The organism is Flaviaestuariibacter terrae (genome assembly GCF_054777635.1).
Genome location: NZ_BAAHAL010000008.1, coordinates 227,767 through 283,208, shown reverse-complemented (window position 1 = coordinate 283,208; position 55,442 = coordinate 227,767). Strand labels below are relative to the sequence as shown.

At 59.5% G+C, this 55,442-nt stretch carries 52 protein-coding genes (1 of these 52 running past the window's edge); 24 read left to right on the top strand and 28 right to left on the bottom strand.

The window, feature by feature from the left end:
- From ACYU7Z_RS09250 to ACYU7Z_RS09230, 5 genes are all read right to left on the bottom strand, one after another.
- Positions 1 to 623: the 5' portion of an MBL fold metallo-hydrolase gene (locus ACYU7Z_RS09250; protein ID WP_460569673.1), read on the bottom strand. The gene continues 238 nt to the left of window position 1, outside the view; 623 of the gene's 861 nt are visible here — the first part of the coding sequence; it begins with the start codon at positions 621 to 623; its stop codon lies off the left edge, out of view.
- A 172-nt stretch (positions 624 to 795) separates the two neighbouring features.
- The gene (locus tag ACYU7Z_RS09245) at positions 796 to 2,157 is read right to left on the bottom strand and encodes an MFS transporter (RefSeq protein WP_460569671.1); all 1,362 of its coding nucleotides are present in this window, start codon (positions 2,155 to 2,157) and stop codon (positions 796 to 798) included.
- 103 nt (positions 2,158 to 2,260) lie between these two features.
- Entirely contained in the window at positions 2,261 to 3,133 is an 873-nt protein-coding gene (locus tag ACYU7Z_RS09240; RefSeq protein ID WP_460569669.1) for an undecaprenyl-diphosphate phosphatase, read from the bottom strand.
- Complete coding sequence (locus ACYU7Z_RS09235) at positions 3,130 to 3,417, bottom strand: DUF3098 domain-containing protein (protein ID WP_460569667.1); 288 nt, start codon at positions 3,415 to 3,417, stop codon at positions 3,130 to 3,132. Before ACYU7Z_RS09235 ends, ACYU7Z_RS09240 begins: the two co-directional genes overlap by 4 nt.
- 96 nt (positions 3,418 to 3,513) lie before the next feature.
- On the bottom strand, positions 3,514 to 4,386 hold the full coding sequence (locus ACYU7Z_RS09230; RefSeq protein ID WP_460569665.1) for a cell division protein FtsX: 873 nt from the start codon (positions 4,384 to 4,386) through the stop codon (positions 3,514 to 3,516).
- Between the two features lie 231 nt (positions 4,387 to 4,617).
- Between ACYU7Z_RS09230 and ACYU7Z_RS09225 the strand changes: the two genes are divergently transcribed.
- The 5 genes from ACYU7Z_RS09225 (at position 4,618) to ACYU7Z_RS09205 (ending at position 10,932) form a co-directional block, all read left to right on the top strand.
- Positions 4,618 to 7,605, top strand: a complete 2,988-nt coding sequence (locus ACYU7Z_RS09225) for a leucine--tRNA ligase (RefSeq protein WP_460569663.1) — start codon at positions 4,618 to 4,620, stop codon at positions 7,603 to 7,605.
- Between the two features lie 553 nt (positions 7,606 to 8,158).
- On the top strand, positions 8,159 to 8,551 hold the full coding sequence (locus ACYU7Z_RS09220; RefSeq protein WP_460569661.1) for a GxxExxY protein: 393 nt from the start codon (positions 8,159 to 8,161) through the stop codon (positions 8,549 to 8,551).
- A 75-nt stretch (positions 8,552 to 8,626) separates the two neighbouring features.
- Complete coding sequence (locus ACYU7Z_RS09215; protein ID WP_460569659.1) at positions 8,627 to 9,097, top strand: hypothetical protein; 471 nt, start codon at positions 8,627 to 8,629, stop codon at positions 9,095 to 9,097.
- Between the two features lie 158 nt (positions 9,098 to 9,255).
- Positions 9,256 to 9,762, top strand: coding sequence for a hypothetical protein (locus ACYU7Z_RS09210; protein WP_460569657.1), 507 nt, complete (start codon positions 9,256 to 9,258; stop codon positions 9,760 to 9,762).
- 477 nt (positions 9,763 to 10,239) lie between these two features.
- Complete coding sequence (locus ACYU7Z_RS09205; RefSeq protein WP_460569655.1) at positions 10,240 to 10,932, top strand: peptidoglycan DD-metalloendopeptidase family protein; 693 nt, start codon at positions 10,240 to 10,242, stop codon at positions 10,930 to 10,932.
- Between the two features lie 69 nt (positions 10,933 to 11,001).
- Here ACYU7Z_RS09205 and ACYU7Z_RS09200 read toward each other — a convergent pair whose 3' ends face one another.
- Complete coding sequence (locus ACYU7Z_RS09200) at positions 11,002 to 11,661, bottom strand: NADPH-dependent F420 reductase (protein WP_460569653.1); 660 nt, start codon at positions 11,659 to 11,661, stop codon at positions 11,002 to 11,004.
- A gap of 81 nt (positions 11,662 to 11,742) precedes the next feature.
- On the opposite strand from ACYU7Z_RS09200, the gene mgtA reads away from it, so the two are divergent.
- Positions 11,743 to 14,343 (top strand): cation-translocating P-type ATPase, encoded by a 2,601-nt coding sequence (mgtA, locus tag ACYU7Z_RS09195; RefSeq protein WP_460569651.1) that lies wholly within the window; start codon positions 11,743 to 11,745, stop codon positions 14,341 to 14,343.
- Here the strand turns inward: mgtA and ACYU7Z_RS09190 are convergent.
- Together ACYU7Z_RS09190 and ACYU7Z_RS09185 are read right to left on the bottom strand one after the other, a co-directional pair.
- A complete protein-coding gene (locus ACYU7Z_RS09190) occupies positions 14,340 to 15,236 on the bottom strand; it encodes a Rossmann-fold NAD(P)-binding domain-containing protein (protein WP_460569649.1) in 897 nt (298 codons plus the stop codon). The two genes, mgtA and ACYU7Z_RS09190, sit on opposite strands and share 4 nt — an antisense overlap.
- A 73-nt stretch (positions 15,237 to 15,309) precedes the next feature.
- Positions 15,310 to 15,738, bottom strand: a complete 429-nt coding sequence (locus ACYU7Z_RS09185) for a MarR family winged helix-turn-helix transcriptional regulator (RefSeq protein WP_460569647.1) — start codon at positions 15,736 to 15,738, stop codon at positions 15,310 to 15,312.
- A 111-nt stretch (positions 15,739 to 15,849) separates the two neighbouring features.
- Here ACYU7Z_RS09185 and ruvB point away from each other — a divergent pair, with 111 nt between their 5' ends.
- Positions 15,850 to 16,899 (top strand): Holliday junction branch migration DNA helicase RuvB, encoded by a 1,050-nt coding sequence (gene ruvB / locus ACYU7Z_RS09180; protein ID WP_460569645.1) that lies wholly within the window; start codon positions 15,850 to 15,852, stop codon positions 16,897 to 16,899.
- 97 nt (positions 16,900 to 16,996) lie between these two features.
- Here the strand turns inward: ruvB and ACYU7Z_RS09175 are convergent, their stop codons facing one another.
- The 4 genes from ACYU7Z_RS09175 to ACYU7Z_RS09160 all read right to left on the bottom strand — a co-directional run bounded on the left by ACYU7Z_RS09175 (position 16,997) and on the right by ACYU7Z_RS09160 (position 22,671).
- Positions 16,997 to 17,695: a response regulator transcription factor gene (locus tag ACYU7Z_RS09175; RefSeq protein WP_460569643.1), complete on the bottom strand. Its 699-nt coding sequence runs from the start codon at positions 17,693 to 17,695 to the stop codon at positions 16,997 to 16,999.
- A 206-nt stretch (positions 17,696 to 17,901) separates the two neighbouring features.
- Positions 17,902 to 18,492 (bottom strand): SRPBCC family protein, encoded by a 591-nt coding sequence (locus tag ACYU7Z_RS09170; RefSeq protein WP_460569641.1) that lies wholly within the window; start codon positions 18,490 to 18,492, stop codon positions 17,902 to 17,904.
- A gap of 42 nt (positions 18,493 to 18,534) precedes the next feature.
- Positions 18,535 to 20,439: a RecQ family ATP-dependent DNA helicase gene (locus tag ACYU7Z_RS09165; RefSeq protein WP_460569639.1), complete on the bottom strand. Its 1,905-nt coding sequence runs from the start codon at positions 20,437 to 20,439 to the stop codon at positions 18,535 to 18,537.
- A gap of 99 nt (positions 20,440 to 20,538) precedes the next feature.
- Positions 20,539 to 22,671, bottom strand: a complete 2,133-nt coding sequence (locus ACYU7Z_RS09160) for a heavy metal translocating P-type ATPase (protein WP_460569637.1) — start codon at positions 22,669 to 22,671, stop codon at positions 20,539 to 20,541.
- A gap of 107 nt (positions 22,672 to 22,778) precedes the next feature.
- Between ACYU7Z_RS09160 and tsaE the strand changes: the two genes are divergently transcribed.
- The 7 genes from tsaE to ACYU7Z_RS09125 all read left to right on the top strand — a co-directional run bounded on the left by tsaE (position 22,779) and on the right by ACYU7Z_RS09125 (position 30,400).
- Positions 22,779 to 23,216, top strand: coding sequence for a tRNA (adenosine(37)-N6)-threonylcarbamoyltransferase complex ATPase subunit type 1 TsaE (gene tsaE, locus ACYU7Z_RS09155; RefSeq protein WP_460569635.1), 438 nt, complete (start codon positions 22,779 to 22,781; stop codon positions 23,214 to 23,216).
- A 76-nt stretch (positions 23,217 to 23,292) separates the two neighbouring features.
- Positions 23,293 to 24,507 (top strand): alanine dehydrogenase, encoded by a 1,215-nt coding sequence (locus tag ACYU7Z_RS09150; RefSeq protein WP_460569633.1) that lies wholly within the window; start codon positions 23,293 to 23,295, stop codon positions 24,505 to 24,507.
- A 112-nt stretch (positions 24,508 to 24,619) separates the two neighbouring features.
- Positions 24,620 to 25,390, top strand: coding sequence for a Bax inhibitor-1/YccA family protein (locus ACYU7Z_RS09145; protein ID WP_460569631.1), 771 nt, complete (start codon positions 24,620 to 24,622; stop codon positions 25,388 to 25,390).
- A gap of 152 nt (positions 25,391 to 25,542) precedes the next feature.
- On the top strand, positions 25,543 to 26,166 hold the full coding sequence (locus ACYU7Z_RS09140) for a TetR/AcrR family transcriptional regulator (RefSeq protein ID WP_460569629.1): 624 nt from the start codon (positions 25,543 to 25,545) through the stop codon (positions 26,164 to 26,166).
- Positions 26,166 to 27,503 (top strand): TolC family protein, encoded by a 1,338-nt coding sequence (locus tag ACYU7Z_RS09135; protein ID WP_460569627.1) that lies wholly within the window; start codon positions 26,166 to 26,168, stop codon positions 27,501 to 27,503. The genes ACYU7Z_RS09140 and ACYU7Z_RS09135 overlap by 1 nt, the downstream gene beginning before the upstream one ends.
- A gap of 22 nt (positions 27,504 to 27,525) precedes the next feature.
- Positions 27,526 to 28,638: an HlyD family secretion protein gene (locus ACYU7Z_RS09130; RefSeq protein WP_460569625.1), complete on the top strand. Its 1,113-nt coding sequence runs from the start codon at positions 27,526 to 27,528 to the stop codon at positions 28,636 to 28,638.
- 172 nt (positions 28,639 to 28,810) lie between these two features.
- Positions 28,811 to 30,400 carry a DHA2 family efflux MFS transporter permease subunit gene (locus ACYU7Z_RS09125; RefSeq protein WP_460569623.1) on the top strand — a complete coding sequence of 530 codons (1,590 nt, stop codon included), beginning with the start codon at positions 28,811 to 28,813 and terminating at the stop codon, positions 30,398 to 30,400.
- A 91-nt stretch (positions 30,401 to 30,491) separates the two neighbouring features.
- Here the strand turns inward: ACYU7Z_RS09125 and ACYU7Z_RS09120 are convergent, their stop codons facing one another.
- Positions 30,492 to 31,109: a hypothetical protein gene (locus ACYU7Z_RS09120; protein WP_460569621.1), complete on the bottom strand. Its 618-nt coding sequence runs from the start codon at positions 31,107 to 31,109 to the stop codon at positions 30,492 to 30,494.
- A gap of 131 nt (positions 31,110 to 31,240) precedes the next feature.
- A complete protein-coding gene (locus ACYU7Z_RS09115; protein ID WP_460569619.1) occupies positions 31,241 to 32,248 on the bottom strand; it encodes a helix-turn-helix domain-containing protein in 1,008 nt (335 codons plus the stop codon).
- A gap of 11 nt (positions 32,249 to 32,259) precedes the next feature.
- On the opposite strand from ACYU7Z_RS09115, the gene ACYU7Z_RS09110 reads away from it, so the two are divergent.
- Genes ACYU7Z_RS09110 through ACYU7Z_RS09100 form a run of 3 tightly spaced genes read left to right on the top strand, consistent with a single transcriptional unit; the run spans position 32,260 to position 35,087 of the window.
- Positions 32,260 to 33,678 carry a bifunctional UDP-3-O-[3-hydroxymyristoyl] N-acetylglucosamine deacetylase/3-hydroxyacyl-ACP dehydratase gene (locus tag ACYU7Z_RS09110; RefSeq protein ID WP_460569617.1) on the top strand — a complete coding sequence of 473 codons (1,419 nt, stop codon included), beginning with the start codon at positions 32,260 to 32,262 and terminating at the stop codon, positions 33,676 to 33,678.
- Positions 33,671 to 34,465, top strand: coding sequence for an acyl-ACP--UDP-N-acetylglucosamine O-acyltransferase (gene lpxA / locus ACYU7Z_RS09105; RefSeq protein ID WP_460569615.1), 795 nt, complete (start codon positions 33,671 to 33,673; stop codon positions 34,463 to 34,465). The genes ACYU7Z_RS09110 and lpxA overlap by 8 nt, the downstream gene beginning before the upstream one ends.
- Complete coding sequence (locus ACYU7Z_RS09100) at positions 34,440 to 35,087, top strand: ABC transporter ATP-binding protein (protein WP_460569613.1); 648 nt, start codon at positions 34,440 to 34,442, stop codon at positions 35,085 to 35,087. Before lpxA ends, ACYU7Z_RS09100 begins: the two co-directional genes overlap by 26 nt.
- 132 nt (positions 35,088 to 35,219) lie before the next feature.
- Here the strand turns inward: ACYU7Z_RS09100 and hemL are convergent, their stop codons facing one another.
- The 7 genes from hemL to hemA all read right to left on the bottom strand — a co-directional run bounded on the left by hemL (position 35,220) and on the right by hemA (position 42,819).
- Entirely contained in the window at positions 35,220 to 36,509 is a 1,290-nt protein-coding gene (hemL, locus tag ACYU7Z_RS09095) for a glutamate-1-semialdehyde 2,1-aminomutase (protein WP_460569611.1), read from the bottom strand.
- Positions 36,510 to 36,710: 201 nt separating this feature from the next.
- Complete coding sequence (gene hemB / locus ACYU7Z_RS09090; protein WP_460569609.1) at positions 36,711 to 37,685, bottom strand: porphobilinogen synthase; 975 nt, start codon at positions 37,683 to 37,685, stop codon at positions 36,711 to 36,713.
- A 125-nt stretch (positions 37,686 to 37,810) separates the two neighbouring features.
- Positions 37,811 to 38,749, bottom strand: a complete 939-nt coding sequence (gene hemF, locus ACYU7Z_RS09085; RefSeq protein ID WP_460569607.1) for a coproporphyrinogen III oxidase — start codon at positions 38,747 to 38,749, stop codon at positions 37,811 to 37,813.
- 141 nt (positions 38,750 to 38,890) lie between these two features.
- The gene (hemE, locus tag ACYU7Z_RS09080) at positions 38,891 to 39,922 is read right to left on the bottom strand and encodes a uroporphyrinogen decarboxylase (protein WP_460569605.1); all 1,032 of its coding nucleotides are present in this window, start codon (positions 39,920 to 39,922) and stop codon (positions 38,891 to 38,893) included.
- Positions 39,919 to 40,635: a uroporphyrinogen-III synthase gene (locus tag ACYU7Z_RS09075; protein ID WP_460569603.1), complete on the bottom strand. Its 717-nt coding sequence runs from the start codon at positions 40,633 to 40,635 to the stop codon at positions 39,919 to 39,921. The genes hemE and ACYU7Z_RS09075 overlap by 4 nt, the downstream gene beginning before the upstream one ends.
- Entirely contained in the window at positions 40,622 to 41,593 is a 972-nt protein-coding gene (gene hemC / locus ACYU7Z_RS09070; RefSeq protein WP_460569601.1) for a hydroxymethylbilane synthase, read from the bottom strand. Before hemC ends, ACYU7Z_RS09075 begins: the two co-directional genes overlap by 14 nt.
- On the bottom strand, positions 41,593 to 42,819 hold the full coding sequence (hemA, locus tag ACYU7Z_RS09065) for a glutamyl-tRNA reductase (protein WP_460569599.1): 1,227 nt from the start codon (positions 42,817 to 42,819) through the stop codon (positions 41,593 to 41,595). Before hemA ends, hemC begins: the two co-directional genes overlap by 1 nt.
- Positions 42,820 to 43,126: 307 nt before the next feature.
- Here hemA and hemH point away from each other — a divergent pair, with 307 nt between their 5' ends.
- The 3 genes from hemH (at position 43,127) to ACYU7Z_RS09050 (ending at position 45,214) form a co-directional block, all read left to right on the top strand.
- On the top strand, positions 43,127 to 44,218 hold the full coding sequence (gene hemH, locus ACYU7Z_RS09060; protein WP_460569597.1) for a ferrochelatase: 1,092 nt from the start codon (positions 43,127 to 43,129) through the stop codon (positions 44,216 to 44,218).
- A 65-nt stretch (positions 44,219 to 44,283) separates the two neighbouring features.
- Entirely contained in the window at positions 44,284 to 44,643 is a 360-nt protein-coding gene (locus ACYU7Z_RS09055) for a four helix bundle protein (protein ID WP_460569595.1), read from the top strand.
- Positions 44,644 to 44,668: 25 nt separating this feature from the next.
- Positions 44,669 to 45,214, top strand: a complete 546-nt coding sequence (locus tag ACYU7Z_RS09050; protein ID WP_460569593.1) for a CopD family protein — start codon at positions 44,669 to 44,671, stop codon at positions 45,212 to 45,214.
- A 212-nt stretch (positions 45,215 to 45,426) separates the two neighbouring features.
- Here the strand turns inward: ACYU7Z_RS09050 and ACYU7Z_RS09045 are convergent, their stop codons facing one another.
- The gene (locus tag ACYU7Z_RS09045; protein WP_460569591.1) at positions 45,427 to 47,877 is read right to left on the bottom strand and encodes a TonB-dependent siderophore receptor; all 2,451 of its coding nucleotides are present in this window, start codon (positions 47,875 to 47,877) and stop codon (positions 45,427 to 45,429) included.
- Positions 47,878 to 48,032: 155 nt separating this feature from the next.
- Here ACYU7Z_RS09045 and ACYU7Z_RS09040 point away from each other — a divergent pair, with 155 nt between their 5' ends.
- The 3 genes from ACYU7Z_RS09040 to ACYU7Z_RS09030 all read left to right on the top strand — a co-directional run bounded on the left by ACYU7Z_RS09040 (position 48,033) and on the right by ACYU7Z_RS09030 (position 50,012).
- Positions 48,033 to 48,965, top strand: a complete 933-nt coding sequence (locus tag ACYU7Z_RS09040; RefSeq protein ID WP_460569589.1) for a hypothetical protein — start codon at positions 48,033 to 48,035, stop codon at positions 48,963 to 48,965.
- 59 nt (positions 48,966 to 49,024) lie between these two features.
- Positions 49,025 to 49,681, top strand: a complete 657-nt coding sequence (locus tag ACYU7Z_RS09035) for a YdeI/OmpD-associated family protein (RefSeq protein WP_460569587.1) — start codon at positions 49,025 to 49,027, stop codon at positions 49,679 to 49,681.
- Between the two features lie 103 nt (positions 49,682 to 49,784).
- Positions 49,785 to 50,012: a hypothetical protein gene (locus ACYU7Z_RS09030; RefSeq protein WP_460569585.1), complete on the top strand. Its 228-nt coding sequence runs from the start codon at positions 49,785 to 49,787 to the stop codon at positions 50,010 to 50,012.
- A 98-nt stretch (positions 50,013 to 50,110) separates the two neighbouring features.
- Here ACYU7Z_RS09030 and trxA read toward each other — a convergent pair whose 3' ends face one another.
- The 6 genes from trxA to ACYU7Z_RS09000 all read right to left on the bottom strand — a co-directional run bounded on the left by trxA (position 50,111) and on the right by ACYU7Z_RS09000 (position 52,583).
- Positions 50,111 to 50,800, bottom strand: a complete 690-nt coding sequence (gene trxA, locus ACYU7Z_RS09025) for a thioredoxin (protein ID WP_460569583.1) — start codon at positions 50,798 to 50,800, stop codon at positions 50,111 to 50,113.
- Positions 50,801 to 50,889: 89 nt separating this feature from the next.
- On the bottom strand, positions 50,890 to 51,159 hold the full coding sequence (locus tag ACYU7Z_RS09020) for an OsmC family protein (RefSeq protein ID WP_460569581.1): 270 nt from the start codon (positions 51,157 to 51,159) through the stop codon (positions 50,890 to 50,892).
- On the bottom strand, positions 51,159 to 51,341 hold the full coding sequence (locus ACYU7Z_RS09015) for a hypothetical protein (protein WP_460569579.1): 183 nt from the start codon (positions 51,339 to 51,341) through the stop codon (positions 51,159 to 51,161). Before ACYU7Z_RS09015 ends, ACYU7Z_RS09020 begins: the two co-directional genes overlap by 1 nt.
- 26 nt (positions 51,342 to 51,367) lie before the next feature.
- Positions 51,368 to 51,685: a rhodanese-like domain-containing protein gene (locus ACYU7Z_RS09010; protein ID WP_460569577.1), complete on the bottom strand. Its 318-nt coding sequence runs from the start codon at positions 51,683 to 51,685 to the stop codon at positions 51,368 to 51,370.
- A 20-nt stretch (positions 51,686 to 51,705) separates the two neighbouring features.
- Positions 51,706 to 51,912, bottom strand: coding sequence for a YgaP family membrane protein (locus tag ACYU7Z_RS09005; protein ID WP_460569575.1), 207 nt, complete (start codon positions 51,910 to 51,912; stop codon positions 51,706 to 51,708).
- A gap of 59 nt (positions 51,913 to 51,971) precedes the next feature.
- The gene (locus tag ACYU7Z_RS09000) at positions 51,972 to 52,583 is read right to left on the bottom strand and encodes a Crp/Fnr family transcriptional regulator (RefSeq protein WP_460569573.1); all 612 of its coding nucleotides are present in this window, start codon (positions 52,581 to 52,583) and stop codon (positions 51,972 to 51,974) included.
- 232 nt (positions 52,584 to 52,815) lie between these two features.
- Here ACYU7Z_RS09000 and ACYU7Z_RS08995 point away from each other — a divergent pair, with 232 nt between their 5' ends.
- Complete coding sequence (locus ACYU7Z_RS08995; RefSeq protein ID WP_460569570.1) at positions 52,816 to 55,287, top strand: heavy metal translocating P-type ATPase; 2,472 nt, start codon at positions 52,816 to 52,818, stop codon at positions 55,285 to 55,287.
- Positions 55,288 to 55,442 lie beyond the last annotated feature (155 nt).

Here is a 55,442-nt window from a genome sequence, read left to right as displayed (position 1 = left end):
GTGCGGTCCTTGTAGCGGATCTGCGGGAGCATCATCTTTTCCGTGTGGCCGCTCACAAAACGAATGTCGATGCCGTCGGCGAACGGGGTCGTAGCGAGGCGTCCATCGGTGCTTTCCGGGGCGCCGATGAATTTCAGTTGGCCGCTTTCCTGGATGGGCAGGATGTTTTCCCTGAGAAAGGAAGCCTTCTCGCGGTCGTTGGGCTGAACGGCCCACTGCCAGTGCTGCTCGTTGCTCCAGTACGTGGCGTTGGCAAAGGCCGGTACGAGCTTGTCGCCCTGCCGCTCGATGGAGCCGCCGCAGTGGTCGAAGTGCAGGTGGGTGAGAAATACGTCGGTGATGTCGCTGCGCTGGAACCCGCGTGCCGCGAGGCTTTTGTCGAGCGTGTCGTCGCCGTGGAGATGGTAGTAGCCGAAGAACTTGGCGTCCTGCTTGTTGCCGATGCCGTTGTCGACGAGGATGAGGCGCCCGCCGTCCTCGATGAGCAGGCAGCGCATCGACCAGGTGCACATGTTGTTCTCGTCGGCCGGGTTGATCTTCTGCCAGATGGTTTTCGGCACCACGCCAAACATGGCGCCGCCGTCGAGTTTGAAATTGCCCGTATTAATACTGTAAAGGTTCATCGAATGTGGTGATGTGATGATTTGGTATTGTGGTGATGTGCTGGTGTCGCTTCGGCTGCGCTCAGCGTGACAGTTAGCCTTTGCTACACTGGGGCTTGTCGAAGCAAGATACACGTGCGCCAGCCAACTCCAAACTCCCGCCTTCGCTGAAGCTTCGGCGGGCGGAGCCAAACTACAAACCGGCCTTTGCCAGCTGTCGTTGTTTCGAAAGGGTTGACAGGAGGCCGATGGCACCGAGAACGAAGAAGACGATCAGCGCCAGCACCGAATTGCGCATGTTGCCGGTGAGCTCCTGCACCAGTCCGAAGGAGAGCATGCCGATCACGATCGCTACTTTCTCGGTTACGTCGTAGAAGGAGAAGAAGGAGGCCGTATCGTGTGTCGCGGGCATGATCTTGGCGTAGGTGCTCCGGCTCAGGCTTTGAATGCCGCCCATCACCAGCCCCACGACCGTTGCCACGATATAGAACTGCATTTCCGTCGTTGTAAAATAGGCTGCGATGCAGATGCCGATCCAGAGCGTTACCACGAACAGGAGTACGGGGAAGTTGCCGAAGCGCTCCGACAGCTTCGCCATCAGGTAAGCGCCTGCGATCGCAACGAGTTGGATGATAAGGATACAGGCAATAAGCTTCGACGTGGGCAGCTGCAGCACCTGGCTTCCGAAGAGGGTGGCGGCGAGCATCACGGTTTGTACGCCCATGCTGTAAAAGAAGAAGGAGGCGAGGTAGCGTTTCAGCACCGGCATGTCACCGGCCTGCCGTGCCACCTTTTTGAGCTCGGCGAAGCCGCTGGTCAGCACGTTGCGGCGGGCGCGGCCACCGATGCCCTGTCCTTTCGGCAGCACGCGGAAGGCGACTTGGGCAAAACCCATCCACCAAAGGCCCACGAGCAGGAACGACAGGCGGGAGGCCGATGCTTCATCGGCAAGGCCGAAGAGCCCGGGCTTCAGTACAAATACAAAGCAGATCACCTGTAGCAGCACAGAGCCGATATAGCCGAACGAAAACCCGCGGGCCGATACCCGGTCCTGGTCGGGCTCGGCGGCGATCTCCGGCAGGTAGGAATTGTAAAACACCAGTGAGCCGCAATAGCCGATGGCGGCGAGGATACAGCACACGATGCCCAGGCCAAGCGTATTGCCGGTGAAGGCATACAGCGTGCAGCAGGCAAGTCCGCCGAGGTAGCAGAAGAATTGCATGAACGCCTTCTTGTTGCCGCGGTAGTCGGCAATCGACGAGAGGATCGGCGACAGCAGCGCGATGACGAGGTAAGCGAAGGCAATGGCGTAGTTGTACAGCGAGGCGCTCTCGAACGTGCGGCCGAGGAAGCGCACATCGTGACTGAGCACCTTGCCGCCGGCATCTTTTACCGTGGTGATCGCATCGTAGTAGGCCGGGAAAATGGTGGAGGTGATGACGAGGTTGTACGCGCTGTTGGCCCAGTCGTACATGGCCCAGCCGTTGATCACCTTCTTGGGGGCGGTTTCCCGGGTTGTTTGCGCAACGGCAACAGGATCGGCAATCATTTCCATCAGCGGATTTTGTAGGCCTAAAAGTAGGTAATGCCGGTCATTGCGAGCATCCCATAACAAAGGCCCCGCGCAGCGGGGCCTTTGTTAATTATTTTTTGCTTGCTCAGAGCTTACCCATGGCAATCAGCGCCAGCAGCACCGCGCCCAGGATGATGCGGTAGATGCCGAAGAGGCGGAAGCCATAGCGCTTCAGTACGGCGATGAAGAACTTGATCGCGGCGAGTGCCACCACGAAGGCCACGACATTTCCAACGAGGAAGGCCTTTGTATTCTCCGGGCTCGCCATAATAAGCTGGTAGCCTTTCTGGCGCAGGCCGGGGGCTACGTCCCACTTCTTGAGCAGCACCGAGTACAGCGTGGCGGCTGCCATGGTAGGCACGGCCAGGAAAAAGGAGAATTCGGCCGCGAAGTTTCGCGTGAGTCGCTGCTGCATGCCGCCAATGATGGAGGCTGCGGAGCGGCTTACGCCGGGAACCATGGCCAGCACCTGCCAGAAGCCGATGATGAGCGATTTTTTATACGTCAGGTGATGGTCGGCCTCCACGAGCTCGCCCTGCGTGGTTTCGGCCGCCAGCAGGTCGGACTTGGGCGCCGAGACGCGCTGCGGAAAGAGGCGGTCGATGAAGAGCAGCACGAAGCCGCCGAGCAGGAGGCTGACGGCTACGATGGCCTGGCTCGAAAGCATAGCGTCGATGGCGTCGTTGAAGAGGAAACCGAAAACGAGTGCCGGGAGCACGCCAGCCACAAGCTTCGCGTAAAACTGCCAGTGGGTGAACTGGAAGAATTTACGCCAGTAAACCAGCACAACGGCCAGGATGGCACCGAACTGGATAGCTACCTCGAACAGCTTGGTAAAGGCGCTCTCCTCGATACCGAGAAAGGAAGACGTAATGATCATGTGGCCCGTGGAGGATACGGGCAGGAATTCCGTGATGCCTTCCACAACGGCGATCACGATCGATTCAAATAGGGTCATGCGGCGGTATCGCTTTTGCGCGGGCGACGGAAAATGGCGTAGATCTCGATGACCAGGCCGGCCAGGATAACAATCGGCGCTACGGTGATGCGGGTTTTGCTGTACACCTCGCTTGCATTGAACGCGTTGGGGTCCTTCGAGCCACCGCCGGCCATAAGCAGGAAGCCGATGACAATCACGACGGCGCCGATGCCCATCCACATCAGGTTGTCACGGCCAAAAAGCGGCTTATCGCTGAGGCGCAGCTCTTCGCGCGCAGTTTTGGATCGGGTAGTAGTAGCCATAAGAGGGCAAAATAAATGAATATTGAATAATGTTTATTGAATATTGAATAAGTAAGGGCCTTTGCTATTCAATAGACATTATTCAATCAATATTATTCAATACAACTCGTCCAGCTTCATCTTCAGGTACTTCAGCACGCTGCGGTAGGTGCTCAGCACCGTAATGCTGACGCCGATAAGCAGCAGGGCGAGAAACAGGAGGAGGAACAGCTGGCCGTCGAAGAGGGCATTGAAGCCGGGGATAAAGCTCTCGGCAAGCAGGATCATCCCGTAGAGGGCGGCGGTGGCGATAGCGGCAGCCACGGCGCCGTTGACCACGGCACGCACCGCCAGCGGGCGGGCAATAAAGCCGCGGGTCGCCCCCACCATCTGCATCGTCTTAATGAGAAAGCGGTTGGAGAACATCGCGAGGCGGATCGTATTGTCGATCAGGATGATCACCAGGATGCTCACCACCACCACGATGGCCAGCAGCACCAGCGACACGGTGCGGAAGCTGCGTTGCATCGAGCCTACGACGACGCGCGAGTACTGCACCTCGTCGACGTTGATGTTCTGCTGCAGGCGGTTCTTGATGGAGCTCAGGTTGGCCGAGTCGACGGCCTGCTCGGCCAGGTTGAAGTTGATGCTGCTGGGGAGCAGCGAGTTTTCGAGGAACTCCGAAAAGTCTTCGTTGCCACTCTTGATCCACTGGCGCTTCGCCTCCTCCTTGTCCACGTAGCGGACGCTTTTCACCGCGGGAATCGCCTTGATCGAGTCGAGCAGCGCCATACGCGCCGGCTCCGATACGGTGGGCTTCAGGTACACCTGCACCTCCACGCTTTCCTTGATCTTCTGCATCACCTTTTTGGCATTGATACCCAGCCAGCCCAGGATGCCCAAAAGAAACAGCACCAGGGTGACGCCGAGCACGGACATAAAGTAGGAAGGTTTGCCGCGCTTGAGAGAAGCTTTGCCGGTTTGTGCCATGCGAGGGTTTTAGAAGGTGACAAAAATAGTCGTTTGCAACCATAGCCGCTTGGCGGCCCCTTAAAGCTTTGTCAAAACCAAAGGGGTGAAAGGGCTAAATTTGCACCTCTAACGGAGGGCGGCACGGGCTTATTGCCCCGTTTGGCCGCGCTTACGATCTTAAATCACCAAGACAGAAAGGCCCCGAGACGCACGGAGTCGGTTCCGGCGGGCGGGCCATCCCGGATAAAGATGGAATACAATTTCAGAGCGATCGAGCAGAACTGGCAGAAGAAATGGGCCGACAGCGGCGCCTACAAGGTGAGCAACGAATCGGCTAAGCCCAAATACTACGTGCTCGACATGTTTCCCTACCCGAGCGGCGCGGGCCTGCACGTAGGCCATCCCCTGGGCTATATTGCCTCCGACATCTTCGCACGCTACAAGCGCAACAAGGGCTTCAACGTACTGCACCCCATGGGCTACGACGCCTTCGGCCTCCCCGCCGAGCAATATGCCCTCGACCACGGCGTGCACCCTGCGGTATCAACGGCGAAGAACATCGCCACCTTCCGCGGGCAGCTCGATAAGATCGGCTTCTCCTTCGACTGGAGCCGGCAGGTGAATACCTCCGAGCCGCGCTACTACAAGTGGACGCAGTGGATCTTCCTGCAATTGTTCAACAGCTGGTATAACCGGCAGGCCAACAGGACCGAGAAGATCGATACGCTCGTTGCCGCTTTTGAAAAAGAGGGCAATGCTTCGCACCCGGTGCCGAACACCCAGTTTGAGCTTCCCGATGTCAGCGCCCAGCGCGCACCGCTCACCTTCACGGCTGACGATTGGAAGGCGTTTGATGAAAAGACAAAGCAGACCATCCTGATGGAATACCGCACTGCCTATTGCGGCTACGGCGAGGTGAACTGGTGCGAAGCACTGGGCACGGTGCTCGCCAACGATGAAGTGGTCAACGGCGTCAGCGAGCGCGGCGGCTTCCCCGTCATCAAGAAGCGCCTCCGCCAGTGGTACCTCCGCATCACCGAATATGGCGACCGACTCCTTCAGGGCCTGCAGACCGTCGATTTCTCGGATGCCATGAAGGAGATGCAATCCAACTGGATCGGGAAGTCCTCAGGTGCCGAAATAACTTTCGAGGTCGTTTCCCCTCTCCGCACAGGAGAGGGGGCAGGGGGTGAGGTCCTCACTGTGTACACCACCCGCCCCGACACCATCTTCGGCGTCGACTTCATGGTGCTGGCACCGGAGCACGAGATCGTTTCGCAGATAACGTCTGACGACCAGCGTGCCGCGGTAGACGAATACGTGGCCCACGTAAAGAGCCGCTCGGAGCGGGAGCGCATGGCCGAGAAGAAGATCACGGGCGTATTCACCGGCGCCTACGCGCAGCACCCTTTTTCCGACAAGAAAATTCCCATCTGGATCTCCGAGTACGTGCTCGCCGGCTACGGCACCGGCGCCATCATGGCCGTGCCTTCGGGCGACGAGCGCGATCATAAGTTTGCGACCCATTTCAACATCCCGATCACGAATATTTTCGGTGATGCCTATACCGGCGAGGACGCCGTTACCGACAAGAGCCTCGTGCTCCACAACAGCGACTTCGTGAACGGCAAGACGGCGAAGGAAGCCATCGAGATCGTTATCGACAAGCTGGTGGAACGCGGCATCGGCACGCGCAAAACGAACTTCCGGATCCGCGACGCGGCCTTCAGCCGGCAGCGCTACTGGGGCGAGCCCTTTCCCATCAAGTGGATCGATGGCATTGCCTACCCGCTCGATGAAAGCGAATTGCCGCTGGAGCTTCCGCACGTAGACACCTACAAGCCCGGCCCGGAAGGCGAGGGCCCGCTGGCCAATATCCCCGAGTGGACAGAGCGCCACCTGGAAACGAACACGATGCCCGGTTATGCCGGCTCTTCGTGGTACTTCCTCCGCTACATGGACCCGCACAACGACAGCACGTTCTGCGCGCGCAGCGCCTCCGACTACTGGCGCCAGGTGGACCTCTACGTGGGGGGCACCGAGCACGCCGTTGGCCACCTGCTCTACTCCCGTATGTGGACGAAGGCTTTGTATGACCTCGGCCTCATCTCCTTCGACGAGCCCTTCAAGCGACTGCTGAACCAGGGAATGATCCAGGGAAGCTCGCGCTTTGTGTACCGCCTGGACGACTTCACCTACGGCAATGCTTCCGACGGCTTTGTGAACTATGCCAAGAAGGGCGCCTTCTTTGTATCCAACGGGATTTTCGATGCCGTTGAGTCGGGCGGAAAGAAGGACGACGAATCGGAAACCGCCATCGAAACCGTTGCTAAGGCACTGGGCATCGAATCATTCGACTTCGGTCAGCTCGACTCGTTTCGCTTCAGCCCCTTGCATGTAGACGTGAATATCGTCGATGGGGTTGAGCTTGATAAGGAAGCTTTCCGCAAGTGGAAGCCCGACTTCAAAGACGCGATACTCGTTCTCGAGGACGGTTCTGTCTCACTCCCTTCGGAGGCGCGTGCTGCTGCCTACATCTGCGGTGTTGAGGTGGAGAAGATGTCGAAGTCGAAGGTCAACACCGTCAACCCTGACCATATCGTGGAGAAATACGGCGCCGACACGTTCCGCATGTACGAGATGTTCCTCGGTCCGGTGGAAATGTCGAAGCCCTGGGATACAAAGGGCATTGAAGGCGTGCATCGCTTCCTGAAGAAACTCTGGCGCCTGTTCTATAACGAAGGCGGCCTGCAGGTTACCGATGAAGCGCCTACGAAAGAGGAGCTGAAGGTGCTGCACAAGACCATCAAGAAGATCGAGGAAGACACGGAGCGCTTCTCGTTCAACACGGCCGTCTCCACGTTCATGATCGCCGTCAACGAACTTACCGACCTGAAGGGCAGCAAGCGCGCGATCCTGCAGCCGCTTCTCGTGCTGCTGGCGCCCTACGCACCACACGTGAGCGAGGAGCTCTGGCAGGCCACCGGCGGCGAAGGTTCCATCCTGGACGCACCCTTTCCGGCCTTCGATGCGCAATACCTCGTTGAATCCTCGAAAGAATACCCGGTGTCCATCAACGGCAAGAACCGCGCGCAGATCGAGATATCGCTCGATGCCACGGAGGAGCAGGTGCAGGCCATCGTGCTCGCCAATGACATCGTGCAGAAGTGGATGGAAGGAAAACCGCTGAAAAAGCTGGTGTTTGTGAAGGGACGGATGATCAACGTGGTGGTGTAGCAAATCAAAAGTAAAAAATCAAAAGTCAAAAGGCGTACTCTGGAGAGGCGCCTTTTTGCTTTGCTGAGGTCACTGAGGGGAGTTTGGGAAACGCCAAGAAAAGAAGAAAACAATTTGACGCAAAGGGAGGGGAGATGCAAAGGGCATACTGCAGGACGGCAATGCTTTCTATAAATAAACCTGTTGCTTGCGGTCGATCGTAATCAAGCGTCCCGCTGCGCGGGACATGCATGGAGGCTCTCCGATTCGATGAAGAGTCTTCGATAGCTGACGTGTCGCTGTGTTATTGGCTGCAACGCGCGAACGTATAGTGAAGACCTGCAGGACACGCTTCGGTATGTCCTGCGCAGCAGGACGCTTTGCCTACGAATGGCAGTGAGGTCGAATCCATTCAACGGGCTTCCCTATACAGCCACGAACGTCGCGCCCTTTGCTACCTCCGCGCCCCCATGAATTCTTCGCGCCTTGGTGTTCCAAAACCGCTGGGGAAAATCCCACGAAATGTTGTTTTTCCTCCCATGGCCACCCGGCACCATGGACGCAGCTTTGCCGCATGACAGCACAGGAATTAAACCGCATCGGCGCCGAGATCGTGGATGCCGCGATCAAAGTGCACCGCACGCTTGGCCCGGGCCTGCTCGAATCGGCGTATAAGTATTGTATGAAAGTCGAACTGGAATCACGCGGCTTGACCGTGCAGCTCGATGTGCCGCTGCACCTGACTTATTTCGGCCACGATGCCGGGAAGTCGTACGAGCTTGATATGCTCGTCGAAGGACACGTGATCATCGAGTTCAAGGCCGTGGAGCAGATGAGGCCGCTGTACCAGGCGCAGACGCTCACCTACCTCCGGCTGTATCCCGCGCAACTCGGCTTCCTCATCAACTTCAACGTGGAGCGCGTCAAAGACGGTATCAAGCGGCTCGTCTGGAATTTTCCGAAATGAGTCGCTGCCGGCCGCGGATTAAGCAGGATGACGACGCGGCCCGGTCGTATCTTAACCGGAGTAAGACCCGCCTTTATGCGAATATCCCTCCTGCTTTCCCTCCTCCTCGTAGCCGCCGTCGCCGGGGCCCAGGACAGCACTTCCATCAACGCCCACCTGATGCTTCGACTGATGCAGGGCCGCTGGACAGGCGTACTGCAGTACCGCGACTACAGCTCGGACCGTACCGTGCAGATTCCCGCGGAGGTGCAGGTGCGGTACCTCGGCAACCCCGGCTACCGGATCGCACTCGCTTACGACTTCCCGAAAGAGCCCGGCCACGGCTATGCCGACACGATCCGAAGCCTCCCGCGGCAGCAAAAAAGCCGCCCCGACCGATTCGTGGTTACCCGCAGCAGTTCGGGCGATGACAACGGCAAGCCAGCCCGCCTTACCTACACCTACACGTTCACGGCGGATTCCCTCTTCATACGAAAACAAGTTCGGCTCCGCGGCGCCAAAGCTTCCTTTGTCCGCAACGAGTACCGATTCGCCCGCGCGCAATAGTTTCCGGGACGGGTTTCTGTTTTGGAAAACGCTCCCCGGAATTTTTCCGGATGCTGTTGCCCTGGTATAATTGACCGGCAGCACTGCCAGCATTTTCACAATTCCCGCAGCAACAAATGCACGGCCTTTGCTGTTAGAAGAGGTATAATCCGAATGACATGGCTTATCCCAACCTGACCCTCATCGGTGCGCTGCGGCAGGCGGCGGCGCAGCTTCGCGGCGGCGCGCCCTATGCCTGGGGCGACCATGGCTCCTGCAACTGCGGCCACCTGCTGCAGGTACTCACCCACCTGAGCCGTGAAGAGATCCTCCGCCACGCCCGTACCGGCATCGGCGAATGGACCGAGATCGCCGAAGACTACTGCGGTGTAACCGACGCGCCCGTGACCCTGCTGATGAGCAAGCTCGAAGCCATCGGCCTCACCCCCACCGATATTCATTGCCTGGAGTACCTGCAGGATCGCGCCGTGCTCGACCGCCTTCCCGGCGGCTTCCGCTGGCTCGAGCGGAATGTTCGCGAAGACGCCATCCTCTACTTCGAAACCTTTGCTGATCTCCTCGAAGAGCAGCTGTTGCCGCGCGTGGAAATCAGTTCGGTCCTTCAGCCGTCAACGACGGCCGCGCGCCAGGAGCACGAAGTGCAGCGCGTTGTAGTGAAAGGGTAGGATGGTAGTCAGATGCCGGGCCGCCGAGGTTGCCCCTTGGATCGTGTTGGTTTTGGAACGCCAAGACACGAAGAAAACAAGATGACGCAAAGGGAGGGGAGATGCAAAGGGCTGGCGGCAAGCCGGCAAAGCTTTGCATATCTAATCCTGCTGCTTGTTGGCCATCGTAAACAAGCGTCCCGCTGCGCGGGACATACATGGAGGCTCTCCGATTCGATGAAGCATCTTTCATGACTGACGTGTCGCTGTCTTATCGGCTGCAACGCGCGAGCGTAAAGTGGGGACCTATAGGACACGCTTCGGTATGTCCTGCGCAGCAGGACGCTTTGCCTACGAAAAGCGGGAAGTCCAACTCCTGTAAACCTGTGTCCATTGACGGACCCGAACGTCGCGTCCTTGGCCTCCTTCGCGTCCACATTTATTTCTTTGCGCCTTGGCGTTCGAAAAACTCGCCCTGCAAATTCCCATCTTTGCAGCATGCAGCAAACTGAATTTGAGCAGTTGATCGCGGGCGTCGTCCGCTCCCCCGTAGTGCCGCTGGCTGAAAATGACAAGCTGCTGCGGATGAACCTGACGGCCTCCAACCCGGAACTGGACGCCGAAACATTTACCGATACCGCCCGCTTCTCGCTGTGGGTAGACGAGCAGCTGCGCCGCGCCGGCGCGCGCTATGGCGTGGGCGGCTACAACGAGCACCGCACGATCTACGCGCGCAGCGAGAAGTTCGATACGGAAGAAGAGCCGCGCCGCCTGCACCTGGGTATCGACATCTGGGGACCAGCCGGCACCGCCGTATTCGCGCCCCTCGACGGCGTCGTGCACAGCAGCGCCTTCAACGACTTCTTCGGTGATTATGGCGCCACCGTAATTCTAAAACACAACATAAGCGGGTTTGTCTTTCATACGCTCTACGGCCACCTGGGCCTGTCGTCGCTCGACGATAAGGCCGAAGGGCGCCCCGTAAAGGCCGGGGAGCGCATCGCGGCCTTCGGCATCCCTGAAGAAAATGGGCACTGGCCGCCGCACCTGCACTTCCAGGTGATCATCGACGTGCAGGGCAAGCGCGGCGATTACCCCGGCGTTTGCCGCTATTCGCAGCGGGAGCAATGGCTCGACAATTGTCCCGATCCGGACATCCTGCTGGGCGTCATGGAGCGTGCCGTTTCCTGAGAACGATCAGAGTTTCTTTCACGGCGTCGGTTCTTGCAGGAAGACATAGTAAGCCCGATGCGGCTTTAATCAGCGAACGATCTTGTAGTTGAACATGCCCGTACCCAGGTGTCCGTACAACAGCACCCATAACGGAACGATCGCTTCTGTAGTGCGGGCCGCGGCTATGCCGCCGAGGTCGCGGATGTGCGCGGCTTCCCAGTAGAAATTATCCTGGAGAAACTTGCTCACCGTTGCCTTTGCATCGGCGCTGTCGCCGCAGAGAAACAGCTCGTGGTCGCCGCTGGCTACCTGGCGTGCGTCCACCATCAGCTGGCAGTTCATCGTGTTCAGCGCCTTGACAACGAAGGCGTCGGGAAGGTCGCGCTGCAGCTGCTCGCCGAGCGATGTATCCTGGTATTCTTTCAGAATCCGCGGCGGCATCCCCTGCGAAAAGTCGAGCGGGTTGCTGACGTCGATGACGGTCTTGCCCTGGAAGTTGCCCGTCCCCGCCATTTGCACGGCATGAAGCGTGGCGGCGCCGTTGGTGGCCACGATCAGCAGGTCGCCGTAGAGAGCGGCATCTGCAAAGCTTCCTTCGGATGCATCGTTGCCTGCTTTAGCCACCCAGGCGACGGCCTTTTCATTGCCCGCGCTGCGGGAGCCCATTTTTACGGAATGTCCCTGCCGGACCAATGCGCTGGCTAGGGTTTCGCCCACCATACCTGTTCCAAGAATGCCTATGTTCATACCATTTCGTTTGTGTTAAGGTAGTAAGTTCCCGGATGGCACGGAGTCCTCGTTAAATTTGCAGTAAGCGAAGCGTAGCGTATGAAACAATACGACACCGCAAGCAGGAGCGACGACGCAGCCCCGCTGTACACACTGGCGGCCGGCGAAGCATTGGATCGCCTGCAAAGCAGCGTGGAAGGGCTTTCCGAGGCGGAGGCCACAAGCCGCCAGCGACGCTTCGGTGCGAACACGCTCCGCGACCGGCCGGCTTCTTCAGCGTTACAGCTCCTGCTGGCCCAGTTCAAAAGCCCCATCACTTTGTTGCTCATCGCGGCAGCGCTCCTGTCCTGGGGACTGCACGAATCCACCGAAGCCATCATCATCCTGGTGATCGTGCTGCTCAGCAGCCTGCTGGGATTCTGGCAGGAGCACAGCGCAGCCAACGCCGTCCGCGGGCTCCTGCAGCTGGTGCAGGTGACCTGCCGGCTCCGGCGCCGCGAAGGCGAGGCCGACCGGCCGGTGCACGACCTGGTGCCGGGTGATGTGCTGCTGCTCAGCGCCGGGGCGGTCATCCCGGCCGATTGCCTGCTCATCGACTCGAACGAATTATACGTGGATGAGGCCGCGTTTACCGGGGAGTCGTTCCCGGTAGAAAAGCAAGCCGGCGCGCTTCCGGCCGCGACCCCGCTGGCGAAGCGGAGCAATATGGTTTACATGGGCGCGCATGTCATCAGCGGCAGGGCAACGGTGCTGGTGGTCGCTACCGGTGCGGCCACGGAGTTCGGAGCGCTTTCGGCGAAGCTGCGCCTGCGGCCTCCGGAAACCGAATTCGAAAAAGGAATCCGGCAATTCGGCTACCTGCTGATGCAGCTCACGCTGCTGCTGGTGATCATCATCTTCGTGGCCAACGTATGGCTGCACAAACCCGTGATCGATTCATTCCTCTTTTCGCTGGCGCTCGCCGTAGGCCTTACGCCGCAACTGCTCCCGGCCATCATTGCCGTCAACCTGGCCACCGGCGCGCGGCGCATGGCGCAGAAGCAGGTGATCGTAAAGCGGCTTTCCTCCATCGAGAACCTCGGGAGCATGAACATCCTTTGCTCCGACAAAACAGGAACGATCACATCGGGCGAGGTTCGGTTGAAGGACGCGCTGAATATCGACGGCGGTCCATCCCAACGCGTGCTGCAGCTGGCCTGGCTCAATGCAAGCCTGCAGTTGGGTTTTCACAACCCGATCGATGAAGCGATCACGAAGGCCGGCACGGCACCCGATGAGCCGTATGCGGCGCTTCGCGAGGTGCCCTACGACTTCCTCCGCAAGCGACTCAGCATACAGGTTCACCTGGGCAACCGAACGATTGCGATCAGCAAGGGAGCGCTGGCGCAGGTGCTCGACGTATGCACGCAGGCGGAAATGCCCGATGGGTCGCTGCAGCCGCTGGCGGAGCTCCGTGCCGGCATCGAAGCCCGCTTCCGGGAGCAAAGCGAAAACGGGCTGCGCACGCTGGGGATCGCGTGGAAGCTTTGTGCCGAAGGGGAGGACTTCGACCGGTCCTCGGAGCGCGACATGATCTTCCTGGGGTTCCTGACGCTGTACGACCCGTTGAAGCCCGGCGTGGCCGAAACGATCGCCAGCCTGCGGCAACTGGGCGTGCAGCTGAAGCTCATTACCGGCGACAACGCGCTGGTGGCGCGGAGCCTCGGCCGGCAGATCGGCCTGCAGACCAGCAGTATTCTTACGGGCAGCGCGCTTCACCAAATGAGCAATGCCGCGCTCCTGCAACAGGTGCAGCGGGCCGACATCTTTGCCGAGGTAGAGCCGAACCAGAAGGAAACGATTATCCTGGCATTGAAGAAAGCCGGCAACGTTGTTGGGTTTCTCGGTGACGGCATCAACGATGCCGCGGCGCTGCATGCCGCTGAAGTCGGGATCTCCGTAAATACAGCCGTGGATGTGGCACGCGAGGCTGCCGATATGGTGCTCCTCGATCGCGATCTCGAAGTGCTCGCCGATGGCATTACCGAAGGGCGGCGCACGTTTGCCAACACCATGAAGTACGTGTTCATGGCCACCAGCGCCAACTTCGGGAATATGTTCAGCATGGCCGGGGCCTCGCTCTTTCTTCCCTTCCTGCCCCTGTTGCCCAAGCAGGTGCTGATCACCAACCTGCTCACCGACCTGCCGGAGACGACCATCGCCACCGACCGCGTGGATGCCGCTGCAACCGCAAATCCGCAGCCCTGGGATCTTGGTTTTATCCGGCGGTTTATGGTGCTGTTCGGCCTGCTCAGCTCCCTCTTCGATTACCTGACTTTCGGCGCGTTGCTCTGGGTGCTCCATGTGCGCGAAGCGGATTTCCGGACGGGCTGGTTCATCGAGTCGGTGATCTCGGCCTCGCTCATCGTGCTGGTGGTACGTACCCGCGATTCATTCTACCGCAGCCGGCCATCGCGGTACATGCTGCTCGCTACGCTGGCTGTGATCGTTATCGTGTTGTTGCTGCCGGTTACGCCGCTGGCGCCGCTCCTGGGGTTTACGAAGCTTCCACCGAAGTATTATACCCTGATGGCGGGGATCGTGGCGGCCTATGTGTTTTCTGCGGAAGCGCTCAAGCGCTGGTTCTACCGGCGCGAGTGGAGCAGGCATAAAAAAAGCCGGCTGGCGATGAAGGCCAGCCGGCGGAAAAAATATGCCTAGCTCGCCGAGAATGCGCCTGCGAATTCGGGGGCAAAGTCTTCGAGCTTGCGGCGGCCGGTGGCCTTGTGACCATTGCTGAAGAAGTCGCCCTGCATTTTTCCTTCGCGGATGGCGGCACCCATCTCCACGTAATTTTTGGCGATCTCGCCGGGTACGCCAGCGCCCTGCATGCCGCCGAGGGTCTGCTCATCGCTGAAGCCAACCCAGGGAAGCTCGGGCTTGCCGATAGCATTTCCAAGTACTTTGGCGATATCGCTGCCGGGGCGCACGTCGCTCACGACGTAGCGAACGCTGTGGCCGCTGAAGTCGCGCTGCTGCAAGGCGTTTGCTGCGGCTTCGGCGATGTCGGTCGGGTGCACCATCACCAGGGGCGAAGCGGCATCGCCCGTATTGCCACCGATGATCCCGGCGCTCTTGACCATGCCGATATTGCTCAGCAGGTTCGTGTAGAAGTAGCCGGCACGCAGGTGCAGCACGTTCACGCCCTCAAGGCTGTTGAAGGCTTCTTCCACCTTGTGGAGCCCGGTAACGGGGCCGCAGCCTTCGGGCTGGTCGGCACCGACGGAGCTCAGGTTGACAACGTAGCGCACACCGCTGTTGCGGATGGCCTCGGCATAAACCCGGCCCACGGAGGCGATCCATTCTTTCCAGTCGCCCTGTACGCCGAAGTTGGGCGGCACCATTGTATACACGGCATCGGCGCCACTGAAGGCTTCCGTGAGGAACGCGCCGTCTTCAACCGACCCGATGGCCGCCTTGGCGCCTTTGTCGGTGAGGGGCTTCAGGTTCTCGGCCTTACGGCCAACTACGGTTACATTGTGGCCGGCAGCGAGCAGTGTTTCGGCGAGGGGAGCGGTGACGTGACCGGCAGCGCCGAGGAGGACAAATTTCATACGTTTGATTTTTTGTTTTGCGAGATGTTTCTTGTCAATAATTGTATATACAAATGATAGGTCAAAAAAATGATCAGTCCTGCAGGCGATCGGCGATACGCCCCATCGACTGCAGCAGCTGTGCGCCTTCGGTGCCGGGCGCGAGGGCCTGGCTCGCCTTGTAAAAGTGTTCGAGGCAGGCGCCCATTTTGGGCTGCAGGTCTTTTGCCCGGGGCGTCGGGTACACGTTGGTGAGCTTGCCTTCCGTGGTGCGCACAACGAGCTTTTTTTCCTCCAGTTTCTGCACCAGGCGCGTGATTGTGCTCGGTTGCAGCTGCAGCTGTCCTGCCAGTGCGCCGGGCTGAATCCCGGGCTCTTCGAGCACGGCGAGCAGCAGGTAGGCATGCGAGGGCGAGAGCCCCAGCGGCTTCCAGCTCTCCTGCGCCAGCTTCTCCACCTTGCGGGCGAGGGCGCCGCTCATGAAGTACAGGCATCGGGCAAATTGGCTACCGGTTGTTTTCATATCCGGGACAAAGGTAAGGCGCTGTCATTTGCATATACAAATTAATTTTTCCAACACTTCCTTAACGACGTTTCGGGGCTTCATCCGGCGATATTTCGGTAACTTTAGCGCATGTCCAATCCCAATCTAGTGTCGGGTTCCGAAGGCCTGACGGCGGCGGAGAAGGAGTTTGAAAACAACATCCGCCCGAAGGAAATCGAAGACTTTTCGGGGCAGCCGCAGATCATCGAGAACATAAAGATCTTCATTAAGGCGGCGAAGATCCGTGGCGAGGCGCTCGACCACGTGCTCTTTCATGGCCCACCGGGACTGGGTAAGACCACCCTGTCGCGGATTGTGGCCAATGAGCTCGGCGTGAACATTAAGGAAACCTCCGGCCCGGTGATCGAAAAGCCCGGCGACCTGGCGGGCCTCCTCACCAACCTGCAGCCCAACGACGTGCTCTTTATCGACGAGATCCACCGCCTTTCCACGATCGTGGAAGAGTACCTGTACTCGGCGATGGAGGACTATAAGATCGACATCATGATCGACAGCGGCCCGAACGCCCGCTCCATCCAGATCAACCTCAACCCCTTTACGCTCATCGGCGCCACAACGCGCTCGGGCCTGCTGACGGCGCCGCTGCTTTCGCGCTTTGCGATCAAGAGCCGCCTTGAGTACTACGATTCGAAGACGCTTACGGCGATCATTCTCCGCGCCGCCTCCATCCTGAAGGCCGAGATCACGGCCGATGCCGCCGGTGAGATCGCCCGCCGCAGCCGTGGTACGCCGCGTATCGCCAACGGGCTGCTGCGCCGCGTACGCGACTTCGCCCAGGTGCTCAACGACTCGCAGATCGACCTTGGTATCACCCAGCACGCGCTCCGCGCGCTCAATGTGGACGAGCACGGCCTCGACGAGATGGACAACCGCATTCTCGCCGCGATCATCGAGAAGTTCAAAGGCGGCCCGGTGGGCATTACCACCATCGCAACGGCGGTGGGCGAGGAGCCGGGTACGCTGGAGGAAGTATACGAGCCGTTCCTCATCCAGGAAGGCTTCCTGCAGCGCACGCCGCGCGGCCGCGAGGCTACGGAGAAGGCCTACCATCACCTCGGAAAGAACCGCCCGCGCTTCGGTGGACCCGGCGACCTGTTCTCCAGCGAGCTGACGCGGTAGGTGCACGCAGATAGCGCAGATCATATTCGGCCAATAAAAAACCCATCGCTTGCGATGGGTTTTATTTTCTTAGCTGCATTACCGCGCGATCCGCGTACTATTTATGCACCACGAGGCGGAACCCGTTGCCGTGAATGTTCACGATCTCGATTTGCGGGTCGTCGCGGAGGTACTTGCGGAGCTTGGCGATGTACACGTCCATCGAGCGGCCGTTGAAGTAGGTGTCGGAGCCCCAGATGCGCTTCAGGGCCTGCTCGCGGGGAAGGAGGTCGTTGAGGTGCTCGCAGAGCATCTTCAGCAGCTCGTTCTCCTTGGGCGAAAGCGTTTGGGTGCGGCTTTCCTTGCTGAGCTCGCGGAGCTTCGGGTTGAAATGGTAGGAGGCCAGGTCGTACTCGCGGTTTTCCTGCTCGCGGTTGATCTCCTCGTTGCGCTTCAGGATCGCTTTGATCTTGTGAAGGAGGACCTCCGAATCGAAGGGCTTGGTGATATAGTCGTCGGCGCCGAGCTTGTAGCCCTGGATGATATCTTCCTTCATCGTCTTGGCCGAGAGGAAGAACAGGGGTACGTCGGGGTTGATGTCGCGGATCTCTTCGGCCAGCGTAAAGCCGTCCATATTGGGCATCATCACGTCGAGCAGGCAGAGGTCGAAGGCTTCACGCTGGAAGGCGGCCAGCCCGAGGCGACCGTCGCGCTCGAGGGTAACATCGTAATCGTTCAGCTCCAGGTAATTCTTCAGTACACTTCCCAGGTTCGGATCGTCCTCGCAAAGGAGGATTTTCGCTTTCTTTCCTTCCATGATGTCTTTTTTAATTCGCTTTAAAGGTAACGGATTCCCGTTTACAGGAAGCCGTTAGCCAGTCCCCTGCAAAAACAACACCAGCGGAAGAACCGTTTCCAGTTTACAGTTTGGGGTTCACCGTTTGGAGTTATGGTTGCCGGCAAGAATAGTGTACTAGTACTGCAAACTCCAAACACCAAACTCCAAATCCAGAATAGCTGCTTCTAATTACTCCGCAGCAACGCCGCCAGCTTCCTGAAGCTTTCAAACGGGCCCTTGTCGGCGAAAGCATTGGCTACCCAGGCGGGAATGGAGCCGCCGGGCTCGGCCTGGAAGAGGTATACGATGTGGAGCTGGCCGGCAGGGGCCTGGGTTACGTGCCAGCTGATGGCCGAGCGGGTAACGCGGACCTTGCCGGGATTGAGCGGCACGAGGCCGGCCTCGCTCTGCTCCGTGAGGCGGATCCACTGGCCCTTCGGGTCGCGCTCGATATGGGCGTGTACGCCGGCATCGCGGTTTTGCAGGGGCCATGGGAGTGCCGTTTCCGAATAATAATAGTAATCGTCGCCGCCGCCTTTCAGCAGCCGCGCTTGCTTGTTGCCATACACCCAGTTGGGAAAGGCCCCCACGTTGCGCAGGGTGCGCTCGAATGCCCCGAAGGTGCCGGGCAGCGTGCACTCGACGCGGATGTTCCTGAAGCCGCTGCCTTCCGATTGGTAGACGCGGATGCCGTCCTTATCGCGGGTGAGCTTCCAGGTCTGCGCCGAAGCGCCGACGAGCAGGAACGAAAACAGGAGGGTCAGAAAACTTTTCATAGGACCGGCGAAGTTACATAAAAAATATAGATAATGTGTGCGTCAGCGATAGCTCAGCTCGCCGCTGGTTCCGACGCAGATCTTTTGCTCGGCCTGCAGGAAGTCGAGCACCTGCCAGAGCTGCGGAGCCGCCACGTCGCGAAGCTCGGCCAGCAGTACTTCTACGGTCAGCGGGCGCTCGCGGAGGGCGCCTTCAACCCGGCCGCGGATCTGCTCGAATGCGGCGCTGTCGAGCGGGGCTTTTTTGCGGGCCAGGCAGCGGTCGCAGATCCCACAGGCCGGGCCGTCGCTTTCGCCGAAGTAGCGGTTGATAAAGCGGGAGCGGCAGTCGGTCGTAGCGGTATAGGCGATCATCTGGCCCACCCGCTCCCGGAACGCGGCGCGTCGCTTCTCATAGGGCGCCGTATTCATCCGGAAGTCCTCCACCTGCACGCGGTGCCGGCGGAACACGAGCTTCGGATCTTCATTCTGTGCCGTGTAGTCGATGACGCCAAAGGCGGCCGCGCGCTTCAGCGCCGCTACCACCTCCGCCAGGTCGAGACCCATGAGTTGCGCCACCTGCAGCTCAGAAATGAAGACCGGTACATCGAACACACCCGCATAGGTTCGGAGCAGCGTCGTCAGCAGGGGCTCGAGCTCGGGATGGGCCTCCTGGAATTCGTTGAGGCCGCGCTTGTTGGTGTCGAAGCACACGGTGGCGGGCGCATAGCTTTTCTCGTTGTAATCAAACCAGCCATCGCCTTCGAGGGCCTTGAGCGCATAGAGGGCGCGGAACGGGTCGAGACCGAAGTTGCGCACGAAAGCGTCGTAATGAAAGGAATAGGACCTGTCCTCGCCGGTGTAGCTCGGGATCTGGAGGTAGTTGACCAGCGCCGCGTACACCGCCTTGATCTCGTCAAACGACGGGTAGCGTTGCTCGTGGAGGGCATCGAGGTCGCGGAGGTCCTGCGCGGTATGCAGCAGCACGGCGTACGACTTGTTTCCGTCGCGGCCGGCGCGGCCTGCCTCCTGGTAATATCCTTCAAGGCTGTCGGGAACGTCGGCATGAACCACGAGCCGCACATCGGGCTTGTCGATACCCATTCCGAAGGCGTTGGTGCACACCATCACCCGCGTTTTGTTGTCGATCCAGTCCTGCTGCCGCCTCGTGCGTTCTTCCGATGAAAGCCCCGCGTGGTAGTGCTCGGCACTGTGGCCGTGCATCCGCAGCAGGTCGGCGATCTCCACCGTGCGCTTGCGGCTCCGCGCGTACACGATGGCGGTGCCGGGCACTTTGCTTACGATGTCGGCGATCTTCGCATGCCGGGAATCGACGGGGAGCACCGAATACGACAGGTTCGGCCGCAGGAAGGATTGGCGGAAGGTGGGTGCGTCGCGGAGCTGCAGCTGCGTGATGATGTCCTGTTGTACTTCTACGGTAGCCGAAGCGGTCAGCGCCAGCAGCGGCACATCGGGCAACTCTTCGCGCAGCGTCGCGATGCGGCGGTAGGAGGGGCGGAAGTCGAAGCCCCACTGCGAGATACAGTGCGCCTCGTCGACGGCGATCAGGTTGACGTCCATCGCGGGCAGGTATTCGCGGAACAGGCCGGTCTCGAGGCGCTCCGGCGACACGTACAGGAATTTGTAGGGCCCGTGCGCCACGTTCTTGAGCGTTTGCACGATCGCGCGGCGGCTCATACCGGTATGGATGGCGGCGGCCAGAATCCCGCGCTTCTTCAGGTTCTCCACCTGGTCTTTCATCAGCGCAATGAGCGGAGAAACGACGATGCAGATGCCTTCCTCCAGCATCGCCGGCACCTGGAAGCAAAGCGATTTGCCGCCACCCGTGGGCAGCAGCGCAAGGGCATCCTTATCCTGCAAGACATGATTGATGATGTCTTCCTGCAAGGGACGGAAGTTGTCGTAACCCCAGTATTCTTTCAGTATGTCGTGCGGGGAAGAAGGCAAAAGGGTGTTTCGGGTTTTAGGTTATACGTTCTACGTTTTACGTTGTACGTTCTGCGATCCGGGATGCAACTTAAAACCTTAAACGTAAAACTAAAAACGTCAGTCCACTTTCTTAAACCGCAACCGGATCGAATTGCCCGCCAGCACGACGTCGCTGAAGCCCATGAGCAGCGCGCCAAGAGAGGGCGTGAGAAAGCCAAGCGCTGCAACCGGGATGGCCACGATATTGTAGAAGAAGGCCCAGAAAAGATTCTCGCGGATGGCCCGCTCGGTGTGCTTGCCGAGGCCGAGTGCCAGCGGCAATTTGTGAAGGCCGCCGTTCATCAGCACCACCTGCGCGCTTTGCACCGCCAGCTGGGAGGCCTCGCTCATGGATACGCCGATGGTCGCTTTGGCAAGTGCCGGCGCATCGTTGATGCCGTCGCCGACCATGACAGTGGGCCGGGCGGCGCTGAGTCGGGCAATGAGCTCGAGCTTCTGCGAAGGCGATTGCTCGGCGATCACTTCGTCGATACCGAGCTCGCGCGCCACGCTTTCGGCCTTGCCCTGCCGGTCGCCGCTGAGGAGCACGGTGTGGATGCCCCGCGCATTGAAGTAGCGCACAACATCGGCGGCTTCGGGGCGTACTTCGTCTTCGAGATCGATATGCCCGATCAGCGCCCCGTTGCGGCTGATGTAGATATTATGGCGGTCGTCGGAAGTCAGTCCTTCCACGCTGGCGAAGGAGCCCGCGGTATACGTGTTGCCGTCGGCATCGGTGGCTTCCATCCCCTGGCCCTTGCGCTCTTCGATCTTTTTCCAGCGCAGCTCGCCGCCCGTCTTCCATTCGGCAGCAATGCTTTTCGCCAGCGGGTGGGCCGAATGCTTCTCCAGCGAATACACCAGGCGCTTGAATTCGTCTTCGGGTAAGCTGCTCCCGAAGCCGGCTACGCGGAACCGGCCTGTGGTCAGTGTACCCGTTTTGTCGAATACGACCTGGCGGATATCCTTGAACAGCTCGAGGCTTTTGGCGTTGCGGAACAGCACGCCGCTGCGCGCGCCGCGGCCGAGGCCTACGGCAATGGCGGCCGGCGTGGCGAGCCCCATGGCGCAGGGACAGGAAATAACGAGCACGGCGATGGCCCGCATGAGCGCCGGGGTGAATTCTTTAAGGTAGATCCAGTTGCCCGCAAAAGCCAGCAGCGCTATCAGTAATACGGCAGGTACGAATACCGCAGAAATACGGTCGGCGAGCAATTGCAGCGGCGGCTTTTCGCCCTGCGCCTGCTTCACCATGCGGAGGATGCGGGCCAGCACGGTGTCTTCACCAACCGCCGTGACAATGGCCTTTGCCGTACCCGATTCGAGCACGGATCCGCCGATGAGCGGGTCTTTTTTGCCGCGCGCGACCGGCAGGCTCTCGCCGGTGAGGATGGCCTCGTTTACCTGCACATCACCCCAGAGTATTTTGCAATCGGCGGGCACCTGCTCACCGCTGTTGATCAGGACAAGATCGCCCACTTTGAGCTGCGTGTTTTCGATCGGGAAAATGTGCTCGTGGTGCTGGTCGTCGAAGGCGATCATATTCGCCATCACCTTTTGCGATTTCACCAGGGCCTGCAGCGCGCGTTGCGTGCTTTGCACGGTGAAGTGCTCGAGGTGCTCGCCCAGAAATACGAGTGTGAGGATCGTGGCGGCCGTTTCGAAGAAGATCGCCTCGGGGCGGTGCAGCAGCAGGCCGGCGAGGCTGTATACGAATGCCGACAGGGCCCCGATGCTGATCAGCACATTCATATTGGGCATCCGGTTGCGCAGGCTTTTGAAGGCGGAGCGGCCGAAGTACCGCATGCCCACATAGAAAGGGGGCAGCGTCAGCGCGAGCTGCACCCACGGGTTCATCAGCACCGAGAATGCGGCATTGTGGTGCAGCGCGGGCCAGATCATCGCCAGCATGTGCAGGTTGAGCAGCACCGAAAAGGGCAGGCAGAACAGGAAGCGCCGGTAGTGTGAATAGAGCCAGGGGCGGCGTTGCGTGCCCTCGGGGAGGCTGTTGCCGCTTACCTGGTAGCCGAGCGTTTGCACGCCCTTGGCCAGCGATTGCGGGTTGGCGGCGCCGTTGATATCGAAGCTGACATCACCGTTGATGACGCTGACCGCGATGTTCTGCGCGCCCTCCTTTTCGAGGTACTTGTGCACCGCGAGGGCGCAGTTGGCGCAGGTCATCCCTTCCACTTTCCATTGAACTTTTTCCATCCGGTCGGCATTCTTTGCGCAAAGGTACCCCGCGGCCGAGGGGTGCCGGGAAGGGCCTCCCGTTTATCTTTTCAACGCCGTTGCAAACGGATGTTAAATTTGCGGCCATGACGCTGGAGTACACACTCGACGAGCTGCCGCGGCTGGCGGAGCGCTTCTGGGAGGCAGCGGGCGGGGCCCGTGTATTTGCTTTTTACGGGCCCATGGGTGCCGGCAAAACGACAACGATCGCGGCGCTGTGCGCCGCCAAAGGCGTCAGCGAAGCGGTGTCGAGTCCCACCTTTTCGATCATCAACGAATACGCATGCCCCGCGGCCGGCGGGCCCGGCATCCTCTACCACATGGACCTGTACCGCCTTCGCGATACCGGGGAAGCCATCGGGGCCGGTGTCGAGGACGCGCTGGCCAGCGGTGCGCTATGTCTTGTGGAGTGGCCGGAGAAAGCACCAGAATTGCTCGACGAGGCGGTTCGCGTCGATATCGAAGTGCTGGATGGGGACCGCCGGCGTATGACCATTTCGGCGCCTTCGCTGCCGGCGCAATGAGTCCTGAACGGGCCGTTTGCCGTAAGAATCGTAATTTGTAGCCTCAATTACGAGTTCACGGAACGATCTGCCGCGTATGATGCAAAGTAAGCCTATTGTCAGCCCCTCTTTCAGCTACGAGACCCTCGAGGAAACCCTCGACATCAAGCCGAAAGGCGCCCAGCTCCACATCGGGATACCCAAAGAGATCGCCTTCCAGGAAAACCGCATCGCGCTGACGCCCGACGCGGTGGGGGTGCTGGTCAGCAACGGCCACAGCGTCACCATCGAGCACAACGCCGGTGAGGGCGCCCACTTCGCCGACCGCGACTACAGCGAGGCCGGCGCACGGATCGTATACGAGCGGCAGGAGGTATATAAGTGCCCCATCCTCGTAAAGAGCGCCCCGGTGATCGACGAGGAAGTGCCGCTGCTCCAGATGAACCAACTGATCATCTCGCCGCTGCACCTGAGCCTCCTGAAAGCGGAGCTCCTGCAGAAGCTGATGGAAAAGCGCATCACCGCCATCTCTTTTGAAAACCTCAAAGACGATTCCGATTCCTATCCCATCGTGCGCAGCATGAGCGAGATCGCCGGTTCGGCCGTGATGCTGATCGCGGCGCAATACCTCGGCTCGTCCAACAAGGGCAAGGGTGTACTGCTCGGCGGTATCTCGGGCATCGCGCCTACCAAAGTCATCATCATCGGCGCCGGCATCGTGGGCGAGTATGCAGCACGCACGGCCATCGCGCTCGGTGCCTCGGTAAAGGTGTTCGACAACAGCGTGTACCGCCTCAAGCGGCTGCAAAACAATATCGGCCATCGCCTGTGGACCTCGGTGATCGAGCCGCGGATGCTGGCCAAGCAGCTCAAGACCTGCGAAGTGGCCGTGGGCGCGCTCTCCAGCGAAGCCGGCCGCACCCCCATCGTGGTGACGGAGGAAATGGTTAGCAACATGCGCACCGGCTCGGTCATCATCGACGTCAGCATCGACCGCGGCGGCTGCTTCGAAACCGCGGAGATCACGACGCACGAATGCCCTACCTATACCAAGTATGGCGTCATCCACTATTGCGTGCCCAACATTCCTTCGGGTTTTGCCCGCACGGCCTCTCAGGCCATTTCCAACGTGCTGATGCCCCTGCTTCTCGAAGCGGGCGAAGACGGCGGATTCGAGCGGATGGTGTGGCATAATGTGCATCTACGCAGCGGCATCTACCTGTTCAAGGGTGCTTTAACGAATTTTTACCTGAGCGAGCGCTTTCACCTCAAGTTTACCGATCTTAACTTACTTATCGCTTCGCAAAGGTGAATGGTCAATAGTCAATGGTCAATGAGTGATGCGAAATGAGTTATCAGGCTATCGATTATTTGCCAACCAGAAACCACAAACTACAAACTACAAACCCCAAACTTTTCTTCCTATGAGTCTTTTCAAGTCGGGCAACCCCGCCCTCAACGACAAAACTTTTGAGTCGACGCGCTTTTCCACCGAGCTGGAGAGCCTTAGCTACGAGCGGATGACGGTGCAGGGCACCGCCGGCAAGTTCGGCGCCATGATGCTTGCGCTGCTCATTTCAGCTGCCTGGGCCTGGATCCGCATTCCGCAAAGCCCGAACCTGATGGCCTGGCTGATCGGCTCGCTCATCGGCGGCAGCATCCTGGCCTTCGTCATCATCTTCAAGCCGACGCTGGCCCCGAAGCTTGCCTTGGGCTACGCCCTGCTGGAAGGTATCTTCCTGGGCACCATCTCGGCGCTCGTCAACACGATGTTTGAAGCCCGCTACCCCGGTATCGCCGGCCAGGCGGTGCTGCTGACGCTGGGTGTGGCCATCGCCATGTTCGGCCTCTATTATTTCCGCATCCTCAAGGCAACGCCCGTCTTTACGAAGGTGGTGATCCTGTCCACGATGGGCATTATGTTCTTCTACCTGATCAACATCGTGCTGCGCTTCTTCGGCTCCGGCCTGCCCTTCCTCCACGACAGCTCGATGCTCAGCATCGGCATTTCGCTGTTCATCGTCGGCATCGCGGCCCTGAACTTTATCCTCGATTTCGACCGGATCGAGCGCGGCGCGGCCGAGGGAGCACCCAAGCATATGGAGTGGTATGGGGCATTTGGTCTCATGCTCACCATCGTGTGGCTGTACCTGGAGATCCTGAAACTCCTGATGAAGCTGGCCAACCGCCGCTGATAATCAACCTCTTTTGCAACAAAGGCCCGGGCACAACCCGGGCCTTTGTCATTTCAGCCCGGTTTTTGCCACCGTTAACCGCCTGTTAAGAAATTAAACAAATGTTTGATTGAATTAAACGTTTGATTAGTTTTGCCGGCGAAATCCAAACTATGGCCTACAACGAGAAGCAATTGCAGATCATTCGCACCGCCGAGTCGCTCTTTGCCCAAAAGGGCTACGACGGCGCCTCGGTGCGCGATATCGCGGAGGCGGCCGGTGTCAACAGCGCCATGATCTCCTATTATTTCGGGTCGAAGGAAGGCCTGATCAAAGCCCTCTTCGAGGAGCGCACTGCCGATATCGCCGTTAAGGTGGATACGCTGCTGCGCGACACGACCCGCACACCCTGGCAGAAGATCGAGTGCCTCATCGACGACTACGTGGAGCGTATTGCCAACAAGGTGCAGTTTCACAAGATCATGATGTACGAGCAGATGCTGGAGAAGAACACCTTTCTCAGCAGCCTCCTCAACGAGCTCCGGCTCCGCAACGGCGAGCGCATCGGCGACCTGCTGCGGCAGGGGCAGGAGAGCGGCGACTTCAATGCCGCCATCGACGTGCCGCTGCTGATGAACACGCTCTTCGGCACCGTCACCAACGCCTACTTCAACCGCGAGTTTTACCGGAAGGCCCACAGCCTCGAGGCACTGGACGAGGTGACCTTCCAGCTTGAATTCAAGCAACGCATCCGGAACCATCTACAGAAATTATTCAAAGCCCTTTTAGAAAAATGATGCACTTACGAAGAAACGGACGACTCCTCGGAACGATCCTGACACTCCTGTTTGCTGCGGCCGCGGGCGCCCAGCAGCGGGCCCTTTCCCTGACCGAAGCCATTGACCTGAGCGTAAAGAACAGCAAGACCCTGAAGGGCAGCCAGGCCCGCATTGCCGCCGCACAGGCCGCCGTAGCCGAAGCCCGCGACCGCCGTCTTCCCGACGCGTCGGTGAGCGGCTCTTACCTGCGGCTAAACAAGCCCAATGTGAGCCTCAAGACAACGTCTTCGGGCAGCAACGGTGGCGGCGGCTCGAGCTCGAGCCCTACGGTCAACAGCGCCGCATACGCAATGGCCAACGTATCGCTGCCGATCTATGCCGGCGGCCGGATCCGCTACGGCATCGAATCGTCGCAGTACCTCGAAAAGGCGACCCGCCTCGATGCGGAAACCGACCGCGAAACGGCGGTTGCCAATACGATCGATGCGTACAACAACCTGTTCAAGGCCCGCGCCGCGATGCTGATCGTCGACTCCAACCTGGCGGCCGCCCGCGAGCGGGTGCGTGAGCTTTCCAACCAGGAGCGGCAGGGACTGCTGGCCCGCAACGACCTGTTGAAGGCGCAGCTCGCCCAGTCGAACACAGAGCTTACGCTCGTTGATGCGCAGAACAACTGGCAGCTCGCCAACCTGAATATGAACCTGATGCTCGGGCTGCCCGACAGCACCGAGCTGCTTCCCGATTCCTCCTCGCTGCACACACCGCTTACCGTAAAGCCGCTGGAGGATTACGTGCAGGACGGGCTTCGCGCGCGGCAGGACCTCGAAGCGCTTTCCCTGCGCCGGAAGGCGGCCAACGTGGGCGTTAAAGCGGCACTGGCCGAGCGCCTGCCGTCGGTCGCCCTCACCGCCGGTTACGTAGCGCTCACCGTGCCCAACTTTCTTACCGTAACCAATGCGGTGAATGTGGGTGTGGGAGTGAAGTACGACATCGCGAGCCTGTGGAAGAACAAGGCCCGCGTGCAGGCCGCGCGCGCGCGGGAAGACGAGGTTGCTGCCGGGATCGAGGAGCTGGGTGAAGGCATCCGGCTCCAGGTGAGCCAGCGCTACCTGGCCCTGCTCACGGCCCGAAAAAAGATCGATGTGAACGCAGTAGCCGTGGCCCAGGCCGAAGAAGCCAACCGCGTCATCCGCAATAAATTCAGCAACCAGCTCGCAACAACTACCGAGCTGCTCGACGCCGACGCGGCGCTGCTGCAGGCGCGCCTCAATTACGCTTTTTCACAGAACGATGCCGTCGTGGCTTATTACAAGTTGCTGCAGGCATCGGGCACCCTTCTTACCAATAACCACTAATCCACTTCGCAAACAAGATATCATGGCACAACAAGTAACGACAACCACGACTTCCGAGCAAGCGCCGAAAAAGAAGAGCAAAGTATTTCTCATTGTGCTCGTCCTGCTGGTCCTGGCCGGCGCGGCCTTCGGCTTTACCAAGTACAGTCACGCACAACACCACGAGGAAACCGACAACGCCCACGTGGAGGCAAACATCAGTCCCATCATCCCGCGCATCGGCGGCTACATCGCCGAGGTACGTGTGCGCGACAACCAGCAGGTGCACAAGGGCGACACCCTCATCGTGCTCGACGACCGCGACCTGCGCCTCAAGGTGCAGCAGGCCGAGGCGGCCCTCGCCAACGCGCAGAGCGCCCTCGGTGTGGCCGAAGCCACAACCCGCGCCGCCCGCGCCAACATCGGCACGTCGCGCGCCGCGGTGGAAACCATCGACGCGCAGATCGAGACGGCCAAAGTGGCCGTGTGGCGCGCCAGCAAAGACTACGAGCGCTATGCCAACCTCGTTGCCGACCACTCGGTGACGCAGCAGCAATACGAGCAGGCACTTGCCGCCAAGCAAACCGCGGAGCGCCAGCTCCAGGTGCTCCAGGAGCAACGCCAGCAGGCTGCCTCGCAGTCGCAGGCTGTAGGCGCCCAGAGCGGTGCCACGGGCGCCCAGGTACCGGTGGCGGGGACCGTCATCGAGCAGCGCCGCGTGGACGTGGCGAACGCGAAGCTTAATCTTTCGTACACCGTGATCACCGCACCCGAAGACGGGCTTGTATCGCGCGTGACCGTTCAGCCCGGGCAGTTTGTGCAGCCCGGACAGCAGCTCTTTGCCGTGGTGCTCAACGAGCAGACCTGGGTAGTGGGCAACTTCAAGGAAACGCAACTCGATAAGATGAAGGTGGGCCAGAAGGTAACCCTTCATGTGGATGCCTTCCCGGGTCAGCACATCGAGGGCCGCGTAGCCTCCTTCTCGCCCGGTACCGGCTCGAGCTTTGCCCTGCTGCCGCCCGACAATGCTTCCGGCAACTTCGTGAAGGTGGTGCAGCGTGTGCCTGTGCGCATCGAGTTTGCCAACCCCAACGATTCGCTGGTGAAGCAGCTCCGCGCCGGTATGAACGTGGAAGTTGACGTGCACCTCGACTAATAACCCTGAGACCGTCATTGCAAGGAGGCCGGCATGAAACGCCGGCTGAGGAAGCAATCTCCCGGGGCGAGCCCGGAAGCCGGTTGATGCGGCCTCCACCTGGAGCAAGAGATTGCTTCGCCGCTTTCCGCTTTGCTTCAAGAGTCTCGCAGTGACGGTGCAACCCTATCATATGCTACAACAAGAATCGTTAGTTGAATACGGCGCGCGGCGGGTGATCATTACGATCACAGCCATCGTGTGCGCCCTCCTGGAGATCGTGGACAGCACCATCGTGAACGTGGCGCTGAAGGATATGCAGGGCTCCCTCGGCGCGACGCTGTCGGAAGTAAGCTGGGTCATCACGGCCTATGCCATCGGCAACGTGATCATCGTGCCGATGACGAGCTGGCTCGCGCAGCAGTTCGGCCGCCGCAACTACTTTGCCGCCTCGATCATCCTGTTTACCATCTGCTCCTATCTCTGCGGACAGGCAACGGGCATCTGGGAACTCGTGGCTTTCCGATTCCTGCAAGGCCTTGGCGGCGGCGCGCTGCTGGTGACCTCGCAAACCATCATCACCGAAAGCTACCCCCCCGAAAAGCGGGGGATGGCGCAGGCCATCTACGGCCTCGGTGTGATCATCGGCCCAACGCTCGGACCGCCGCTCGGTGGCTATATCGTTACGAATTTCTCCTGGCCCTATATCTTCTACATCAACCTTCCCCTCGGCGTCATCGCCGCACTGCTGACGCTGCAGTTTGTACGCAGCCCCCGGTATGGAAGCGGCGAGAAGAGCAAGGCCAAAGACGTGGACTGGCTCGGCATCGGGCTGCTGGCCATCTCTGTCGGCTCGTTGCAGTATGTGCTGGAAAAAGGGCAGGAAGACGACTGGTTCAACAACCTCGCGATCATCATCCTGGCAGTGACGGCGGTCTTCGGGTTCTTCTTCTTCATCTGGCGCGAGCTGACGTTCCGCAACCCCATTGTAGAACTACGGGTGCTGAAGAACGGCAACCTCCGCATCGGTACCGTGATGTCGTTCATTCTCGGCTTCGGCCTGTACGGGTCCACCTTCCTGATACCGCTTTATACGCAGTCGATCCTCGGCTGGACGGCGCAGCAATCGGGTGAGTTGATGATCCCGGCCGCGCTGACAACGGCGTTCATGATGCCACTGATCGGGCAGATGCTCCAGCGCGGCGTGAAGCAGCAATACCTTGTGGCGCTGGGGATGCTGGTCTTCTTTATCTACAGCTTCTGGGCCTATAAGATCCTCACGCCCGACACGGGCAAGGAGAACTTCTTCTGGATGCTGATCTTCCGCGGACTGGGGATGGGTATGCTTTTCATCCCGATCACCACGCTGTCGCTCTCTACGCTCAAAGGCCGGCAGATCGGTCAGGGCGCGGCGTTTACGGGGATGATGCGGCAGCTCGGCGGCTCCTTTGGTATCGCGCTGATCACGACCTACCTGTCGCGGCGGATCCAGGTGCACCGCGCCAACCTCGTGTCGTACCTGAACGTCAACGATCCCGACGTACAGCAGCGCGTGAGCGGCCTGCAGCATAAGTTCATGGCCTCGGGCAAGTCGCCCGACGAGGCGCTGGCCATGGCCTACCGCGCGCTGGACGGCACCGTGATGAAGCAGGCCTCGGTACTTTCGTATATGGATGCCTTCCTGATCCTTGGTATTCTCTTCCTGATCTGCATACCGTTTGTGCTCTTTGTGCGCCAGCGGAAGCAGCAGGGAAAGATCGACCTGAGCGAGGCGATGCATTAGTGCGGGTGAGCAAGTGAGCGGTGAGCGGTGAGCAAGTTAGCGGCGGGTTCAGTTATCCCTGCTCAACGCTCACCTGCTCCCCGCTCACTTTTTAATGCAGGAAAAACGTCAATATCCCCACCAGGATCAGCACGACCCCGCTGATCCGCTTCTCGTTGTGCTCGATGAAATGGGCCGAAAGCAGCTTCACGCCGCGGTGCCCGAGGGTGACGAGGAGCAGGATGCCGCTGATGCTCACCACGGCGTAGAGAACAGAAAGGAAGGTGACGAAGGCCATGCCGTGCGCCCCGGCCGACAGGAACAGGCTTTCCACCTCGAGGCAGGGCGAGAGGAACATCATCACGATAAAAATGAGGATCCAGCGGCCGCGGCTCCGTTTGTAGCCGTTCACATCCTTCTCGGAGGCATGGTGGTGGTGCGGCAGGTTGACGGTATAATAGATAAGGCCGAAGACGATCAGCAGCACCGAAGCCACCACGTAGATCACGCGGCCGTATTCCTCGCGGAGCTCCTTGCCGATCAGCCCCAGTACGTAACCGAGGCCCACCGTACCCAGCACATGCCCGAGGGCCGCCAGGAAGGTAATGAGAGTCACATCACGCGCCTTCCAGCGCTCCGCCCGCGCAACGGCCACCAGCGGGAGCCAGTGATTGGGGATGAGGGCATGCACGAGGGCTAACAATATGGTACCGGCAACGACGCTGTACAAGGAATCAGTTTGGAGTTTGGAGTCTGGGGTTTGTAGTTCAATTTAAATGCAGCGAGGTTGCAATATAGGAAAAGTTCCGGCAATCCCGAACCGGAAACTCCAAACCGTAAACCCCAAACCCCAAACTTTTTCTATCGGAGCAGCAACTCACAAGGCTTCAGCCCCGTGTGCTTTTTAAAGGCGGTGGAAAAATGCGAAATGGACGAATAGCCGAGGAGCACCGACACCTCGGTGACGCTGAGGCCTTTTTCGTAGAGCAGGTACTTGGCGTGCTCCATCCGCTGGCCCTGGTAAAATTCGAAGATGGTGGTGCCGAACAGCTCCTTGAAGCCTTTCTTGAGGTAGCACTCGTTGATGGCCACCTTCCGGCTCAGCTCCTTGATGGTGATCGGCTCGCCGATATGCTGCAGCAGCACGTCGCGGGCCTTCAGGATCTTGGCGCGGTCGTCGCTGTTGGCCAGGAAGCGGCACTCGAACACCTCGGGCTCCTTTTCCCCGAGGAGGCAGCTGAGGCTCTGGAGCAGCAGCAGCTGTACCTGGGCATTGACGAAGATATTGGCGAGGCTGTCGGAATAATTGTGGTTGAGCAGGGCTTCGAGCGCGGTGCGGGTCTTGTTGCAGAGCGGCACCGTCTTGCTGAAGCTGCGCGTGTGGCGGAAGCTGAGCACGGACTCCGTGATGTGCCGGCTTTCGTTGAGCCCGCGGGCAAACTGGCCGAGGAACGTCGGCGTAAAGCTGAACTGGAGGAGGTCGAGGCTTTCGGTACGGTCGGGGCAGGGGCCCTCTTTGTGCACGGGGCAGTCATCGCAATCCCTGCCTTTGCGGGCGCAGTAGGAGTTGCCGGTGAGGCAGAAATAAAGCTGCAGGGAGCCGGCGGTTTCGCCGGAGGGCTCGTAGTGAAGCATTCCCACGTCCTCACGGGCCCAGCCTTCCGGGCGCAGGTAGCGCCGGATGCTGTAGTGCACCGAGCCGGGCACCTGCTGCTCGGTCTCCTGGATCAGGTTTCCGGCATCGGTGGCGAGGGCAAGCCCGGGCATGCTGAGGGTCGTGTGGAACGGCATCGTCGGCAAATGTACGGAGGCCCGGCAGGGCAGGCTGTCAACGAACTGTAAAGTATTCGTATTGGCCCCTTTTTTCATACTTTCGCCGCATGCTTTCCGAGAATAAAGCTCCTGAATATCAGCATACATTGGCGTCCGAGGTGACGATCAGCGGGGTGGGAATCCACTCGGGCGATACGGTAACGATGCGCCTGAAGCCCGCCGAAGCGCACACCGGCATTGTGTTCCAGCGCGTGGATCTGCCCGGCAAGCCCTCCGTGAAGGCCGACGTGGACAACGTGATCGAGACGACGCGGAGCACGACCATCGGCTCCGGCGAGGCCCGCGTGAGCACCATCGAGCACCTGATGGCGGCCCTCTACGCCAACGGCATCGACAACGTCTGCATCGAGATCGACGGCGCGGAAGTGCCCATTCTCGACGGCTCCTCGGGGCCCTTCGTGCAGGCGCTGCTCCAGGCCGGCCGCCAACAACAGGGCGCCCAGAAGACCTGGTATACCCTGCAGCACAACATCGTGCTGGTAGACGATGACAAGAAAGTGGAAATGGTAGCCATGCCGTACAACGGCTACCGCATCAATACCCTGATCGACTTCAATTCGGCCGTTCTCGGCACGCAGCACGCGTCGCTGAAAGACATTGCCGACTTCAACGAGCAGATCGCCAACTGCCGCACCTTCTGCTTTTTCCACGAGCTCGAGTACCTGTTTGAGAACAATCTCATCAAGGGCGGAAGCAAGGACAACGCGATCGTGGTGGTCGACAAGCCGATCACCGAGGCGCAGGTGGCCAAGCTGGGCAAGCATTTCGACGGCATCGCGATCCCCGAGGGCCGCGGGTACCTCAATAACGAGGAGCTGCGCTTCGACAACGAGCCGGCCCGCCACAAGCTCCTCGACGTCGTGGGCGACCTCGCGCTGGTGGGCATGCCCTTCCGCGCGCACGTCATCGCCAACAAGCCCGGGCACGCCACCAACGTGGCTTTTGCCAAGAAGATCAAGGAGCACCTGAAAAAGAATCGCATCAAGGCAGAAGTGCCGGTGTACGATATCGAGCAGCCGCCCCTTTTCGACGTGGTGGCCATCGAGAAGATCCTCCCGCACCGCTTCCCGATGCTGATGGTGGACAAGATCATCGAGCTGACGGAGAAGCACGTGGTGGGCATCAAGAGCGTGACCTACAACGAGCCTTTCTTCCAGGGCCACTTCCCCGGCAACTACGTGATGCCGGGCGTGCTGATGGTCGAAGCCCTCGCGCAGTGCGGCGGCATCCTAGCCATTCCCAAAGACACAGACGACAAGTACGATACCTATTTCATCAAGATCGACAACTGCAAATTCAAGCAGAAGGTGGTGCCCGGCGACACGCTCATTCTCAAGATGGAGCTCTCGGCCCCCATCCGCCGTGGCCTTTGTGAAATGAAAGGAACTATTTTTGTCAACAACAAGATCGCCGTGGAAGCCGACCTCGTGGCGCAAATCGTAAAAAGACCGAAGACCAATGATTAGTCCTTTAGCGCAAGTACATCCTAACGCGAAGATCGGCAACAACGTTACAATTGAAGCCTTCTCGGTCGTTTACGAAGACGTGGAGATCGGCGACGGCACCCATATCATGCCGCACGTAACGGTGTTCGACGGCGCGCGCATCGGCAAGGACTGTGTCATCTTCCCCGGAGCTGTCATCAGCGCCATCCCGCAGGACCTCAAGTTCGTTGGTGAAAAGACGACGGCCGAGATCGGCGACCGGACCACCATCCGCGAATGCGTCACCATCCACCGCGGCACCAAGGACAAATGGACCACGCGCGTCGGTAGCGACTGCCTGCTGATGGCGTATGTACACGTAGCGCACGACTGCATCGTGGGCAACCACGTCATCCTCGCCAACGTGGTGCAGCTGGCAGGCCACGTCATCATCGACGACTATGCACGCATCGGCGGCCATTGCGGCATCCACCAGTTCATTCATATCGGCGCCCATACTTATGTTGGCGCGCAGCTGCTGATCCGCAAGGATATTCCGCCCTACGTCAAAGCGGCCCGCGACCCGCTGTCGTTTGTCGGTGTCAACTCGGTAGGACTCACCCGCGCCGGCTATTCGAAAGAATCGATCGACGAGATATCCTCGATCTACCATGTGCTCTTCGTAGAGAAGCACCCGGTGTCGAAGTCGATCGAGCTGATCAAGGCCAACTTCCCCGACACCGACATCCGCCGGGGCATCCTTTCCTTTATCGAGGGCTCGCAGGCCGGTATCATCAAGCGTTATGCAAAAGGCGGCGACGAGGATTGAGCTCGCAGGCGCCGGGCGGCGCTTCAACCACGACTGGATCTTCCGGAAAGTCAGCCATGAATTTCACAGCGGTCATTCCTATGCCCTGACGGGACCCAACGGCTCGGGCAAATCGACCCTGCTTCAACTTATCGGCGGGCTGCTGCAACCCAGCGAGGGCAAGGTGCGCTACCACGATGGCGAGCAGCCGCTCTCGCCCGAGCAGGTCTTCCGCTCCGTGGCGCTCGCGGCTCCCTACCTTGATGTCATCGAAGAAATGACGGTGACGGAGTTCCTGCATTTTCACAAGCGCTTCAAGCCCCTCCGTTCGGGGCATACACCCGAAAGCATCATCCGCCGCGTGGGTCTCGAAGGCGCCGCGCACAAGCAGATCCGCTATTATTCGTCGGGGATGAAGCAGCGCGTGAAGCTGGCCCAGGCTTTCTTCTCCGACGTTCCCGTATTATTACTGGACGAGCCCGCCTCCAACCTCGACACGGTCGGTATCCAGCTTTATCTGGATCTCATCGCCGAAGAAACAAAGGAGCGCCTTGTGATCGTTTGCTCCAACGACCCGGTGGAATACCAGTTCTGCGGGACGGTGCTGAGTGTGCTGGATTATAAGCCGGCGGCGCGGGGATAGAGAAAGAACGCAGATCCCGCAGGCGGGATGCACAGATTCATTAGGATTTATTATGATTTGCTTACGCACGCAGCTATGTCTGCGCTAATCTTAATAATCATAAAAGATCTGCGTTCTTTCTCTCCCGCAATGCTACAGGATTTCCCGCAGGCTCTCTTCAGCCGCCTTGATCGTCGCATCCAGATCTTCCGTCGTCAACGCGTGGCTCAGGAACCAGCTCTCATAGGCCGACGGCGGCAGGTACACACCGCGGTCGAGCATGGCGTGGAAGAACTTGTTGAAGAGGGCGTTGTTGGCCGATGAGGCGGTGGCAAAGTCGGTCACGGCGTGATCGCTGAAGTGTACCGATATCATCGAGCCCATGTGGTTGATGACAAAGGGTGTTCCCGAGGCTTCGAAGACGCGCTGGAGGCCCTGCTTCAGGTATTCGCCTTTTTCCTCTAGATCCGTATAAATACGGGGATTGTCGTTCAGGTGCTTCAGCAGCGTGTAGCCCGCGATCATGGCCAGCGGGTTGCCGCTCAGCGTGCCGGCCTGGTATACAGAGCCCAGCGGCGCGATATGCTGCATGATCTCGAGGCGCGCACCGAAGGCGCCTACCGGCATGCCCGCGCCGATCACCTTGCCGTAGGTTACGATGTCAGCATCGACCTTGAGACGCTCCTGCGCGCCACCGGGGGCGAGGCGAAAGCCCGTCATGACCTCGTCGAAAATGAGCAGGGCGCCTTCATCCGTACAAATACGGCGAAGACCTTCGAGGAAGCCTTCCGCCGGGAGGATGCAGCCCATATTGCCCGCGACGGGCTCGATGATGATGGCTGCGATCTCACCCTTGTTTTCGGTAAAGAGCCGCTCCACGGCTTCGAGGTCGTTGTAGGCGCAGGTCAGCGTATCGTTCGACACGCCGCCGGTAACGCCGGGAACGGTCTGGATATTAAAGGTGGCCATACCGGAGCCGGCCTTCACGAGGAAGGAGTCGGCATGCCCGTGGTAACAGCCTTCGAACTTGATGAACTTGTTGCGGCCCGTAAAGCCGCGGGCAAGGCGCAGCGCGCTCATGCAGGCCTCGGTGCCGGAGCTGACCATTCGGATCAGGTCGACGTTGGGGGCAAGGCTCTTTACGAGTTCCGCCATCTCCACCTCGAGCTCCGTCGGTGCGCCGAAGGATGTCGAGTCAAGCGCCTTTTCCTGGATCGCTTTCACCACGGGCTCAAACGCGTGGCCAAGGATCATCGGTCCCCAGGAGTTGATGTAATCGATATAGCGGTTGCCATCCACATCATAGAGGTAGGCGCCTTTCGCGTTCTTTAGGAAGATCGGGTTGCCCCCCACGCTTTTAAAGGCGCGCACGGGTGAATTCACACCGCCGGGGATGGAAGACTGGGCTCTTTGGAAAAGTTGTTCGCTTCGGGTAATGTTCATAAAACGAATGCTGTGATGGGGTAATGTGGTGTTGGGGTAAAGCGGTATGTCCTAAAATACGTCATTGCGAGCGCAGCGAAGCAATCGGATGGTTAAGGAGGGAATCGTTCCTGAGATCCTTTGCCCGGAGCCGATTGCTTCGGAATGCGTCCTTCGGCGCGCATCCCTCGCAATGACGTGATCGATTGGCCTTTGCCTGGCTTACCCAATTAGTTTGGCTGCATCCTTCGCAAAATACGTGGCGATAAGATCGCCGCCGGCGCGCTTGATGGAGGTGAGGGTTTCGAGGATGGCCTTGTTCTCATCGATCCAGCCCATTTTTGCGGCGGCCTTGATCATCGCGTACTCGCCGCTGATGTTGTACACGCTCACCGGCACCTGAACCGAGTCCTTCACTTCGCGCACGATGTCGAGGTACGGCAGACCGGGCTTCACCATCACGATGTCGGCTCCTTCCTCCACGTCCATGAGGGCTTCCTTCACGGCCTCGGTACGGTTGGCGTAGTCCATCTGGTAGGTCTTCTTGTCGCCGAAGCCGGGAGCGCTGTCGAGTGCGTCGCGGAAAGGGCCGTAGAAGCAGGAGGCGTACTTGGCGCTGTAGGCCATGATGCCGGTGCGCGTGTAGCCGTGGTGCTCGAGACCTTCGCGGATGGCGCCGATGCGGCCGTCCATCATATCGGAAGGGGCTACCATATCGGCACCGGCTGCGGCGTGCGAGATGCTCATGTGCACAAGCGCCTCCACCGTGGGATCGTTCACGATCTCGCCGTCTTCAACGATACCGTCATGCCCGTACGACGAATACGGGTCCAGCGCCACGTCGGTCATCACGTACATGCCCGGCACCGCCGCCTTGATGGCGCGGATGGCCCGCTGCATGAGCCCCTCGGCGTTCCAGGCTTCCTGCCCCGTGTTGTCTTTTAATTCGTCCTTGCACTTGATGAAGAGAAGTACGCTGCGGATGCCCAGGCTCCAGAGCTCCTCTACCTCGCGCACGGTTCCGTCGAGCGAGCGGCGGTAGTAGTTGGGCATCGACGCGATCTCCGTGACGACGCCTTCGCCTTCGTCGATGAAGAGCGGGGCGATAAAATCGGTCGGGGCAAGTTTCGTTTCGGCTACCAGCGCGCGGATGGCGGGCGTGGCGCGGAGGATTCGGTTACGACGCTGTAAATACATAAGAGAAGTATGTCGGATGTCTGATTTCTGATGTCTGATTTGAGTTGCAAAATTACCCTGAGCCCGTTACGGATGGATAGGAAATAGGCTTGTCTGCTGTTAAAATACATCAGACATCCGACATCCTACATCAGCCATTCTCTCGGGTGGAGGCAAGCCTGGAGCAGGTCGTCTTCGGGCGAGCCGGGCTCGGGCCGGTAGTCGTACTCGAAGCGCACGGTGGGCGGAAGGCTCATGAGGATGCTCTCCGTGCGTCCGTTGGTTTTGAGTCCGAAGATGGTTCCGCGGTCGTGAACGAGGTTGAACTCGGTGTAGCGTCCCCGGCGGATCTCCTGCCAGTGCTTTTGCTCCGCGCTGAACGGGTCGGCTTTGTGCTTCTCCACGATCGGAACATAGGCGGGCAGGAAGGCATCGCCGCAGGCAGCGCCGAAGCGCATCCAGAAGTCGAGATCGTGCTCCGCAGAAGGACGCTGGTGGTCGTAGAATATGCCACCGATGCCGCGGCGCTCGTTATTGCGGTGCGTGTTGACAAAATAGTCGTCGCACACTTTCTTAAAGGTTGGGTAGAAGGCCGGGTCGAAGCGGTCACACACATCTTTATAGGTGCCGTGGAAGTGGCGGGCGTCCTCCTCGAATAAGTAATAAGGCGTAAGGTCGGTGCCCCCGCCAAACCAGCGATCGCTGACTTCCCCTCCGTTATACAGCTCGAACATCCGGTAGTTGCAATGCACCGTCGGCACCATCGGGTTGAAGGGATGCAGCACAAGGCTGAGGCCGCAGGCAAACCAGTATTGACCGTCGATCTTCAGCGCCTGGCGCATCGTGTCGGTAACCGGGCCAAACACGACCGACGTGTTGACGCCGCCTTTTTCAAAAACGGCGCCATTGGCGATCACGCGGGTCTTTCCGCCGCCGCCCTCGGCGCGCTCCCAGCGGTCCTCACGGAAGCGCTCCTTACCATCGACGGCCTCAAGCCCCGTACAAATACGGTCCTGCAGATCGTGGATATAGTCGATCCACCGGGACCGGGCGGGGGAGGCGGGGAGTTGGTTAATGTTGATCATATCTTCTAAAAAGTAGCAGCAGAGCCAGCCTTCATGAGATTGCTTCGCTCCACTTCGTTTCGCTCGCAATGAAGGTTGATGGATACGGAAATGACGGTTTCAGCCGTCGTCGTAGCAGCTCACCGATCACTTGCTCACCGCTCACGCCTTATATTCCTTAACCGCCTCCACAAACGCCTTCGCATGATCTACCGGGACATTGGGTGTGATGCCGTGCCCGAGGTTGGCGATGTAGCGCTGCGTGCCGAAGCCGTCGATCATTTCCTTTACCCAGGTTTTGATCTGCGGGATCGGCGCCAGCAGTTTGGCGGGATCGAAGTTGCCCTGGAGCGTGATGCGGTTGTCCGTGAGCTCGCGCGCTTTTTGGGGCGATACCGTCCAGTCGATGCCGAGACCCGAGGCGCCGCTATTCGAGAGGTCTTCGAGCGCATACCAGGTGCCCTTGGGGAAGAGGATCACCGGGGCTTCTGATTTTACCGCGGAGCAGATTTGGAGAAGGTACGGCTGCGCGTAGGTTTTGAAATCCTCGGGCGAGAGGGAGCCGGCCCAGGAGTCGAATACCTGCACGGTGTCGGCGCCGGCCTTCACCTGCGCTTTCAGGTAGTCGATCGTGATGTCGGTGATCTTTTGCAGCAGCGCGTGTGCGAGCTTCGGCTGCGTGTAGGCAAACTGCTTTGCCTTATCCCAGGTTTTGGAACCCTTGCCTTCCACCATGTAGCAGAGGATGGTCCAGGGCGCGCCGGCAAAGCCGATGAGCGGTGTGCGCCCGTTCAATTCTTTTTTCGTCAGCGTCAGCGCGTCGAGCACATACTTCAGGCTCTCTTCAGCGCCTTCGGTCACCAGCGCATCGATATCGGCCTGCGTCTGGATGGTTTTCGGAAGCGAGGGGCCTTTGCCTTCTTCCATCAGCACTTCCACGCCCATCGCCTGCGGGATGACGAGGATATCGGAGAAGATGATGGCCGCGTCGACACCCACCTGGTCGATGGGCTGCAGGGTGATCTCGGTGGCGAGCTCGGGCGTCTGCACGCGGGTAAAGAAGTCGTACTTCGCTTTCAGCTTCAGGTAGTCGGGGAGGTATCGGCCGGCCTGGCGCATCATCCATACGGGCGGGCGTTCAACGCTTTCGCCGCGGAGGGCGCGCAACAGCAGGTCGTTCTTCAGTTCGCTCATAATTTATTCTTCGTTGTAAAGTTCTCGAAATAGTCCATCGCGGTTCGTAGCAGCGCATCCTTGCCGGGTTGTTGTGCAACAAGCACGGCGCCGCTGAAGTGCCGCGCGATGGCTTCGGCGGTTGTGGAGCCGATCGCAAATAAAACCGCTTCGGGGCCCGGTTTGTTCACGGTAAAATAGCTTTCCACCGCGGAGGGGCTGAAAAAGAGCAGCGCCCGGTAAGGCTTGCCCACGCGTTGCGGCGTGGCGATGGTCTGGTACACCACAAGCTCCCGGAGCGCCACGCCGGCGTTCCGTAGTTTTACGGGCAGCGTGTCGCGGCGGATGTTGCCGCAGAAAAAAAGGACGTTATTTTCTCCCGCCGCGATGATCCGGTCTGCCAGGGCAGACGCATCGTCGGCCGTAGCGGCAACGGCAATGCCAAGCTCCGATTCAACGAGCGCGCGTGTTGTGTGCCCGATGCAATAGACGGTCCAGTCGGGCTTTTCCCTGAGCTGCGCGGCGACAGCCTCCACGGCGTTCATGCTCGTAAACACAACGCTGTGCCGCTCGGTGGCGAGGAAGCGGATCTGCTGCGCGAGCGACGGGTCCTGCACGGCCTCGGTATCAATAAAGGAAAGGCAGTTTACCTCGAAGCCGCGGGCAGCGGCCTCCAGCACCAGCGCGGCGGGGAGCGGGCGGGTGCTTAATATGGTCCGTTCAGCTTTTGGCATCCCGGATATCCTGAACGATTTTTTGTACGCGGGCGTCACCGAGCAGCTCGTTGCCGGCCGTTACGCCCAGGGGAGCAGCAAGAGCGATCTCCGCGCTTTTCCGTATTTCTACAAGTTGCCCGCCATCGGGCGCGCAGATATTTCCTTCGAAGTGCACCTGGGCAAACTCGATCCGCGCCAGCCCGGAGATCGGGGTGGAGCAGCCGCCCATCAGGGTGCGGAGAAAGTCGCGCTCGATGCGTACGCACAGCGCGGTTTCGGGGTGGTTCAGCGGGCGCACGGCGTCGTAGGCTTCCGCATCTTCCGTGCGGCACACGATCATGATGGCGCCCTGGGCCGGTGCGGGGAGCATCCAGTCGAGGTCTACCGAGCGCTCGGGGCGGAGGTTGATCCGCTCGAGGCCGGCGGCGGCGAAGATGGCGCCCGCCCAGTTGCTTTCGGCCACCTTCCGCAGGCGTGTGTTGACGTTGCCGCGCAGGTTCTCCACTTCGTGCTGCGGGTAGCGGTGCTTCCACTGGGCAATGCGGCGGATGGAGCTGGTACCGATAGTGAGTGGTGATTGGTGCGCGTTGCGCGCATCAGAGTTGACCCATTCACCATTGACGCAACCCAGTGCCTCGAGGTCGCTGTCGTTCTTGTACACGAAAATGTCTTTGGTGGAGGCGCGCTCGAGCACTGCAACTTCCTGGATACCCTGTGCGAGTTGCGTGGGCACATCCTTCATGGAATGCACGGCGATGTCGATGCGGCCGCTGAGAAGAGCTGCATCGAGGCTCCGCGTGAAGACGCCTTGCACGCCGAGGGTGTAGAGCGGCGTTACGGTGTCGATGTCGCCTTCGCTTTTAATATAAACGAGCTCGGAGGCAACGCCCTGCAGCTTCAGGAGATCCTGTACGAGGGTGGCCTGCCAGACGGCGAGCTGGCTGTCGCGGGTGCCGATACGGAGTGTGCGGGACATTAATTACGGACGCTTATGAATTCGTTAAGTGCAGCAATGTACTGGCAGCCGCGCTCGTTGCGCTCCTTGATGCGGCCGGCGGTTTCGTTGAGGACGCGCTGGATCTGCGCGTCGAGAAGCTGGCTGTGCTGCTCGCGCATGTGCGGGCATTCGGGGTGCTCGTAGAGCGTGCGGAGCTTTGCCTTGAGGTCTTTCAGCAGGGGCACGTGGCGGCGCATATCGCACCACTCTTCGAACTCCTGCATGCCTTCGGCGATGATGGCCTTTGCCTTGGGCACTTCGGCCTGGCGCATCCGGAAGGTCTCGTCTTTGAGCTTCGACAGCTCGTCGACGTTCACCATGCGCACGTTGGGCAGCGACTGCGCGTCGTCGGCCACGTTATAGGGAATGGAAAGATCGATGATCAGTTTTTCGCCGGCGCCCTCGAGGTGCTCGCGGAGGATGGTCTTGTGCTGGGCGTTGGTGGCCACGATGATGATGTCGGAGGCGCGCAGCTGCGGCTCCAGCGATTCGATCGGCGCCCACTGCAGGCCCAGCTCGGAGGCCAGCTCCTGTGCCTTCCCGGGCGTGCGGTTGATGAGCGTGATGTCTTTCGTGCACAGATAGTCGACCAGGTTCTTACAGGTATTGCGGCCGATCTTGCCGGTGCCCACGAGGAGGATCTTTTTACCGGCCACGTTGGGGACGTGGGCGCGGATGTATTGCACGGCGGCAAAGGCGGTGGAAACGGTGCCACCACTGAGCTCGGTGTTGTTCTTGACGTTCTTCGAGGCCTGCAGCACGCTGTTGATGAGGCGCTCGGTAAAGGCGCCCACGAAACCGCCTTCCTTGGCAAACTTGACGGCGGTCTTCAGCTGGCCAACGATCTCGTAGTCACCGAGGATCTGCGAGTCGAGGCCCGAAGCCACGTGGTACACGTGCTCCACGGCTTCCTGTCCCTGCTTGATATAGGCCGACCCGATAAAGGTTTCGGCCGATCCGGCCGTCTCGCTGCAGAGCAGGCGCACCAGCTGGTGCGGGCAATAGGCAACGCCGTAGATCTCGGTGCGGTTGCAGGTGGAGAGAACGAAGAGCTCGCCGACGCCCTCGCGGGCCGCCGCGTCGAGAATGCGGGTGTATTGCTCGCTGCCGATGGCAAAAAGACCGCGCACGGAAGCGTCGGACTTCTTGTAGTTGATGCCGGCAACGAAGAAATTGTCGATATTTTTAAAGTAGTGGCTGTTCATGGCACGGTGGTCAAATGCACGGCAGCAAAGGTACCCAGCGCGACTTCCGTAGCCTAACTTCTGTGTCATTGATCTGTCATTTGGCCGGTTGATCTTGCTCAGGATGCGGCATGCGGGAGATCAGTTGCGGGCTATGGGGGATGATCTGGGGCGCCGCAAGCGGCGGAGAGAAAGCACGCAGATTTATTATGATTTTTAAGATTGACGCAGATTTCTGCTGCGTGCGTCAGCAAATCATAACCAATCCTAACAGATCTGCGTATCCCGCTTGCGGGATCTGCGTTCTTTCTCTCCCGATATTTGCCGCATGAAGCGAGCCGTCATCCTCATGAACCTGGGGTCTCCCGATTCGACCGACGTACCCGACGTCAAGCGCTACCTCGAGGAGTTCCTGATGGACGCCCGGGTGATCGACAAGCCCTGGCTCGTCCGCAACCTGCTGGTGCGCGGCATCATCGTTCCCTTCCGCGCGCCGAAGTCGGCCGAAGCCTATAAATCCATCTGGACACCCGAGGGCTCACCGCTCATTGTGCTGTCGAACCAGCTCGCCGCGACCCTCAACGAGCAGCTCGAAGAGCCCGTTGCCATCGCCATGCGCTATGGCACGCCGTCGCCGAAGGCGGCTTTCGACCAGTTGCTGTCCGAGAATCCCGATCTCGAGCAGGTGCTGCTCATCCCGATGTACCCGCACTACGCCATGAGCTCGTACGAAACGGCCGTGGAGTATGCCAAGGAGCAGCACAAGGAAGGCCGCTACACGTTCCGCCTCGACTATATCAAGCCTTATTACAACAACGAGGAATACCTGCACGCGCTTTGCGAGAGCATCCGCTCGCATCTCCGGAAAGAATACGACCAGGTCCTTTTCTCCTACCACGGCGTACCCGAGCGTCATATTTACAAGGGCGACATCACGGGCCGCCACTGCCTCAAGAGCGGCAACTGCTGCGATGATCCCTCGGCCGCGCATCAATACTGCTACCGCCACCAGTGCTGGGCCACTACGAAAGAGGTAGTGCGCCGCCTCGGCATCCCGGAAGGCAAATGGGGCTTCTCGTTTCAAAGCCGCCTCGGCCGCGATCCCTGGCTGCAGCCCTACACCGCGCAGCGGCTCGCGGAGCTTCCCAAAGAAGGCGTGAAGAAGGTGGCGGTTGTGTGCCCCGCCTTTATCAGCGACTGCCTCGAAACGCTGGAGGAGATCGCCGAAGAAGGCAAGGAGATCTTCCTGCATGCCGGCGGCGAAAGCTTCGACATGATCCCCTGCCTCAATGTGCACCCGCTGTGGGTGAAGGCGCTTGTGAAGTGGGTCGGCGATTATGCAGCGGGAAGAACGGAGATGCTGCAGTACGATTCGGCACATGAGCTCCTGCCGAAGAAGGGCATTATGGACATCATTTAAGGTCAATGGTCAATGGTGAATGGTCAATGAGAGATACTATCTTCCGCTGACTAAAAAAAGGATCTATGTTCCTCACGTTGAATCATCAAAAGCTCGATTTGTATGGCTTCTCCAGAAAATTCGTGCTCGAATGCTATCGCTTCAGCAACACATTGCCGCCCGAAGAACGATTCGGTATGGTTACCCAAATACGGCGGGCAGCATTATCCGTTCACCTCAATACATCGGAAGGCGCATCCCGCAAGTCGGACGCCGAACGGAAACGCTTTTACGAAATTGCCAGGGGCTCCGTGATCGAAATCGATGCAGCACTCGATATTGCGAACGACCTCGGTTACTGTGATACCTACGATTTCAGCATTTTGCAGGACAACATGGTCCGGACATTTAAGATATTGTCATCGCTGATCAACCCGGCTCATTGACCATTGACCATTCACCATTCACCTCATGTACGAATACCTCAAAGCGCTTCACATCATCTTCATCGTCACCTGGTTTGCCGGTATGTTCTACATCGTCCGGCTATTCATCTACAACCGCGAAGCGCAGGACAAGGACGAGCCCGAGCGCGGCATCCTGCAGCGGCAGTTTGCCATCATGATTAAGCGGCTGTGGCTGGGCATCACCTGGCCATCGGCTATTCTCACACTCATTCTCGGACCCACCGTTCTCTTTCTTGGCAACTGGCAGCGAACCTTCGGCGACCCGGCCGGCCGCTGGCTGGAAGTGAAGCTGCTCTTCGTGATCGGGCTGTACGCGTATTTTTTCAGCCTGCATAAAATGTACAGGCAACAGCTGGCCGGCGTATTTACGTGGAACTCGCAAAAGCTGCGTATCTGGAACGAGGTCGCAACGATCTTTCTCATCCCGATTGTCATGCTGGCCACGGTGAAAACGGGCATTTCCTGGCTTTGGAGTTTGCTCGGATTGATCGGGTTTATTATTCTGTTAATGAGCGCCATTAAAATTTACAAGGCCCTCCGCAAGTCATAAGGCAGCAAGCTGCCTTCGTCGCAACTGCGGCACGGCACGACAGCACAACGAAAAGGGAAGCATCGCTTCCCTTTTCCATGAGTCTTCGTCGTGTCTTTGTGCCGTTGCGTCTTCGGATGAAAAAGCCGCCTGCGGCCACATGATTACCGCAGACATAATCTTACGTGCATCATTACCATCCTATAAGATGTGCGTTCTTTCCCCTTGTGTTGTCAGAACTTATACGCCACTGTCGCCACGAGCTGCGTGGGCGGGATGGGGTTGACGCTGTAGTTTTCGTGCACATACCAGTTGAGCGTGTTGGTTACGTTGCTCACCTTGGCCAGCAGCGATAGTTTTTTCCAGCTGTAGCCGGCGCTGAGGTCGAGTGTGCTGTAGCCCTTCACCGCGAACAGGCGGTCGCGCCAGCTGAATGAGGCCCCCGGAACCTTTACCACATCGCTGTTCCAGCCTGCGTTGCGCTCACCGATGTACAGGAACGTTGCACCCAGCTTGAGGCCCTTGACGCGTCCCGAAGGAAATGTATAGAAGGTACTTGCATTGGCGGTATGCGCAGGGGTGTTCACGAGGCGCTCCCCCGTTTTGAAGGAGCCCTGCGTCGTATCGTTCCGGGTATAGCGCATGTAGTTGTAGCTCCAGCCGGCGCGCAGGTCGAGGCCGTCGATGGGTTGCGCGGCCAGGTCGACCTCCACACCATCCGAGATCGTTTGGCCCGACAGCAGCCTGATGTTGCTGTTGTTGTTGGGCGTCACTCCGTCTTTCAGGAAGGGAGCCGTCTGCGCGAGGTTGTTGTTGACGATACGGTACAGCGTTACGTTGGCGGAAAGCCGTCCACCGAGCAGCTCGTTCTTGATGCCCGTCTCGAACTGATCGATCAGCGAGGGCTTCACCGCATTGCCGTCCACATCAACACCCGTATTGGGCGCGAAGCTGCTGGCGTAGCTGGCAAAGAGCGACGTGTGCGACGAAGGCTTGTACACGAGCCCGAGGCGCGGCGACAGCGCCCGGTCGATACGCGTGGCACCCAGCTTGTGCTGCCCGTTCTGGATCCCTGTGCTGTCAATGCCCTCCGTAACCACGTACGAGGCACGGATACCGGCGAGCACATTTATTTTATCGGAGATCTTCAGCAGGTCCTGCACATAGACGCCAAAGCGGTCAATCGGTGCGACCGTCTTCCAGGCCTTTTGTGCCTCCGGGATATTGGTGGCCGGGGCATACAGCTTGGGATCAAGAATGTTGATGCTGTCGTAAACCGGCGCCGTGGCATTGTAGCCTTTGAAGGTAAACGTGAAGGCTTCCGTTGTATAGTGATCGGCGTCGATGCCCGCAAGGATCGTGTGTTCCAGCGAGCCCGTCTTCACCTTTCCGGTCAGATTCACCTGTCCTGTGTAGTAGGTCTCTTCAGTAAGAACGCGGCCCAGCGGGCGTTTCCACTTGCCCGTCGAATCGACCTGGATGCGCTCCACCGCCATATAATCGCGCTTGTAAAACTGGTAGTTGAGCGACGAGCTGATGCTCCAGCTGTCGTTGAAGCGATGCTTCAGCGTGCCGCCTGCCGTGGCCTGCTGCGTGTGGTTGTACTGCCAGGGGGTGCCGAAGAAAGCACCGCGCGGCACGTTGGGTATCGACTTGTTGTTGATCGTTCCGATTCCGAAGTCGGGGGTAAAGTCGTGCTTCAGGTAATCGCCTTCGACGAGCAGCTCGCTGCGCTTTCCGAGCTTGAACAAAAACGAAGGGTTGACGTAGTACCGGTCGGAGTGAACGCCGTTGCGGTAGGAACCTGCGTTTTCAAACGAGCCGTTGAGGCGGTGGGCCACGCTTCCGGAAAGCGGTCCCCAAAAATCGAAGGAGGGCTTATACAGGTTGTAGGAGCCGGCGCGGAACGACAGCTCGGCGCCGCGGGTAAAGCGCGGTTGCTTCGTTACGAGGTTAACGATCCCGCCGGGCGCCACTTGCCCGAAAAGGATGGCTGCGGAGCCTTTGAGTACTTCCACCTGCTCGATGGAGCCCATCTCGGGTGTTGTTCCGCTGTTGATGCGGGCGCCGTTCTTAAAGAGGTTGCTGGCGCCGAGGGCATAGCCGCGGGCGGAGAAGCTTTCCTGCACGTTGCCGCGGGTGGTCGTGAGGTAGACGCCATTGACATTGCGGATGGCATCGGAGAGACGCTGCACCTGCTGGTCGCGCAGAAGGGGCGCGCCGAGCACCGTCACGGCCTGCGGCAGGTCCATCGGGTGAATGGGCGCTTTGCCGATCGCAGGTGTGCGGTCATTGAGGCTGCGGCCGCTGGCAACGATCACCTCGGCAAGCTGCTTGTCATTCAGGGGAAGCGTTACCTCGAGGCTGGCAGGGAAGTCTTTCCGTACTTCTACGGTACGCTCGATCGGCTGGGCACCGGTCATGGAGATGAGCAGCGTGTAGTGACCCGCGGGGAGATTGCGGAAGGAGAACGACCCGGCTTCGTCGGTAATGGTAGCCCAGCGGGTGCCGCGCACCTGGATGCTGACGTAGGGCGCCGGCTGCCCGTCGCTGCTGCGCACAACGCCACTGATGGCGAATTCATCGGGGGCAACAGCGCCGGCCATCAGGGCCTGGGGGAGTTGCGGCTGCGCCGCGGCGCCGAGGGAAGCAGAAAGCAGGAGGAGGGTGTAAATGCCTTTCACGGTTTTGCGAAATTTTTGCAAAGGGACGAAACCTGGCCCGCCCGGGAGTGCCGGATCGGGAAAACCGGCTTACGGATGCGGGAAAAACCGGGCCGCTCCGGCGGAAATGCCTGCTGTACAGCACTTTTGCTACCTTTAGTCAAACTACACTGATTATGAACCGACCCCTGAAAGGGCTGGCCCTTGCGGCTGCCTTTTTCCTGTCGCTCGGCGCCGGCGCCCAGATCCTCGACAAAACAAAAGGAAAGAACGTACTCAAGCTGCTCAACCAGCCGACCCATGTTTATACCTGGGGCAGCGGTCCCTACGATACCCGGCTCCGCGCCGCCTTCGCCAGCTATTGGAACGTGACGCCCGTGGTATTTCACGACGTGTCGCGCAGCTATCCCTCGCTGACTTCGGAGTCGACGGTGTTCGCACCGGTAGTGCTGGGCCTGACCGTTCGCGGCCACGAGACCTCGATGAACAATCCTTTCTTCGTGCTCGCCTCCGCCGGCTCCTCCGGCAATGTCGATGGCGACGCGATCGTGACGGCCTTCCCGATCAATGGGTTTCACTACGAGTTTGACGTGACCTCCGACAGCATGTATCACCGCTCGCTGCTGCGCCTGCCCTATATGGTGCATACGGCCAACGAGATCGTGGCCCATATCAAAGCCGGCGGCAGCGAGAAAGATTACTTTAAGACCGTCGACAGCCGCAACAGCCGCATTGCCGGCAAGACGATGCTGATCCCCGCCGAGCTGCTCCAGGAGTGGGACATGAATCCAAATACAACTGCTTTTATGAAAGCCGACCTCAACGCCGGCCGCAAGCCGATGAGGGCGATCAAGATGGCCATCATGGAGCAGGGCGATATCACCTTTGCCGGGAAATACAAAGTGCTGCCTGCCGCCGAGATCATGAAGCTGGAGCAGAGCGCCGAGGCCGGGCAATACACGATCTTCCTACCCGCCATCGACAACCACCGCTACCTGATGGTGTACGACCTTGCCACGAAAGACCTGCTGTATTACGAAACGAGCGCCATGGGCTACCGCGTAAAAAGTAAAGATTTCGATATGCTCAATAAGGCCGCGGGACTGTAAATCGCTGTTCCGAAGAAATCCGGCACCTGCGCAAGGGCCGGATTTTTTATTTTAGCAGCATGCCGAACTCCCTTGCTCAGAAGCTGAAGATCCGCGCAGGCGACACGCTGCTTGCACTCCATGCCCCGGCCGGCTTCGAAAATGCGCTCGACCCGCTGCCCGAAGACGTGCGCATCGTTTCGAAAGGAAAGGGCGCGCGGCAGGTACATTGGTTTGTAACGACGCGTCTCCAGCTCGAAACGGAGCTCCCAAGGGTGCTGCCGCTCATTAGCGGCGACGTCGTATGCTGGGTGTATTACCCGAAGGGCACGTCGGGCGTGCAGACAGACCTGAGCCGCGACAAGGGATGGGACATGCTGCTGGCCTACACGGAATTTCAATGGCTCTCGCTGATCTCCTTCGATGCGACCTGGTCGGCCTTTGGCTTCCGGCACAAAACCGCGGCCGATGAAAAGCGTGCGGCGGCGCCAAGGGAGCGCGCCATCTTCGACTATATCGACCCCGTGAAAAAGGAAGTGCGTCTTCCCGACGACCTGGCTGCCGCCTTCAAAAAGGAGAAAGCCGCGGCCACGTACTTCAACAGCCTTTCCTTCAGCAACCGCAAGGAATACGTGGAATGGATCGTTAGTGCGAAGCGCGCTGAAACCCGCCAGCAGCGCGTTGCGGGCAGCATCGAGCGCCTCGGCAAGGGCTGGAAGAACCCGCGAAACATGTAATCATCGGCCAATGCGCTTGAAAATGGTTGCCGAATGAAGCTACCGATATGCGTTCTGCGGGCTGTACGGATTTTGCTATTTTTAGCGCCTAAACCTGCTGTCGATGACCAAGAAGCCCCTCGTTATCACCCGGAAGAGACTGGTAGTATTTACCGTCGTTTGGGCCGCCGGCCTGCTGCTGATGATCCTGGCGATGACCGACCTGTTCCGCGAAAGCCTCTTCCGGAAAAATCATTTGTTCTCGTTGCTGAACTTTATGCTGCTGCCTACCGTTTCGTTCGTTTTGCTCCTGTCGATGTACAGGAAGCACAAAGCGCAGCAAACCTCCTAATGCGTTGCTGGTAATCTTTAGGTTATACATCTTCCATTCATAAAGAAAGGCGCTCCGTGGGAGCGCCTTTCTTTCTATGATTTGAACGAATCAACAGGTTACTTGATCTGCTTTACCACGGCCTTCTTGCCGATATACCCCACGTTCCACCACTTCACCTTGCCGCCTTTGTAGAGGATCAGCGTCGGGAGGGCGCGGATCTCGAGGGCCTTGGCGAGATCGGGGTTCTGGTCCACATCGATGCGGACTACCTGCACCTTACCGGCCTGCTCGGTCTTGATCTCTTCCAGGTAGGGCGCCATAACCTTGCAGGGGCCGCACCATTCGGCGTAGAAGTCGACGAGTACCTGCTTGCCAGAGGCGGCGAGCAGCTCGTTGTATTGCTGCAGCGACATGCCACGCGGGCCGGCGCCTTCTTCGGTGAGGCCAGCCTTGCGCCAGTTCATGATGCCGCCCTCGAGCTCGTATACCTGCGTGAAGCCAAGAGCCCGCAGGCGCGCTGTGGCGGAAGCGCTGCGGCCGCCGCCAAGGCAGTACACAAACAGCGGTGCGTTCTTGCTCAGCGAATCCACCTGCTTGTCGAAGGCGCCGCCATTCCAGTCGATGTTGCGCGCGTTGGCGAGGTGGCCCTTGCTGAACTCCTGCGGCGTGCGCACGTCGAGGACAAGCGCGCCGGGTGTTTCAAAAACTTTCTTGGCAAAATCGTTGGGTGCGAGTAGCTCGCCCGGGGTCTGAGCGGTGCATACAACAGAAATGAACAGGGCCAGTACGGCGAGGAGGCGTTTCATGGACGGGAGTTGTTAAGGAAGCAAAGGTAAAAAAGCCGTTGGGGATGAAGGGTTAAAGTTTGGACCCTTTTGTACGTCCGCGGCCTTCCTCAAAACACTTCTTCCGGCACGGTAACGTTTGGCTCGAAAACGATCGTCGCCTTTACCGAATTGCTGATCAGGCAAGCGGCCTCGGACTTCTTCAATATCGTCAGCGCCTTTTCGCGGAGCGCTTCTTCGCCCACTGCCAGTATGGGAGCGAGCGTGATCTCGCTGATCAGAAATTTGCCATCGACCACTTCCAGCTTGCCCCGTGCCGACGATGTGAAGGACAGGAACGGCAGCTTCGAATGGGCGGCAATGGCCAGGAAGGTTGTCATCAGGCAGCTGTTGACGGCGGCGACCAGCAGGTGCTCCGGCGACCAGATGCCTGCCTCGCCGCCGGGGAATTCGGGCGGTATGCTACAAGTATCTCATCGTCGAGCACTGCGGAGCGCAGTGTGCCGCGGCGGCCTTCGCTCCAAACGAGCGATACATCGTAAAAATGAATGGGAGTAGTCATCGTGACGGGTTTGAAGTTGAAGGAGGTCAGGAATTCAGTTTGTTCTGCAGCGACTGCCAGCCGCCGCCGTTGTAGTCCTGCGTGAAGCCTTTTGCTTCGAGCAACTTGCGGGCCGTTGCGCTGCGCATGCCGGAGGCACAGTACACGATGATCGGCTTCGTTCGCGGAAGCAGCGTGCACTCGGCATGAAGCCGGTCGAGCGGGATTTTGCGCGCGCCATTGATATGGCCGCCGCGGAACTCAGGCTCCGTGCGGACCTCGATCCGCAACGCGGTTTGACGCAGCAGCGCGGCGAAATCGGTGTCGGGCCCGAGGCCGAAAAGAGACTTTAGTTTCGACCGCATAAGGTTACATTTTACAGGATTCAGGCTTTTCGATGACAGGTTTCGATGCCCAGCAAAGCATAGAGCGGGCAGAAACCAAGCACCGACGTGGTAAGCAGCAGGATGCCGATGGCCAGCAGGATAACGGCAAGCGCTCCGGTTGCCAGGTGCAACACAAACAGCAGTGCCAGCAACCCTGCGAGTACAACACGCAGCACGCGATCGGCGACGCTCATATTCTTTTTCATAACAAAGTTTTTGACAGCACAAAGCTGCGTCGGCGTCCGCGCCCCTTCGGCAACTTTGGTTACATAACGGGAAAATCTTTCCGGAGCCGCTTCAGTGTCAGGCGATGGCGACCGAGGGCCACGGTGCCTTCCTCCTCGAGCCGCTTCAGCAGGCGCGACACGATGACGCGGCTTGTGCCGAGCTCGGCGGCGATCTGCTCGTGGGTCATGTCGATCGTATCGGTGCCCATAAGCCCGCTTTTTCGCTCGAGAAAGGCCAGCAGCCGCTCGTCGACACGGCGGAACGCTACGGCATTCACGACATCGAGCAACTCTTCGAACCGTTGCTGGTACAGGTGCAGCACATAGTCGAGCAGCGCAGCATCGCTGCGCAGCAGCTCCCGGATGCGGTCCACCGGCAGCAGCAGCACGTCGCTCTCTTCTTCGGCTATTGCCTGCACCTTGCTCGTGTTGCGGTGCAGCCCGCCCAGCAGCGACAGCACGCAGCTTTCGCCGGGCCGTATATAATACAGCAGCAGCTCGCGGCCCTTCTCGTCGGAGCGGAGCACACGCAGCGATCCGCGCAGCACTACCGGCACCTGGCGGATCCAGCCGCCTTCGCGCAGCAGCGTTTCACCGGCGGCAAAGGTTTGCACGGTGCCCTGGTCCATCAGTCGGTCGAGCGGAAACATACTAAAGCTGTTTTCAGTAGTTCAAATTTCCTCCATCCCGGCCGCCTCTTTGCTGACTTCAGTCAGCCGCAACCCTGATCCATGGCCAGCCCCAAACCGAAAACCGAAAACCAAAAACTCCAAACCCCAAACCCAAAACCGAAAACGTCAAACTTTTCTCATACCCCTTCTTGACGCCTGTCATCCCGTCTGCACGCCGCCCGGGGCACCTTTGCCGGCTACACAGCATCCCATGTCCACTACCGAAGCGCCTCCCCGAAAGCCCCGCCCCGGCACGCAGCCCGCAGCGGTCACGCAGTGCTACCACTGTGGCGAAACCTGCGACACGAGCCTGCAGCAGGATGGCCGCGCCTTCTGCTGCGAGGGCTGCCGCTTCGTGTACGGGCTGCTCCAGGAGAACGGCCTCTGCAATTACTACGAACTTCAAAAAGCGCCCGGGATCAGGGTGCGCGGCCAGTTTGCCTCCGACCGCTTTGCCTACCTCGACAACGCCGACGTGCAACAAAAGCTGCTGCGCTTTGCCGACGGAAAGCAATGCCAGGTACAGTTTCACCTGCCCACGATGCACTGCGCCTCCTGCATCTGGCTCCTCGAAAACCTGCACGCCATCCGCCCCGGCATCCTGCACAGCAAGACCAACTTCGGACGCAAAGAGGTGTTTGTGGCCTACGATCCCGGGCAGGTATCGCTGCGGCAGCTGGTGGAATTACTGGCCTTCGTGGGCTACGAGCCCGAGATACGCCTCAGCGACGGTGAAAATTCCAAAGGCTCCGCACGCGGGAAAAAAGTCGATCGCCGGGCCTGGTACAAGATCGGCATCGCCGGCTTCTGCTTCTCCAACATCATGATGCTGGCCTTCCCCGATTACTTCGCCGGTGGCCGGCTGGGGCAGGAAACGCTGAAGCACCTCTTCGCCTGGGCGAGCCTGCTGCTGGCACTCCCGGTGTTCTTCTACAGCGCGAACGAATTTTTCATCTCGGCTTATAAAGGCCTGCGGCAGCGCTGGCTCAACATCGACGCACCGATAGCGCTTTCTATTCTCATCACCTTCTCGCGGAGCGTGTACGAAGTGCTGAGCGGCAGCGGCTCCGGGTATTTCGACTCCATGAGCGGCATCGTGTTCTTCATGCTGATCGGCCGCTGGTTTCAAAACAAGACCTACGACTCCTTCTCCTTCGACCGCGACTACAAGGCCTACTTCCCGCTGGGTGTGACGCGCCTGGATGCAGACGATAACGAGGAAGCGACGACCATCGGCGCCCTGCGCCCGGGCGAGCGCATCATCGTGCGGCACAACGAGCTGGTACCGGCCGATGCAGTGCTCCGCGAAGGAGAGGGCTATATCGACTACAGCTTTGTATCGGGCGAGAATACGCCCGTGCAGCGGCGCAGCGGCGAGCTTGTGTATGCCGGCGCGCGCCAGACCGGCGGACGTATGGTTCTCGAAGTTGTGAAGACCGTTTCGCAGAGCTACATCACGCAGCTCTGGAACAACAACGAAGGGGCGGCGCGCAAGAACCGCGAGCGCAGCTTCATTCATCCCTGGAGCCGCTACTTCACGCTCTCGCTCTTTTCGGTCGCCGCTACGGCGGGTGTTTATTGGTCATTCGTAGATCCCTCGAAGGTGCTCCCGTCGGTGACCGCAGCGCTGATCGTGGCCTGCCCCTGCTCGCTTCTGCTATCGGCCACCTTTACCTTCGGCAACATGCTCCGCCACTTCGGGATGCGGCGCCTGTATCTGAAGAATGCCTCGGTGATCGAATCGATGGCCCGTATTACTACGGTGGTACTCGACAAGACCGGAACGCTCACCTATACGGAGGAAGCCGACATCGAATTCCTCGGCGCGCCCCTGAGCGCGGAAGATCGCAACGCCGTGTACAGCCTTGTAAAAGAATCCGCGCACCCGCTCAGCCGGCTGCTGGGTAAAGAGCTGCTCCGGGCCGGCGCCGGTACCCTGCCTGTGCACGATTTCAGGGAGCACGCCGGTAAAGGCATCGAGGCGGTTGTTGCCGGGAAGCTGCTTCGCGTCGGCTCCTTTGCTTTTGTACACGGGTCGGAGGCCATCGTCGGCACCGGCTCCACCGAGCTGTGGCTGTCGGTCGACGGGGTTGCACGGGGCTGCTATGCCGTGCGCAACCGCTACCGCCCCGGCATAGGGCCCATGGTGGCCGCGCTGCGCGCAAGGGGCTACGCTGTGCACCTGCTCTCGGGCGACAACGAGTCGGAGCGCAATCACCTGCGCCAGCTCCTGGGCCCCGACGTAACGCTGCGTTTCCAGCAAACACCGCAAAGCAAGCTCGAATACATCCGGACGCTGCAGGAAGGTGGCGCGCGCGTGCTCATGCTCGGCGACGGCCTCAACGATGCCGGCGCGCTGCTCCAGGCCGATGCCGGCATTGCCGTTACCGGGAACACGGGCCAGTTTACCCCCGCCTGCGACGCCATCCTCGATGCCTCGGGCGTGGCCCTGCTGGAACGCTTCCTGGCCTATGCCCGCCGCGGCAAAGGCGTCGTCACCGTTTCCTTCATCCTCTCCATCTGCTACAATATCGTGGGGCTTTCCTTCGCCGTCCGTGCGCTCCTCTCGCCGATGGTCGCCGCCATCCTCATGCCGGCTTCTTCCATATCCATCGTAACGCTGGTAACGCTTGCAAGCAGCATCGTGGCCCGGAGGATCTTCCGGAAAGGGCAGGTCAAATGAGTACATGAATCCATGAGTACATGAGGGAAAAGGGGAGGGCAGATTTCTGCATTCATGTAATCATGTAATCATGTAATCCTCCCCTTATCTCTCTCCCTGAAAAAGTTGACCAGCATCATGTTTTGCTTTGAGTGACCTCACCGGGATACGGGATC

Excerpts from the sequence above, each read along its gene's own strand:
- ACYU7Z_RS09240 (WP_460569669.1), bottom strand. The coding sequence starts at position 3,133 with ATGACCCTATTTGAATCGATCGTGATCGCCGTTGTGGAAGGCATCACG.
- ACYU7Z_RS09170 (WP_460569641.1), bottom strand. The coding sequence starts at position 18,492 with ATGAAAAGTTTTCTGACCCTCCTGTTTTCGTTCCTGCTCGTCGGCGCT.
- ACYU7Z_RS09210 (WP_460569657.1), top strand. The coding sequence starts at position 9,256 with ATGGCTTATCCCAACCTGACCCTCATCGGTGCGCTGCGGCAGGCGGCG.
- ACYU7Z_RS09130 (WP_460569625.1), top strand. The coding sequence starts at position 27,526 with ATGGCACAACAAGTAACGACAACCACGACTTCCGAGCAAGCGCCGAAA.
- hemF (WP_460569607.1), bottom strand. The coding sequence starts at position 38,749 with ATGATCAACATTAACCAACTCCCCGCCTCCCCCGCCCGGTCCCGGTGG.
- hemL (WP_460569611.1), bottom strand. The coding sequence starts at position 36,509 with ATGAACATTACCCGAAGCGAACAACTTTTCCAAAGAGCCCAGTCTTCC.
- ACYU7Z_RS08995 (WP_460569570.1), top strand. The coding sequence starts at position 52,816 with ATGTCCACTACCGAAGCGCCTCCCCGAAAGCCCCGCCCCGGCACGCAG.
- ACYU7Z_RS09125 (WP_460569623.1), top strand. The coding sequence starts at position 28,811 with ATGCTACAACAAGAATCGTTAGTTGAATACGGCGCGCGGCGGGTGATC.
- ACYU7Z_RS09140 (WP_460569629.1), top strand. The coding sequence starts at position 25,543 with ATGGCCTACAACGAGAAGCAATTGCAGATCATTCGCACCGCCGAGTCG.
- hemB (WP_460569609.1), bottom strand. The coding sequence starts at position 37,685 with ATGTATTTACAGCGTCGTAACCGAATCCTCCGCGCCACGCCCGCCATC.
- hemH (WP_460569597.1), top strand. The coding sequence starts at position 43,127 with ATGAAGCGAGCCGTCATCCTCATGAACCTGGGGTCTCCCGATTCGACC.
- ACYU7Z_RS09040 (WP_460569589.1), top strand. The coding sequence starts at position 48,033 with ATGAACCGACCCCTGAAAGGGCTGGCCCTTGCGGCTGCCTTTTTCCTG.
- ACYU7Z_RS09030 (WP_460569585.1), top strand. The coding sequence starts at position 49,785 with ATGACCAAGAAGCCCCTCGTTATCACCCGGAAGAGACTGGTAGTATTT.
- hemC (WP_460569601.1), bottom strand. The coding sequence starts at position 41,593 with ATGTCCCGCACACTCCGTATCGGCACCCGCGACAGCCAGCTCGCCGTC.
- ACYU7Z_RS09000 (WP_460569573.1), bottom strand. The coding sequence starts at position 52,583 with ATGTTTCCGCTCGACCGACTGATGGACCAGGGCACCGTGCAAACCTTT.
- ACYU7Z_RS09220 (WP_460569661.1), top strand. The coding sequence starts at position 8,159 with ATGACAGCACAGGAATTAAACCGCATCGGCGCCGAGATCGTGGATGCC.
- ACYU7Z_RS09215 (WP_460569659.1), top strand. The coding sequence starts at position 8,627 with ATGCGAATATCCCTCCTGCTTTCCCTCCTCCTCGTAGCCGCCGTCGCC.
- ACYU7Z_RS09115 (WP_460569619.1), bottom strand. The coding sequence starts at position 32,248 with ATGAAAAAAGGGGCCAATACGAATACTTTACAGTTCGTTGACAGCCTG.
- ACYU7Z_RS09235 (WP_460569667.1), bottom strand. The coding sequence starts at position 3,417 with ATGGCTACTACTACCCGATCCAAAACTGCGCGCGAAGAGCTGCGCCTC.
- mgtA (WP_460569651.1), top strand. The coding sequence starts at position 11,743 with ATGAAACAATACGACACCGCAAGCAGGAGCGACGACGCAGCCCCGCTG.
- ACYU7Z_RS09015 (WP_460569579.1), bottom strand. The coding sequence starts at position 51,341 with ATGACTACTCCCATTCATTTTTACGATGTATCGCTCGTTTGGAGCGAA.
- ACYU7Z_RS09110 (WP_460569617.1), top strand. The coding sequence starts at position 32,260 with ATGCTTTCCGAGAATAAAGCTCCTGAATATCAGCATACATTGGCGTCC.
- ruvB (WP_460569645.1), top strand. The coding sequence starts at position 15,850 with ATGTCCAATCCCAATCTAGTGTCGGGTTCCGAAGGCCTGACGGCGGCG.
- ACYU7Z_RS09230 (WP_460569665.1), bottom strand. The coding sequence starts at position 4,386 with ATGGCACAAACCGGCAAAGCTTCTCTCAAGCGCGGCAAACCTTCCTAC.
- ACYU7Z_RS09035 (WP_460569587.1), top strand. The coding sequence starts at position 49,025 with ATGCCGAACTCCCTTGCTCAGAAGCTGAAGATCCGCGCAGGCGACACG.
- ACYU7Z_RS09205 (WP_460569655.1), top strand. The coding sequence starts at position 10,240 with ATGCAGCAAACTGAATTTGAGCAGTTGATCGCGGGCGTCGTCCGCTCC.
- tsaE (WP_460569635.1), top strand. The coding sequence starts at position 22,779 with ATGACGCTGGAGTACACACTCGACGAGCTGCCGCGGCTGGCGGAGCGC.
- ACYU7Z_RS09005 (WP_460569575.1), bottom strand. The coding sequence starts at position 51,912 with ATGAAAAAGAATATGAGCGTCGCCGATCGCGTGCTGCGTGTTGTACTC.
- ACYU7Z_RS09135 (WP_460569627.1), top strand. The coding sequence starts at position 26,166 with ATGCACTTACGAAGAAACGGACGACTCCTCGGAACGATCCTGACACTC.
- ACYU7Z_RS09245 (WP_460569671.1), bottom strand. The coding sequence starts at position 2,157 with ATGGAAATGATTGCCGATCCTGTTGCCGTTGCGCAAACAACCCGGGAA.
- ACYU7Z_RS09010 (WP_460569577.1), bottom strand. The coding sequence starts at position 51,685 with ATGCGGTCGAAACTAAAGTCTCTTTTCGGCCTCGGGCCCGACACCGAT.
- ACYU7Z_RS09185 (WP_460569647.1), bottom strand. The coding sequence starts at position 15,738 with ATGAAAACAACCGGTAGCCAATTTGCCCGATGCCTGTACTTCATGAGC.
- trxA (WP_460569583.1), bottom strand. The coding sequence starts at position 50,800 with ATGAAACGCCTCCTCGCCGTACTGGCCCTGTTCATTTCTGTTGTATGC.
- hemA (WP_460569599.1), bottom strand. The coding sequence starts at position 42,819 with ATGAACAGCCACTACTTTAAAAATATCGACAATTTCTTCGTTGCCGGC.
- ACYU7Z_RS09100 (WP_460569613.1), top strand. The coding sequence starts at position 34,440 with ATGCAAAAGGCGGCGACGAGGATTGAGCTCGCAGGCGCCGGGCGGCGC.
- ACYU7Z_RS09050 (WP_460569593.1), top strand. The coding sequence starts at position 44,669 with ATGTACGAATACCTCAAAGCGCTTCACATCATCTTCATCGTCACCTGG.
- ACYU7Z_RS09150 (WP_460569633.1), top strand. The coding sequence starts at position 23,293 with ATGATGCAAAGTAAGCCTATTGTCAGCCCCTCTTTCAGCTACGAGACC.
- lpxA (WP_460569615.1), top strand. The coding sequence starts at position 33,671 with ATGATTAGTCCTTTAGCGCAAGTACATCCTAACGCGAAGATCGGCAAC.
- ACYU7Z_RS09200 (WP_460569653.1), bottom strand. The coding sequence starts at position 11,661 with ATGAACATAGGCATTCTTGGAACAGGTATGGTGGGCGAAACCCTAGCC.
- ACYU7Z_RS09225 (WP_460569663.1), top strand. The coding sequence starts at position 4,618 with ATGGAATACAATTTCAGAGCGATCGAGCAGAACTGGCAGAAGAAATGG.
- ACYU7Z_RS09020 (WP_460569581.1), bottom strand. The coding sequence starts at position 51,159 with ATGACAACCTTCCTGGCCATTGCCGCCCATTCGAAGCTGCCGTTCCTG.
- hemE (WP_460569605.1), bottom strand. The coding sequence starts at position 39,922 with ATGAGCGAACTGAAGAACGACCTGCTGTTGCGCGCCCTCCGCGGCGAA.
- ACYU7Z_RS09075 (WP_460569603.1), bottom strand. The coding sequence starts at position 40,635 with ATGCCAAAAGCTGAACGGACCATATTAAGCACCCGCCCGCTCCCCGCC.
- ACYU7Z_RS09145 (WP_460569631.1), top strand. The coding sequence starts at position 24,620 with ATGAGTCTTTTCAAGTCGGGCAACCCCGCCCTCAACGACAAAACTTTT.
- ACYU7Z_RS09055 (WP_460569595.1), top strand. The coding sequence starts at position 44,284 with ATGTTCCTCACGTTGAATCATCAAAAGCTCGATTTGTATGGCTTCTCC.
- ACYU7Z_RS09160 (WP_460569637.1), bottom strand. The coding sequence starts at position 22,671 with ATGGAAAAAGTTCAATGGAAAGTGGAAGGGATGACCTGCGCCAACTGC.
- ACYU7Z_RS09190 (WP_460569649.1), bottom strand. The coding sequence starts at position 15,236 with ATGAAATTTGTCCTCCTCGGCGCTGCCGGTCACGTCACCGCTCCCCTC.
- ACYU7Z_RS09175 (WP_460569643.1), bottom strand. The coding sequence starts at position 17,695 with ATGGAAGGAAAGAAAGCGAAAATCCTCCTTTGCGAGGACGATCCGAAC.